The sequence below is a fragment of the Streptococcus sp. HSISS2 genome, from assembly GCF_000448665.1.
Classification (GTDB): domain Bacteria; phylum Bacillota; class Bacilli; order Lactobacillales; family Streptococcaceae; genus Streptococcus; species Streptococcus raffinosi.
On the sequence record NZ_CM002133.1, the window covers coordinates 2014983 to 2060817 of the forward strand.

Consider the following 45835-nt stretch of genomic DNA (forward strand, 5'->3'; position numbering starts at 1 on the left):
GGTTCATCCAAACCTTGAGATGATTTCTTGATGACCTCTTTGACTTCGTCAGTATGATAAGCCTTGATAACTTTCTTGATAGCATCAGCCTTATCTGATTTTTCCCAACCTTTTTGGGCTACAAGTAGATTGTACCATTGCTTAGTATTTTTACTAGCAGGTTCTACGTAGATAGCTGTCTTAGGATCAATACCAGCCTCTGTAACGAAGTCATTATTAATAATGGCTGCATCAACAGAATCAAGGTTGGCAGCTGTCTGAGCAGCATCAACTTCTCTGATATTTAAATTCTTGCTATTTTCACTAACATCAGTCAACTTAGCCTTGTCATTTGCACCTACACTAAGCTTAATCAAGCCAGCAGACTGCAAGAGATTAAGGGCACGACTTTCATTAACGGCATCATTTGGAATGGCAATCGTAGCACCTTCTGGCAATTCTTTAATATCCTTATACTTGTTCTTACCACCCTCTGTTCCAGAATAGACACGGAAGGCTGTGAAATAAGTCTCAGCAATTGGTACCAAGTCAGTCTTATGATCCGCATTCCAGTTATCCAGGAAATTGTAGTGTTGGAAAGCATTAATATCAATGTCACCATTATTAAGGGCTACGTTTGGTTGAGAATAGTCCGTAAACTCGCTGAATTTAAGCGTAACTCCCTCTTTTTTCAAGATTTCTTCAACCTTATCCCAGCGTGCTTGTTCAGACTCACTCTTAGCCATGGTCCCTACTCGAACCACTGTCTTATCCTTAGCAGCATCCTTACCACAAGCTGCCAAAATACCTACAGAAGCAACAGCAATAGCTACAAAACCTAATAATCGTTTTATTTTCATCATTTTTCTCCTCTCAGATGAACCAATACCTTTAGTCTAACACGAATACAATCGCTTGACTAATTCATATTCTTAATTAGTTGATAGAGAGGGCTTATCAAAAAAAGAGTAAGAACTCAATCTTACTCTACAATTGTTGCTCCAAGAACATTTTTAAAATGCCCAATCGCAAAATCATGTGCTTCAGGCGTCAAGGATGCTGTTGCACTTGCTACAACCTCGATATCATAGCCCAAATTATAGGCATCAATGGCTGTATGCAGCACACAAATATCTGTTAAAACTCCTGTCAAAACGACTGTTGTCACACGACGTTCACGTAGACGAATATCCAAATCCGTTCCCGAAAAGGCTGAATAGTGTCGCTTATCCATCCAAAAGACACGACTATCATCCTTGATGGCGTCATACACTTCAGCTAACTTACCATAAAGTTCTCGTCCAGATGTCCCTGCAATATTGTGCGGTGGAAAGAGCTTGGTTTCAGGATGGAAGGTATCCCCTTCATCATGTCGGTCCATAGCGACAAAGATATAATCTCCATTATCATAGGCTTCCTGTGTCACCTGAGCAATGCGGTCTTCAATGGCCTGAGCTGGCTTTCCAGCCGTCAACTTCCCGTCATCCGCTACAAAGTCATAAGAGTAATCAATTGAAATCAATGCTTTTGTCATGTTACTTTCTCCTTTTTAAAAAAAGTGGGCAGTTACCACCTACCTCACTTTTATGTCAAAATTTTTCTTATTCGTATTCTTTCAATTTGTCGTAAATACCTTCGTTAAGAACTTTAAGGTAAGTCCCTTTCATACCAAGTGAACGGCTTTCAATAATACCAGCTGATTCCAACTTACGAAGGGCATTAACGATAACTGAACGGGTGATACCAATACGGTCAGCGATAACAGAAGCTGTCAAACGACCTTCCAAACCGTCCAACTCATTCAAGATAGCTGAAACCGCCTTGATTTCTGAGTAAGACAAGGTATTAATAGCCATGTTAATAGCTGTTTGTTTACGAATGGTTTCTTCCAAGTTTTCTGTTTGAAGGTTCAACAATTGCAAACCAACTACTGTAGAGGCAATCTCAACCAAGATAAGATCTTCATCCACAAAGTCATGATCATTACGCCAGATGATGAAAGATCCAAGACGCATACCACCACCATAAATAGGCGCAATAGTCGTCAAACCATCTGGAAAGTCATCCTTTGATTCCACTGGGAAAATAGTCAAGTCACTATCAATACCAATATTTTCTTGAGTGTCATAGACACGACTGATACCACGTGTGTATTCTTCTGGGAGTTGTTTGGCTTCAAAAAACTCTTCTACACGATCGTTATTGGTTTTGTATTTCATGGCATAACCAAGGAGGGCCCCACCACCATTAACGATAGCAGCGTTACAATCGATGATGTCTGCCAACTGAGCAGCCATGTTATTGTATGGAAGATCTCCTTCCAAGCTATCTACTGAGCGTTGCAAGATAGATGTAATTTTACGAGTTTTAGCCAGCAAATTTGCCATATTTATTGTCTTCACTTTCTATTTGTAATCTTAATAATCTCAGGTCCTGTACCAAACATATCCGTCAAGACCCACTAGCCCTATCATTATAGCACACTTAACCTATAAATTGCAAACAATTGTCTGAAAATTATTTATTATTCTACTATTCATTATATTAAGTCAATTATGTCTTTTTCAGCTAAAACGTTCGGATTTTAGGCGAAAACCTCTGCTTTTTAGGTATCAAGAAAACTGGACAAATCCTTTTGCCCAGTTGTTGACATATTAGCGCTTGTAATATGACAAGACACGTTCAATTTTATTTCCCAGATCAGCCAACTCTTCCACACGAGGAAGGTAAACGATACGGAAGTGGTCTGGTTCATTCCAGTTAAAGCCTTTACCCGGAACCAAGAGAACCTTCTCCTTCTTCAAGAGACGAAGGCAGAACTCTTCATCATCGTCAATATCATACATATTACGATCAATTTTAGGGAAGATATAAAGCCCTGCATCTGGCTTCACAGCTGTAAGCCCTGGAATAGCATTAACGGTATTAGTGATGAATTCACGTTGTTCATAGATGCGACCACCAGGAATCAAGAGCTCATCTACAGACTGGTAGCCCCCAAGTGAGGTTTGGATAACGTGTTGAGAAAGCACGTTGGCACAAAGACGCATGTTAGCCAGCATGTTAAGACCTTCAATATAGCCTTTGACATTTCTCTTTGGTCCAGAAAGAACCATCCATCCCACACGGAAACCACAGATACGGTGTGACTTAGAAAGACCGTTCATAGAGACACAGAAAACGTCTGGTGCAAGACTAGCAATAGCAGTGTGCTTCTTACCATCCATCACCAAGCGGTCATAAATTTCATCCGCAAAGATAATCAAATCATTTTGGCGTGCAATATCGACAATCTGTTCAAGAATATCTTTAGGGTAAAGAGCACCTGTCGGATTATTCGGATTAATGACGACAATTGCCTTTGTGTTTGAAGTAATCTTAGACTTGATGTCATCAATATCTGGATACCAGTTTGATTTTTCATCACAGACATAGTGCACAGCGTTACCGCCAGCTAGACTGACACAGGCTGTCCAAAGAGGATAGTCTGGCATTGGCACCAATACTTCGTCTCCATCATCAAGCAAGGCCTGCATAGACATAGAAATCATCTCTGAAACACCATTACCAATATAGATATCGTCAATATCCACATTTGGGAAGCCCTTAAGCTGGCAATACTGCATAATAGCCTTACGAGCTGAGAAAATCCCCTTACTATCTGAATACCCTTCACTGTTACGAACATTCATAATCAAGTCACGAATGACTTCATCTGGTGCTGTAAAGCCAAATTCCGCAGGATTTCCCGTATTAAGACGAAGAATCTTTTCACCGTTAGCAATCAAGCGGTTGGCCTCATCCAAAACCGGTCCACGAATATCATAGGCAACGTGTTCCAACTTTGATGATTTATCAAATGTTTTCATAAGTTAATCCTTTCAAAAAATACTAAAAGTAGATACATCTAGTAGAAAATAAAAAATTCAACACCTGATGGGGAACCCTACTTTTATTGACACCATCTAAGGCTTAACCCATGGCATCAGTTAAGAAGATTCATTCTCTTCTCAATTATCACGTTTCTTACGAAGCTAATAACAGATTGTATTATACCTCTTTTTCAAGTAATCTTCAATTTTGGACAATATCAAAATCCCTTCACTGCGTAAAAGGCTCTTTTTAGGTAAAGATTTAAAAAAAGATTTCAGAAAACATATAATAACGCTTTCACTTTTTAAATTAAAAGAGTATAATAGGGCTAAAGATAGGAGGTAGAGCTTATGTCTCAACAATATGAACGTATTATGGTAGCTATCGATGGTTCTTACGAATCCGAACTAGCCTTTATCAAAGGTGTGCATGTTGCAAAACGTAACGATGCACAGTTACTTTTAGTACACGTTATCGATACACGCGCCCTTCAAAGCGTTGCGACTTTCGACTCTTACATCTATGAAAAACTAGAAGACGAAGCTAAAGCTGTTTTGGCCGATTTTGAACGTCAAGCCAAGGAAGCTGGATTAACCAAGATTCGTAAAGTCATTGAGTTCGGTAATCCTAAGAGTCTTTTGGCTGTTGACATTCCTGAAAAGGAAAACGTTGACCTCATCATGGTTGGTGCAACTGGTCTTAATACTTTTGAACGCTTGCTTATCGGTTCATCTTCTGAATACATTCTCCGTCACGCAAAAGTTGACTTGCTCATTGTTCGTGACTCAGAAAAAACACTTTAGTCGCCTCTCACAAGCACCTACGGTGCTTTTTTTCATACGAAAAAGAACTGGGACCCTTTTGTCTCAGTTCTTTTGTTTATTCTATTTTTCAGACTTAGCCGATTTAGATACCTCTTCAGACTCTGAACTTGCTTGACTTTTTTCTTTTGACTCTTCACTAGCAGATTGGCTTGAAACACCTGCTTGCTCTAAAGCAAGGCTAGTTGAAAGGCTCGCATGCTCAGCTTCCTGACTAAGGCTAGCTTCAACAATCATCAATTCTTTTTGGCGCTCAGTCTCACGTTGGTATTCACGTTCTTCCAGTTCATCCTGACGTCGTCTTTCTTGCTCACGTCTTTGAGCTCTTTGACGCTCACGTTTAGCATGGCGTTTTTGCGTCTCATCAATCAAGACCTTTGTGTTGTCCTTAATACGCATCAACTTAACAAGACGAACCAAAAGTCTCCAAAGGAAGACAACAATGGACTCTGCAAAAAGTAGAATCTCTACTATAATGACTCCCAACAAACTCCAAGCCATGAAGAGTGTAATCAACAACTGCGTGAAAATCTTCTTCAAATCACCTAAGTGATTATTGTGGATATTAAGGGTCTCAAGGAAAAGATCCAAAATACCTTGCAAAAGATTAGACTTAACAGACTTATCTCCATCAAGACTCAAGTCTGTTTGGACTTCTGCCGGAGTAACCACGGTCAATTCGCCATCTTGGTAGACTTCTACACGGTCTCCCAAATTGATAGCAAAATCAAATAGGGCTTTATCTATTTTCTTTAAGCGCCCATCAGGATGACTAAGATAGACAAAATCATCATCAATTTTTAATATACGAAACATAATTTACCTGCTTTTTAGTACTTCATAAATAATAGCAAAGTTAAAAAGCTCTTGTCAAGAGCTTGTCGAATGGATACAAACAATTTTAAATACGTCATAGACTAAGAACTTCTGCAAAAAACGTGAAATAAGAACTTATTTCACAAGCAAAGTGAACATCGGTCTAGAATTTTTCTTATGATAAAAATGCTTAAAACAGTCTGTTTCAAGCACTCCATAATATTTAAAACCGTTAGGAAAACTGTTTTAGGCTGATCCTAAATCTCAAACAGTTATCATTTTAGTCCAAAGTTTTGACACCAACACGGTTCTTGTATTCTTGATAGGTTTCAGTATGCATGAGGGCCTTAGCATTTTTAACACGGTCCATAGTTGGTGGTTTGACCCCTTCCAAAGGATATGGAATACCCAGCTCACGCCACTTGAATTCGCCCATAGTATGATAAGGAAGAATCTCAAACTTATCAACATTTTTCAAGGTTTTAACAAATTCACCCAGCTTAATTAAGTGATCATCAAAGTCGGTCAATCCAGGTACCAAGACATGGCGAATCCAGACTGGCACTTGTTTATCAGACAGATATTTTGCAAAGGCCAAGATATTCGTATTAGGTTGGCGAGTTACAAATTTGTGTTGCTCTGGATTAATCTCTTTGATGTCAAGCAGAACCAAATCAGTCACAGCCAAGAGTTTGTCAACGACTTCATGATACTCAGGAGTATTACGGTAGGCAAAACCACAGGTATCAAGTGTACAGTGAATGCCTAACTTTTTAGCCTCTGTAAAGAGAGCCGTAACAAACTCAATCTGAAGCATGGCCTCACCACCGGATACAGTGATACCACCTTGCTCTCCCCAGAAATGACGGAAACGAAGAGCTTCTTCTAAGACATCCTCGACAGTACGCTCAACAGCCTTATTTGACTCCATAGCCCATGTATCTGGGTTATGGCAATATTGGCAACGCATCTTACAGCCTTGCATAAAAACAATAAAACGGATACCCGGACCATCTACGGATCCAAAACTTTCAGTCGAATGAACCAGTCCAGTCACCTGACTGTAATCAATTTCTGCCATGGCAGCCTCCTTGAAAACGCTTTTTACATAAACTCATTATACCTTTTTTACGAAAAACATGCTTCTTATCTGCCCGAATTAAAGCAAAGGTTATACTATAATACATCTCTAGTAAGGTGTAAACTATACTATACCAGAAAGAAAAATCGGAAATAAACCAGTCTTAGAACACAGACAAACGCATCTGAACATCCCATAAATAAGCATTTCTGTAAAGTCTTTAGTGTAAGCACAAAAAATATAAATTGAGACTCTCCGCTACGACAAAAACGCCTGAAACTAAAAAGTTTCAGGCGTTCATAATGTTGAGACTTAAAGCTTAAAAATGAGGCATGGAACTTCGAGAAAGTTCGCCTACGTCCATTATCACCTTAGGAAAATCTCAAAATAAGAGCTTATGTTAAATCTAAAACTAGAAGATATCCAGTCTTCTCTGATAGGTTAAGCACGTTTTTTGAAGCCCAAAAAGGCTGCTGCTGCAAGGAAGAAAGTCCCTGCGATTGTCAAGAAGGTTGCTGCTTCTTCACCGGTCTTAGGAAGGGTTACTTCTTTCCCTTTAGCATCTTTACCTGTCAATGTTCCATCAGTGTTAACCTTAAATCCTACCGCTTCAGGAGCAACGACACTTGTTGTACCATCAGTATTTGCAATAACAACTTGGCTATTTTGTGTAGAAACAATTGTTTGGCCAGCTGCTGTCACAACTGGAGCTGCAGGTGTAACAGTCACAACAGGTTGTCCATTGACATTCACTGAAGGAACCTCAGGTGTTTGAGGGTTCTCTTTTGTTTCAGTATTAGCCGCTGGTGCTGCTGTATCAGGCTTATCAGCTGGTTTTTCAGCAGGTTTATCTGACGACTCAGTTGTTGGAGCTGGTGTTGCTGGCGTTTCTGGAGTCGCTGGCGCTGTTGGCGTCGTAGGAGTTTCAGGCGTCGCTGGTACTTCAGGGACAGCAGGAGCAGTTGGCGTTGTCGCTCCTGTATTTGAATCATTACTGCGAGCCAAATCGCCATCACTTGGCGCTGTAGAAGAGCCTGTTGTTCCACGCTCTGCTGTTGGTTGCGTGATCAAAGCATCATTTGTAGCAATGCCATCATCCGCAAAAGAAGTTACTGGTACTAAAGCTCCTAGGGTAAGGAAAAGCAATCCACTATAAATAGATTTTTTAGAAGCCATTAAAATTCTCCTTTTTTCATTTGTCAGTTAATTTATATTTTACCATAAAAAAGGTATAAAAGACTATTTTAATCAAAATCTTATCATTTTATATTCTAAGCCTATCAAAAGAGCTAAATGTGTTTAAAATTCTTTAAACAAAAATGACAAGTCTGATAAAGACGTTTCTCCTCAAGTAAGTAAAAATGGCTTAATATCATGCTCTAAGGCAGTTTTTCATTTTATCATTTAGCTAAAGAAAATTTAAAATGAAGATAAGAAAAAAGCGTCCTCTCATAAAGAGATGGAACGCTCAATTATCATTTTCTGTTCTAATAGCTCTAGGGTTTTCTAATCAAAATACTCTTAATGCTATTCTTCTACTTCCTCTGGAGCTTCTGTGATGATGACTTTCAGCTTGGTTACTCGACCATCCTTAACCTTGTCATTGATGAATTCAAGGTGTTTATCTTTATTAATCACTTCATAGTGTTCTTTGACTTCTTGAGTAGGGATAGCTCCTACACCAGTCAAATAGTAACCTGCGATAGTGTCAACATCATCACTCTCAAGTTCAGTGTCAAAGTATTCGTTGAAGTCGTTAAGGGTCATAACTCCCTCAACAATATAGGTATTTTCTCCAATTTCACGAACTTCTACACTAGCTTTATCTGTTTCGTCATCAATCTCGCCGACGATTTCTTCCAACAAATCCTCGAAGGTCACTAGACCAGCCACACCGCCATATTCATCAAGCAAGATAGCCATTTGATTGTTGGTATTACGAAATGCCGTCAAAAGATCGTTAACAAAGATTGTTTCTGGAACAAAGAGGGGCTCGTTCATGATGCGACGAAGCTTAACATTCTCAAAACCGAGCTCATAACCTGCTTGAAGGAGGTTTTTGGTATGGATAACACCGATAATCTTATCCTTATCATCTTCGTAGACGGGGATACGAGAGAAGCTTTGCTTAAGAATGGCTTGGATATTTTCCTGAGTGTTGTCTTCAATATCAATCATGAAGGCATCTGTACGAGGAACCATAACTTCACGCGCCATCAATTCATCAAGAGAGAATACACCTTGAAGCATTTCGATTTCCTCAGCTTCAAGTGTTTCATCACTCTTGGTCAACATGTACTCAATCTCGTCACGTGTCATCTGCTCATCCGCATCATCAAAAGTCATAGGTGTCAAACGAGACAAAAGGTTGGTTGATGCCGAAAGAATCCATACAAAAGGACTGACAATCTTACCAGTTACGATAATGACAGGTGCTGAGTAGATGGCCAGATTCTCCTTAAGGTTCATGGCAATACGCTTAGGATAAAGCTCACCAAAAACGATAGAAATGTAGGTCAAGACTACCAAAGATACCACGCTACCAGCTGTTTTAGCCCATGCTACGTGACCAAACCAAGTTGCTATAACTGCCCCTAGTGAAGCAGAGAGACTGGCCCCTTGCAAAAGACTGATAAACGTAATACCAACCTGAATAGTTGATAAGAAGTTATTAGGATTTTCAAGAACCTTAAGTAGGCGAATAAATTTCTTATCACCCTCTTCTGCCTTTTGCTCGACACGAGAGCGATTGAGTGACACTAGGGCCATCTCAGACGCTGAGAAAAAGGCTGTAAGCAGGGTTAAAATGACTAGTAAAATAAATTGAAATAATAAGGACTGACCACTAGAGTCTTCCATTTTTTTCTTCTCCTCTAAAAAAATTCTGACTTTCATTATACCACAGTTTTCCAATAAAAGCCCTTATTTTATGCTATAATTAGAGTAATTTACCATCAAAGGAGAGACTTATGTCACTTATACGATTAGAAAATGTCAGTTTGACTCGCCAAGGAAAAACACTCTTGTCCAACTTAAACTGGACAGTGGAGAAAGGGCAAACCTGGGCCATTCTAGGTCTTAATGGTGCTGGAAAATCCACCCTCCTACGTCTTTTGACCGCTGATTTTTTCCCAAGTGAAGGTCAAGCTGAGATCCTTGGCTATAGCTTTGGTAATGGCGATATCACAGGCCTCCGCAAACAGATTGGTATTGTTAGTTCCTTTATCACCGAGCGTCTGCCCAAGCATATGACCGCTGAAAAGATCGTACTTACCGGTAAGTACAAGAGTTCAATCCTCTATAAGGCATACGGCGACAAAGAATTACAAGAAGCTAAGGACATGCTGATATCACTTGGAGCTGAGGAACTGATTGGCCGCCAATATCACGGCCTCTCTCAAGGGGAAAACAAATTTGTTTGATTGCTCGTAGCCTTATGGAAGACCCTGACATCATTATCCTAGACGAAGCGACTGTTGGCTTAGACCTCTTTGCTCGTGAAAAACTCTTGCGTCAGATTGATCGCATCACTTCACTTCCTCATGCTCCACTAGTCCTTTATGTCACCCACCATGCTGAGGAAATCACTGAAAATATGGACCACATCCTTCTGCTCCGCCAAGGAAAAATTGTGGCTCAAGGGGCTAAAAATGACATCATCACACCGGAAGTCTTGGCTGATTTCTACCAAAATCCTGTTCAAATTATTCCCATTGATGACCATCGTTTTTACATTAACCCACTTCTCTAAGAATTAATCACTATTTATGAACAACATCATAGAAACAAGTCCCTCAGACCATAGACTGGGGGACTTGTTCTTTTATCACCACTACTCTTTTATTTGAGATACGCCATACAAAATTAAGGCTGGAACGATGAGCTGTACTATAGACGACTTTTGTCAAAAGATTTCACCATGTGATAAAATCTTTTGACTTTTACCGATTCAGTCAAAACTGTCCTTTTTGACCGAATAGCTTCTAGAATGAACCACATAGACAAATAATATTGTCCGTAAGTTAACCTTTTGATAATTTAGTAGGTGTTAAAGCAAAATATCTTTCAGATATAGAAAACGAGGTAGAAACATGACTAAAGTAATAGGTATTGGATTAATCGGTACAGCAGTAACAGTTATCACTTACAGTATTCTCGGCTTCCCAAAATTGAGATGTCGCTTTGGCCACTCTTTCCAGTCGCTCTTTTTGCTTTCTTTGCAATAGAAAATCTTATCAAAAAAGATTATAAATCTAGCCTCATGAGTACTTTGATTGGTTTAATGATTGCTAATGCAATCTATGGCGTGCTCCCTATATCAAATAGCATCCTGATTGTTGCAGGAATTTTAACATGCCTTGGTCTAGGCTTTCTTTTTCCAAATCACGGTAATGAAAAAGAGAAACATTAAAAAGAAGTCAAGAAAAATCTTGGCTTCTTCACTTAAACTCGCCCTCGGGCTAGATTAATCATATCATAGGTCAAGGTATTGCTGGTCTCTTTGAGAGAATAATCCTCCAAAGTATTGACCTCCTTACGAAGCTGTTTGGCGTAGCGGCTAGAGATTAACTCATCTTGTTCATATTCGTTGATTACTTTACGTTCCAAATAGTAGCCTCGCAACATCTCGTCGATATTGTCAGGACTAAGGTGGGTAATAACCCGTTCAACAAAGGCTCCTGACTGGATAATCTCAGCCTCTTGTAAACGGCCACGCTTTAGATAAGACAAGAGGTCGGAGTGATAGACACCTTCCAGATTACTCAGGGCTTCCAATACTTGCTCAGTATTTGTCAAATAAAGCTCCGCCATGTGATCACGATTTTCCTCTGTTAAACGAGGAGCTCGTAACGTCTCCTCCTTGCCAAGATGAAATTTAAAGGTAAAGGCAAGGTGTAGGAGCCTACGTAGGCCTCGTACAAAGACAACGAAGGCATAGGAAAGGCTGGAGACGAAGCCACGGTTAATACGACGCTCCAATCCCTTGATATAACGCTGATAGAGATTGTATTCAAGTTCTGAAAGTTGCCCCTTCTTGTAGGCATACTCTAACCCTTCACTCTCGATTTCCATAATCATGACACGGATATTGGCCAGCTCTTCTTTGACATCATTGGACTCTTGCTCCAAGATGAGGTTTTCCAGACGTTGATTATAATTGTCAATGGTAGCGTAAACAGCACCCTGATGCTTAGACTGCTTCAGGTCCTTTCCAAGTTCCCCAACGACATCATTCAAAATAGCAATCTGCATATAGTGGTTGGTTGTATGGGCTGCCCCCGTTGCCAATTTTGGTAGGACTAAAATGCCTGTTAAAAAGCTTAAGAGGGTGACACCCGCCACTGTAAAGAGGAGAAGGCTATGTTCTAAAGTCGTCATATTGGCAAGAGGAAGCAAGAGAATCGTCGCAATGGACACTGTTCCCTTAACCCCAGAGAAGGTCAGAAGAGTGGCACTCTTCCAAATTCTTTTTAGGGGTCTTTTGTTTTTCCAGGCTCTTTGGGCAAATACCGCACTAATCATGACAAATCGAATGGCAAACATGGTCGCTGTCAAAAGCACGATTGCTAGCAGCAACCAGAGATTATCGTAGGTGCTACTTTGCAGAACGGGCATGGCCAAGGTTGGTAATTCCGTCCCCAAAAGGAAGAAGACCATACCATTTAGCATAAAGGTAATGGTTCCCCAAATGGTATGCGAAATACTATCCAATTTGGCATCAAAAACCGTAATTTTTTTGAAACGGCTGGCTAGAGAAATACCAGCCACTACTACGGCAATAATGCCCGAGACATGAATCTCCTCCGCAACAAAGTAAGAGGCAATAGGGAGCACAAGTTCTAGTAGGAGTGCCCCAGTGACATCTGCTGCATCCATATTGTCCAGGATAGTCAAGAAGAGCCGATTAAGGAGGGCCGTGATTAGGCCGACCAGAAAGCCCCCCATAACGGAAAGGAACAAATTCCAACTAGCATCAAGGAGCGAAAAGGCTCCCGTTGTCAAGGCAGTCACCGCTACTTGAAAAGCGACCAGACCTGAAGCATCGTTCAAAAGCCCTTCACCCTGCAAAATATAACCTATCCACTTTGGAAAACTGAAGCGTTTGGCAATAGCTGAATAGGCCACAAAATCAGTCGGTCCAAGGGCCGCCCCGATAGCTAGACAGGCAGATAGAGGCACTGATACAGGCAGGATGGACTTAGCCAGATAACCGATTCCCAATGTCGATACGAAGATGACTGGAAAAATCAGAAATAGAATCAATTTCCAGTTACGTAGTATGCTGGTAATATCACTCTCTTCCCCCTCTCGGAAAAGCAAGGGAGCGATGATAAAAGCTAGAAAGAGTTCTGTTTCAAGCTCAAAAACACGACCTTTGAAAAGTAAACCAATGCCCACTCCAAAAATAATTTGAATCAAGGGCAGAGAAAGTCGTGGAAAGATACGGTTGATAACGTTCGATAAGATCAAGCTAAAAAGAAGAACCAGTAAAGCCGATGATAGATGCATAGCTCCTCCTAATCTTCTTTATGGCAACAGTTTGAAAATAATTCTTTTTGCTTACTGATTTTTTTATCAATAGCCGTCACATCTTCCTTGGCCAAAAGTTTATGGCAACGTTCGACCTCAAGACTAGCCAGCTTTTTCTTAATTTTTGCCGTTTTACGGTTTTCGACTTTTTTCAAGGTGTCCTCGGCACTTTGCTTATCGATATATTTGGCCTGCATCTCCGCCAATTTTTCTTTAATGTCTGTAATCATTGTAATTTCTCCAGCATCACCAAAAATGGTGGTGTGTTAATTTGATTGAGGGGTTGGTAAAGCATGGCTGTGAAAACACGTTGGTCCAAACCAATGACATACTCAAGAACAGCGTCCTTTTCCATATCACCACCATCATGACCGTAGTAAATCATAATCGCCAAGCGACCACCAACTTCTAAGCGGTCAAGAATTTTCTCAATAGCTTCAAGAGTCGTGTGGGGCTTGGTGATGACAGTCTTGTCTGCAGATGGCAGATAGCCCAGATTGAAAATAGCTGCTCGAATAGTTTCCGTGACATATCGGTCCAGATTTTCATGCCCATCTAAAATGAGTTCTGCATTGTCAATTTTCAAATCTGACAAGCGTTGACTGGTCTTTTCAAGCGCCTGCTCCTGCACGTCAAAGGCATAGACCTTCTTGGCAAGACCAGCTAAAAAGGCGGTATCATTGCCATTTCCCATAGTCGCATCAACAGCGATACTCCCATCATCTAGCACTTGAGCTAGAAAATCATGAGACATCTGAATCGGACGTTTCATCATGCTTCTTTCTCCTTTTCCTTAGCTACTTTACAGCCTTGCCATGAGCCACGACGTTCCATCTCCTTGTCAATGGCATTAAGAACTTCCCACTTGTTGAGACTCCACATAGGACCAATCAGCATGTCTCGGGGCGCATCACCAGTGATTCGGTGAATGACGATATCCTTAGGAATGATTTCCAACTGGTCACAGATGATGGACACATATTCTTCCTGACTCAGCAATTTCAGACGCCCCTCGTGGTAGTCTCTTTGCATACGGGTATTGGTCATCAGGTGGAGGAGGTGGAGTTTAATCCCCTGAATGTCATTATCCGTCACACAACGGCGAACATTTTCCACCATCATCTCGTGGGTTTCTCCTGGCAAACCATTAATCAAATGCGATACAATCTCAGCCTTGGGCGCACGCTCACGCACACGCTTAACCGTCTCTACATAGAGATCATAGCTGTGTGCTCGGTTAATGAGCTCTGACGTTTCTTCATAAGTGGTCTGCAGTCCAAGTTCAACGGTCACGTACATACGTTCTGTGAGTTCGGCCAGATAATCAATCACATCGTCAGGCAAACAGTCTGGGCGGGTACCGATATTGATGCCAACAACACCAGGCTCATTGATAGCCTGTTCGTAGCGATCCTTGATAACCTCAAGCGGCGCGTGGGTATTGGTAAAGTTTTGAAAATAAACCAGATATTTCTGAACTTCTGGCCACTTGCGATGCATGAAGTCAATTTCATGGTAAAACTGCTCACGAATCGGTGCCTCAGGAGCTACAATGGCATCCCCAGATCCCGAAACCGTACAAAAGGTACAGCCACCGTGAGCCACCGTACCATCACGGTTGGGGCAATCAAAGCCCGCATCTATTGGTAGTTTGAAAATCTTTTCGCCAAAAAGCTCACGATAGTAATCATTAACTGTTCTATAACGTTTTTTCATAAGGACTATTATAACACTTTGACCTAAAAAAGAGGGTAAGACAGAGACAAGAATCAAGGATTTCTGCCTGTCCTACTCTCTCTTCTTATTTCGTCTTTTTCAAATAATCAATGGCTTCTTGAGCTGTTTTTACAGGAACGATTTTCATCTTGGTTCCCAGTTTCTCGGCAGCTTCCTTAGCCTCTTGATAGTTGGTTTTGGCATCCGGATCAGCCTTTTTCATTTCCTTGGTTACTGGGTTGTTTGGCACGAAGAAAATGTCTGCACCGCTATCGGCCGCTGATTTCACCTTAAGGTAGGCACCACCAATGTCACCGACAGAACCATCCTTTTCAATGGTTCCCGTTCCAGCAATCTTACGACCATCCTTGAGATTTTGACCAGAAACCTGGTCGTAAATAGCCAAGGTAAACATAAGACCCGCACTTGGTCCACCGACACCATCAAGTTTAAACTTCACATTCTCAGAACTCTTGACCTCAGTATGGTCCGTCAAGCCGATACCAATACCATTCTTACCATTGGCGATCTTGATAATCTTACCTGTGGCCGACTTTGATTTGTCATCTGTCGTATAAGTGACCTTAACCTTTGAACCCAACTTAAGTCCCTGAACGTATTTAATCAAATCAGCCGAATTATTAAAGGTCTTGTCATTGACAGCCGTCACCGTATCCGCAATATTAAGAACGCCCTTGAAGCTGGAATCATCATTGACCTGAAGCACATAGACACCCATATAGTCCAAGCTCGCCTTTTTACCAGCCAGCGTCAAGCCTTGATAAATGGCTTGGTTTTGGGAAGTCTCCATGTAAAATTGGTTGATACGCATGTAATCTTCATCAGAGTAATTACCCGTTGCCTCTTCAGCCGTTTGAAGCTTAGCGAAATTATTGAGCTGAGCATAGAGCATGAGGGCCAAGGTCGCCTTGGTTTGGGCCACCGCCACAAAATTGTAGGAACCTTTTGAATCATCGGCTTTCTTATCCACAGTCAAGACTTCCTTGGTATCAAAAGCACCACCCGGAAGCTCTACATAGTAATTATTGAGCGGGAAAAAGAGGGCAAAAAGGAGGAAAAGTACTGTAAAAATACCTAAGAGCCACCACTTAATCCGCCACATTTTCCCTAATAGCGATTTAGATTTTGTCTTGTTTGCCACGCTTGGCCTCCACTTCCTTAACAACTGCTTGAGGAACATAAGAACTAATGTCCCCCTCAAAATAAATCAACTCACGCACACGACTTGAGGAGACTGGTGTCACCTCATGACTAGCAATCAAATAAACCGTTTCAAGCTCAGGCGCCAGCCCCTTATTGAAATAGTCCATATTGGCCTCATAGTCAAAATCTGTCGCATTACGAAGGCCTCGAACCAAATAGGTCACGCCAAGGTCTCTGGCAACATCTACAGCCAGACTATCGTGAGCCGTTATGACCTTGACATTGGGAAAATCTGCCACAACCTCATCCAAGATACGCTTGCGAGTCGCAACATCCCAGAAGCCCTGCTTGTTTTTATTATAAAAAAGGCCAATATAAAGCTCGTCAAAGAGCTTGCTGGCTCTGGCAATGATATCCATATGCCCATTGGTAATCGGATCAAAAGACCCCGTAAACATAGCAATTTGGGTCATCGCATTTCCTTTCTACACCCGCTACAGGTACCTAGCGCACGTAAACCGTCACCTTACTGATACCATAGGTTTTCTGCTTCCAAATCCCAAAGTTTGAAATTTCTTCAGGCAGGTCTACAGCCTTATCTGTCTCGCAAACCAACATCACTTCTTTAGCCAAGAGCCCTTGATCCTCTAACTGAGTAATATTAGCCACAATCTGCTCTTTGGCATAAGGCGGATCTAAAAGCACCAAGTCAAACTGACCTGTCAATTGGGTCAGTGCACGCGCCGCATCCATCTTCAAAAGCTGAAACTGTTTCTCACTCTTGGTCATCTTAATATTTTGCTGAATAATAGCTTGTGCCCGACGGTCTTTTTCCACGAGAACAGCAGACGACATGCCACGACTAATAGCCTCAATGGCCAGACTACCACTCCCAGAAAAAAGATCCAAAACACGCCCTCCATCAAAGAAAGGACCAATCATATTGAAAATGGCACCCTTGACCTTGTCCGTTGTTGGACGAGTCGTTTTGCCTTCTAACGTTTTAAGCGGACGCCCGCCAAAATCACCTGCTACAACACGCAAGTTGGTCACCTCATTTTTACTGATTTTAGTAAGACTTTTCTATTATACCAAAAAACCACACATAGATGTTGCTTCAAAGGATGCTAGACAAGCTGAAAACCATCAAGCAAACACAAAAAACTCGAGAGCCTCCCGAGTTTTCATTTATTTTACTTATCAGCAAGTGCAGTCACGTAGTTGTAAGCTTCGATACCAGCTGTGGCACCATCCCCTACGGCTGTTGTGATTTGGCGAAGGTCTTTCTGGCGGACATCCCCAATGGCAAAGATACCAGGAATACTTGTCGCCATCTTATCATCTGTAATAACCCAACCAGCTTGGTCAGTGATACCCAGACCTGTCACGTAATCTGAAACCGGATCAAGTCCGACATAAACAAAGACACCACCAAATTCGTGATTAGTCACTTCACCAGTTTTGACATTCTTGATATCAACACTGCGAACCTTGATGTCATCACCCTTGATTTCTTCAACGACAGAATCCCAGATAAACTTGACCTTTTCATTGGCGAAGGCACGGTCTTGAAGGACCTTTTGGGCACGCAACTCGTCACGACGGTGAACAATGGTTACGCTATTGGCAAAGCGTGTCAAATAAATTCCTTCTTCAACGGCAGAGTCACCACCACCAACGACCAAGAGGTCTTGATTACGGAAGAAAGCCCCATCACATACCGCACAGTAAGAAACCCCACGGCTGTTGTACTCTTCTTCACCAGCAACACCGATGTGGCGGTGCTTGGCCCCCGTCGCAATGATAACTGTCTTGGTTTGGTACTCCTCGTCACCAGTTTTGACGACTTTATAGTCACCCTTGTCCTCGATACCAGACACAATACCGTAAAGATTTTCAACGCCCAATTTTTCCAAAGGTTCGAACATCTTCATAGACAATTCTGGACCAGAGATATTTTCAAAGCCAGGGTAATTTTCAATCTCAGACGTGTTATTCATCTGTCCGCCAGGAGCACCTTGCTCCAAAGTTGCCACTTTAAGGTTGGCACGGGCTGCATATAGCGCTGCTGTCATCCCTGCAGGACCAGCTCCAATAATAATCGTATCGTACATGAGTCACTCCTTTTACGCATTTCTTGTAGAGATATCTTACACCTAATAGGCCATCAAAGCTAGTATTATGCATTCAGCACGATGAGGATTGCCATAAAAGCAAAAGCCAAGACAGGAATCGAAACCATCGACATCATGATAGCATCATAGAGGGCACCTTGACGCTCCTTAACCGTCTTGTCAGCACGACGTAGGGCACGCCATCCAAGCCAAAAGGCACCAATCACCAAGCACATAAAGAAAGCAATCACAAGGCCCAAAAGGTAAAATTTAAAAATATTTAATAACATAAATCATCCTAAAGTGAGAAATAGAAAAGGCTGAGACAACATTCTCCAACCTCTGAATCCGATTAGTAATAACTGCCGAAGGCAGTATCTGATTGGACTTTCGGGGCATCTTCAAAAATTCCAAAAGCTCCTAATCATCCTTACAGGATCCGACTACGGACTATAAATGGAGTCCTGTCGTATCACCTTTTTCTATTGTAACAAAAATCCCATCTTAAAGATATTGTTTTGAATAAGAAGCGAAAAATTCTTTCGTTCTTTCTTCTTTTGGGTGGTTGAAAAGTTCTTCAGGTGTTCCTTGTTCAAGGATATGCCCTTTCTCAAGGAAGAGCACCTTGTCAGCCACTTGATAAACAAAGTTCATGTCGTGACTAACCAAAATCATGGTCTGACCTGACTTAACTGCATCAGCGATTGATTTTTCAACCTCACCAACCAACTCAGGGTCAAGGGCAGATGTCGGTTCGTCAAGCAAGAGCACATCAGGCTTCATGGCAAGGGCACGGGCCAAGGCCACACGTTGCTTTTGACCACCTGACAAATGACGTGGGTAGTGATTTTCACGATTAGACAGCCCAACCTTAGCGAGCTCTTCTTTCGCAATCTTGGTAGCTTCTTCGTCAGAAAGTTTCTTAACAATCTTAAGACCTTCCTTAACATTATCCAAGGCTGTGCGACGTTCAAAGAGGTTAAACTGTTGGAATACCATGGCCAACTTACGACGAAGGGTAAGGATTTGCTCCTTGGTAATTGCTTCGAAATCCACCTTAAAGTCATCAATGGCAATGGTGCCAGAATCAGGTTGTTCCAAATAGTTTAAGCTACGAAGGATGGTTGACTTACCTGCACCAGAGGCACCGACAAGCGCTACCACTTCGCCTTTTTCGATATCAAAGTTAATCCCATCAAGAACCTTTTGACCTGAAAATTCCTTGGTCAAATTTTTGATGCTAATCATTAGCGGTCACCTCCAATTCCAGAAATGTCAGTTACTTCAGGTGCCTTAATGGCCATATGATTTTCAACCGAACGACCAATATTTTCAATCAAGATTGAGATGCCCCAGTAAACGAGGGCTACTGAGATATAACGTTCAAAGTAACGGTAGTCAGCACCACCCAAGATTTGAGCCTGCGCATACATTTCGACGATACCTGCACTAAAGGCAAGTGATGTTCCCTTAGTCAAACCAATCAAACTGTTAATCAGACTTGGTGTCGCAATAACCGCCGCATTTGGAATAATGACACGACGGTAGACCTGTGCTGATGTCATCCCAAGAGAGCGGGCAGCTTCGATTTCTCCAGCATCCACAGCTTGAATCGCTGCACGAATGGTTTCACTCATGTAAGCCGCTTCATTAAAGGCAAAGGCTGTAATAGCGAAGATAGCTGGTGGAATCTCATTAATGTTCCAATCTAAGCCGAACTCACCATTCAAGTAACGAAGGAAGAGTGGAATACCATAGTAAGTCAACATGAGTTGTACAAGGATTGGTGTCCCACGCAAGAAGCTCACAAAAACGGCTTGAATTGGATAAAGGATACGTACTCGATTAATTTTAACAACCGCAAAGACAAGGGCCAAAATCAACCCAAAGAAGGCACCTGCAATAGTCAATCCCAAAGTTAAAGGCAAGCGTTCCACAATCTTAGGAACAGCATCGAAGACAGCCTTCCATGAGAAGAGCTTACCAGCTGGCATCCAAGATGAAATCCATTTGAAGACAACCGTAACCAGTTGCAAAATATAACCCCAAAGAATTTCTACTAGCCAAGACAAGGGAATGGCTAAAGCAACAGCTACTGCCAAACCAACCAAGCCAATGATAACTTGGAGATACCAAGGTGACCGATTAAATGCTTCTATACTCTTTTTCACAATGTCGCCCTTTCTTTCTAAAAAAGTAGGTTAGCCTAGTGCTAACCATTCAAATATCTTATCATAATTTTATAGTATTCATTTTAGCACGACTCAGAAAGTCTGTGAAATAGTCTTTTCTTATCATAGTGATAAGAAAATCGTATCACTGATAGCAATACCTTATTAAGACTAAAAAGATTTGAACTCATTCCTTATTTCACGAACAAAGTGAGCATAAACCGAGGCTTTCCGACGTGAGAAAAACACCTGAAACTTTAAAGTTTCAGGTGTTCGGAAGTTTTGAGACCTTAGGCTCAAAACTTAGTCATGGAACTTCGAAGAAGGTCGCTGACGTCCGTCATCACCTCAGGAAAGCCTCAAAAGAAAGCTTTGTCTTCAATCCAAAGCTGAGACGGCAGTCTCAACTTTTAACAGTCTTATTTCAAATCACTGACGTAATCGCCACCGAAATATTCCTTGCTGAGTTTGGCAAGGGTTCCATCCTTCTTGAGCTCTTTGATACGTTTGTTGGTAAAGGTTCTGAGTTCCTTACCTTGCTTATCATTTGAGAATAGAAGATATTCAAGACCATCGGTCTTCATACCGATATCGTCTTTAATCTTGTTTACAGCCAACTTATAGCCCTGATCTTTGACAATGTATTCAGAGGAAATAGCATCGTAAAGGATAAAATCAATTTTGCCTTCTTGAATGTGTTGGATACGTGTTGAAAGACCAGTTGAGCTAGATGCATAGTTGATTGTAATTGGTTTCTTATCTTCATTGGCGTGGTTCCAATTTTCAAGCAACTGAGCATAGTTAGAACCAGGAAGCACCTCTGTCGTCTTACCAGACAGATCGTCTAGGCTAGTATACTTGGTCCCCTCAGCACTAGTGATGGCATAGTTAGAACGTGAAATCGGATCTGAGAAACCATATTTCTGCTCACGCTCTTCATTGTAGTTGAAATCATTAGCCGCAATCTGATAACGTCCAGAATCCACCCCTGTCAAGATAGAATCAAAAGGTGTCGTCACAAACTTGACCTCATACTTGTCTGAATCCTTGAAAATAGCCTTGACCAAATCAATATCATAACCCTTGAAGTCATCACCTTTTTGAAAGTGAAAGGCGCCGTATCAGAATCCGTCGCAACAGTAATCGTCTGCTTTTCACCAGATGCCTTACCATCACTCTTGTTTCCACAAGCAGCCAAAGTCAAAACTGACAAGCCAAGAATCCCTAAACCTGCAAGCCATTTTTTCATATCTATAATCCTCGATACTTTCTTCAATAGTTTTTGATAGTAGTGTACCACCTTCACCCCTAGTCGTCTAATACTAAAAAACTAAGAGGTGATAGATAAAGATTATAGGAGGAAGGGGATAAATAACAAGATAGAAAAAAGCTGCCACTCATGTGACAACTCTAGCGATAACTACACCGTCTCTTCCAAATACTTCTTAGCCTCTTTCACGTAAAAGAGCTCTGGATTTTCGTTTACGATTTCTTGGAAGCAGGCTTTGGCTTCTTCGGGTTGGTTTTGGTTGAGATAACTGAGACCAGCGTAATACTTTGCTTCAATTTGGTAAAGCTTATATTTTGGTGCTAGCCTCTCAAAATAATCAGTCGGTTGACCTGAAACAACCCTATAGATAGCTAACAATTTTGCAGAACGTTCTGGAACATTCTTACCTTTCATTTTGCGATACAAGGCAAGGCTATCCTCAAAATCAGCAAAATCTTTTTGATTAATTTTGTTAAGTATACGATAGTAGGAAAGGCTTGTTAACAATACTTTGCGTCGCTTCCACCTCGCCTTTTTTATATTAATTTCATTCAGTGACTGCAAGGACTGATCAAATTCTCCTCGAAAATAGTGATACTGAGCATCTGCTAGGTAGGATTCTTGTAGTACTGCTTTTTTATCCTGTTTAAATGTATGACGATAAGCATATTCAAAATATTTTTGATACTTATCAAGTTCAGTCAGAGTAAATAGAATCTCCCTCATTTGAGAAGTAATCAAATAATTTGCATAAATCTTTAATGCCAAAAGAAAATACATCAACACAGCACAACAGCAGAGAAGCACTAAGTTATCAGCTAAGTAACTATATGTTGCAAGACAAAAAATAGCTATTCCTAAAATAAGTATAGTTAGCTTGAAAGCATAAACTCTCTTGAAAATATCTTCATGCTTAGTATTAGTTAAATTCATTATCAATATTGTCCTTATACATCTTTGTCATCGAGAGATGAGAGTTTGCTGTCACAACCTATTCTTTCCAAAATACTCGACAAATCATTTATCAAAATATTCTGAATAAAGACTACAATATCCATTATAGCATGGAAAATAAGCTTTCATGACATTATGAGAGGGACAAAATTATTAGGATTTAGGTATTAGAAAACCCCAGCGAGAGGCTGGGGTGGTGATGGATAAAATCAATTTGTGCTAAAACACTACTTATCCTTATCTGATGACTTACTGCTTGAGTCGCTACTGTCTTCAGGTTGATAATCTGATAAATTCTTATGGATGCGTTCAGCGTAAACAGCTCTGCTTCCTGATTCATCATGGTCAACCAAGGCTTCGGCAAGCTCTTTATAATCTTCTACAGAAATAGTCCAGTTACCCCCATCATCTTTGGTTAGCTTGAAGGTCTTTTCTAGATCATCAGCACCTGTCAAAGGTGTATAGGCCATTTCTTTATCAATATCCTTAAATTGTGTCAAATCGCCGTTAAAGTTTTCACCATAAAGGAATTTCGTTGTGAGATCTTTGGCTTTACCTTTTTCTACATCGTTGTTATCAGCTTGATTCCACTGTTTCAACTTGTCAATGTCGTTATCATAGAGACTCATAAGGAGAGTACGAACAGCAGCTGCAGCACCATAGGCACTAACAGAGCGTGAAGTAAAGGTAACTGTCGCTTCATTTCCTTTAACTTTGACATCTTTCAGCTTATAGTCCTGAATCTTACCAATCATATTACGACGGACCTTGAGGAACTTAGAAAGCACTTGGGTTGGTGTCTTAGCATCATAACCTTCAATGTATTTAAACGTATACTTGTCTTCCGGTGTATACCCCTTTTCTTCGATAGTATCTGCAACTTGTTTTTCAAAGACTTTCGTTTCAGTCCAGGCTTCGTAATTTTCACCGTAGAGTTTTGAAAAACCGTTACTAGATTTTCCAAGCATAGTATCAATTAAAACTGTCGCATCAGCCTTGGCACGTTCTGTCGGAGTTGGTGTCGCTTTTTTCTTCTCAGCTGGCTTATTGGAAGCACAAGCTACGAGAAGCAAGCAAGCTGCCAGAATCAGTCCTAAATAGGTAAGAACTTTTTTCATTAAGATTATTCCCTCATTTCTTTTAGTTACTATTTAAGATAGCATAGGTCTGATGATTCTTCAAGGTCACTTTCCAAAAGAAAAAATCAAAACTCTACTATTATAATGACTCCAAATCATCTAGGTCCAATTGCCTGCCTTCTTGATCTTCCAGACCCGTCAGCGTCACACCGAGCAGGCGAACACCACTACTATTTTCCTCCAGTTGGTCAAAAATGGTATGGGCAGTCCTTTCGATGGCCTCAAAACCCTGGGTTGATTTGTCCAAGGTCATACGCTTGGTTAAGGTCGAAAAATCCGAATAACGGACCTTAATGACAACGATTCGACCAACTTTTTTATTTTTCTTGGCACTTTCAGCCACCCGTCTAGCATTCTTTGTCAACTCAGCCTTGATATCATCTTCATTATAAAGAAGCTTGCCATAGGTTCGCTCACTTCCGATAGATTTACGGACACGATTGGGCCTGACAGGACTATTGGAAATCCCTCTAGCCTTACGAAAGAGATCAAATCCGAAGCGTCCAAAACGATCAATCAGCGTCATCTCAGGAATCTTCAGAAGATCGGCACCGGTGTATATTTCCATGTCGTGAAGACGTTCAACTGACTTTTTACCTACTCCATGAAACTTTTCAATAGGGAGCTTTTCCAAAAATTCCTGAGCCTCCTCTGGAAGCACCACCGTCAAACCAGCAGGCTTTTGAAAATCAGAAGCTAGTTTGGCGATAAATTTATTGTAGGAAACGCCTGCTGAACAAGTCAGGTGAAGTTCCTGCCAGATGTCATACTGGATAAGTTTGGCTACCTTAACCGCGGATTTGATACCAAGCTTATTTATCGTCACATCAAGATAGGCTTCGTCGATAGACATAGGCTCTACCAAGTCGGTATAGCGTTTAAAAATCTCACGAATTTGCATCCCTACCTCTCGGTAATGGCTATAATTTCCTGAGATAAAGATAGCATTGGGACAACGTTCATAGGCCTCCTTAGAAGACATGGCTGAATGGACACCATATTTTCTAGCCTCGTAATTACAGGTTGATACCACACCACGTCCCCCTGTTTTTCTAGGATCGTGACCGATAATAACCGGTTTGTCCTTAAGACTGGGGTCATCCCTCATCTCGACTTGAGCAAAAAAGGCGTCCATGTCAATATGGATGATTTTCCGACTGGTATCATTTATTAAAGGAAACTCTAACATGGCTCCCTGCCTCCTTTCTCAGATTTATCTCATTGTAAAGCTTTTCACATAAAACTTTGGGACTACAAAGCATTCTCCCCTTATGATACCAAAATCTACCAAAAAACAGAAATTTATAATACAGATTTGTTGTTTTCAAAACTGTATTATAAAAGAATGTCACTAAAAACGCAGTTTTAAAGTTGTGTAAGCGGTTACTGTGTGATAGAATACTTCTAGAGAATGTAACAGATGATTTTGTTACTAGAATTATAGGAGATCCAAACTATGGCAACGGTTAAAACTAACACAGATGTTTTTGAAAAAGCGTGGGAAGGCTTTAAAGGAACTGACTGGAAAGAAAAAGCTAGCGTTTCACGTTTCGTTCAAGCAAACTACACACCTTATGATGGTGACGAAAGCTTCCTTGCAGGACCAACTGAACGCTCTCTAAAAATTAAAAAAATTGTAGATGAAACTAAAGCTGGCTATGAAGCTGAAGGACGCTTCCCAATGGATACTCGTCCAACTTCAATCGCTGACATTGACGCAGGATACATTTCAAAAGAAGATGAACTTATCTATGGTATCCAAAATGATGAGCTCTTCAAATTGAACTTCATGCCTAAAGGTGGTATCCGTATGGCGGAAACTGCTTTGAAAGAACACGGTTATGAACCAGATCCAGCTGTACACGAAATTTTCACAAAATACGTAACTACAGTTAACGATGGTATCTTCCGTGCTTACACTTCAAACATCCGTCGTGCACGTCACGCTCACACAGTTACTGGTCTTCCAGATGCATACTCACGTGGACGTATCATCGGGGTTTATGCTCGTCTTGCCCTTTACGGTGCTGACTACTTGATGCAAGAAAAGTTAACGACTGGAATGCTATCAAAGAAATCGACGAAGAAACAATCCGTCTTCGTGAAGAAGTTAACCTTCAATATCAAGCACTTCAAGACGTTGTTCGCCTTGGTGACCTTTACGGTGTAGATGTTCGTCGCCCAGCCTTCGATACTAAAGAAGCTATCCAATGGACAAACATCGCCTTCATGGCAGTATGTCGTGTGATCAACGGTGCCGCTACATCTCTTGGACGTGTGCCAATCGTTCTTGATATCTATGCAGAACGTGACCTTGCTCGTGGTACTTACACTGAATCAGAAATCCAAGAATTCGTTGATGATTTCGTTATGAAACTTCGTACAGTTAAGTTTGCTCGTACAAAAGCTTACGACCAATTGTACTCAGGTGACCCAACATTCATCACAACTTCTATGGCTGGTATGGGTGCTGACGGACGTCACCGTGTTACTAAGATGGACTACCGTTTCTTGAATACTCTTGACAACATCGGTAACTCTCCAGAACCAAACTTGACAGTTCTTTGGACTGACAAATTGCCTTACTCATTCCGTCGTTACTGTATGCACATGAGCCACAAACACTCTTCTATCCAATACGAAGGTGTAACTACTATGGCTAAAGACGGATACGGTGAAATGAGCTGTATCTCATGTTGTGTATCACCACTTGACCCAGAAAACGAAGAACAACGTCACAACATCCAATACTTCGGTGCTCGTGTTAACGTACTTAAAGCCCTTCTTACTGGTTTGAACGGTGGTTACGACGATGTTCATAAAGACTACAAAGTATTTGATATCGATCCAATCCGTGATGAAGTTCTTGACTTTGACACTGTTAAAGCTAACTTCGAAAAATCTCTTGACTGGTTGACTGATACTTACGTAGATGCCCTTAACATCATCCACTACATGACTGATAAGTACAACTACGAAGCTGTTCAAATGGCCTTCTTGCCAACTAAACAACGTGCTAACATGGGATTCGGTATCTGTGGTTTCGCAAATACTGTTGATACATTGTCAGCAATCAAATACGCTACAGTTAAACCAATCCGTGACGAAGATGGCTACATCTACGACTACGAAACAATCGGTGAATACCCACGTTGGGGTGAAGATGACCCACGTTCAAACGAATTGGCAGAATGGTTGATTGAAGCTTACACTACTCGTCTTCGTAGCCACAAACTCTACAAAGATGCAGAAGCTACAGTTTCACTTCTTACAATCACTTCTAACGTTGCTTACTCTAAACAAACTGGTAACTCTCCAGTTCACAAAGGGGTATACCTCAACGAAGATGGTTCAGTGAACTTGTCTAAACTTGAATTCTTCTCACCAGGTGCTAACCCATCTAACAAAGCTAAAGGTGGATGGTTGCAAAACTTGAACTCACTTGCTAGCCTTGACTTCGGTTATGCTGCTGACGGTATCTCATTGACAACTCAAGTATCACCTCGTGCTCTTGGTAAAACTCGTGACGAACAAGTCGACAACTTGGTAACAATCCTTGATGGTTACTTCGAAAACGGTGGACAACACGTTAACTTGAACGTTATGGACTTGTCAGACGTTTACGAAAAGATTATGAATGGTGAGGACGTTATCGTTCGTATCTCTGGTTACTGTGTAAACACTAAATACCTCACTCCAGAACAAAAAACTGAATTGACTCAACGTGTCTTCCACGAAGTTCTTTCAATGGACGATGCTTTGGGATAAGCTAAATAATAAGGAACTCGCTAGTGCGAGTTCTTTTATTTTTATAAAAATCATGTTATTTTATCATATTATTATAACTAATTTATAATATATATTGACATTTTATTAGATAAGCTATAGAATATAAGCATTTCCGTTTGGAATTTCCAAACACTTCTTTCTCAGAAGAGCTATCATTACATCAGCCTGAATTACTGTCACAATAAAGAGACCTTACTAATGACAAGTATAGCTCTTTGTGATGGGACTAGGGACAACAAGGAGGAAAGATGACTAAGAAATGTTCAACCTTAACTGGAGTACTATCACTCATGGCTAGTGCCGTTCTACTCGTAGCCTGCCAATCCAAGACTGACACTGAAACCTCTAAATCCAAAGATGTTCCATGGGGGTATACTGGTGCAACTGGTCCTGAACATTGGGGTGACCTCTCCAAAGATTATGAACTCAGCAAAAATGGTAAAGAACAATCTCCAATCAATATCACAGGAGCTGAAGATGTCGATCTTCCAGAACTAAACCTTCATAATCAAGAATCAAAAGGCCAAGTTGAAAACAATGGTCATACGATTGAAGTCAGCTTTAAAAATCCCAAGAATAGTCTAACGATTGGTGATGATGTCTATAAATTGCAACAGTTTCATTTTCACGCACCCAGTGAAAATGAAATTGACGGCAAAACCTATCCTCTTGAAGGACACTTCGTCTACAAAACCGATACTGGCAAAATCACTGTTGTCTCTGTTCTCTATAATTATGGGGATGAAAACCAAGCCTTGAAACAAATCTGGGATAAGATGCCTCAGGCTGCTAATACTGAAACTGAGTTGTCTCAGCCTATCTCACTAGATGATTTCTATCCTGAAGACAAAGGCTACTACAACTTTGAAGGCTCCTTAACAACCCCACCATGTACTGAAGGTGTTAATTGGATTGTCTTCAAAAACCAAGAAACTGTCAGCAAGGAACAGGTAGAAAAATTCACACAAACCCTTGGATTTGAAAATAATCGTCCTATCCAAGAAACAAACGGTCGAAAAATCAAAGAATAAAGTCTTACAGAAAGCTTGATGTCCCTGTCCCCTCTTCTCATCAAGCTTTTTTCCATTGACGATTAGCTATAAGCTTTGTTACAATGACCCTATGATCATTAAACATACAAGAGATACACTTTCAGAAACTTACCTAGATGCCGTAGCCATTCGAAACACTGTTTTTGTTAAGGGACAAGGAGTCCCACGCTCCATCGAAATTGATGCCAATGAAGCCTACTGCATTCACTTTGTCCTCTATGATGATAAGGGTCAGGCTGCTGCAACCGTGCGCTTACTGCCCAACAAGGATTTGACTCAGGTCACCCTCCAACGCATGGCTGTGCTTGATGCCTACCAAAGTCAAGGGCTAGGGAGCATCCTCCTAAAAGAGGCTGAAGATTTTACCCAAGAACAGGGCTTTAAATCTATTTCTCTCCATGCTCAACTCGGGGCACTTAAGTTCTACCTTAATAATGGCTATCAAGAAGTCGGTCAAATCTTTGAAGAAGCTGGAATCCAACATATTACTGTTGAAAAATCCTTAATAAGTAAAAAAGCTTAAGCAGTATAGCAACTGCTTAAGCTTCTTCTTTTGTCGCAAATATCGGATAACCATGCTCGACAGCAAGCACTGTCACATTTTCTCTTTTCTTTAAAGCCTCTACGATTTTTCTCCAGTATTTCTGCCCTGTAAAAAGAAGGACAAACACTCCCATGTAGACCAAAAAACCAAGAAATTGTTTATATTCAGAAGATGACAGTTTTGATTCTAGTTCTAGGAGCTCGAACACTCCTCTCAATAGGACTGTACAGATGATCATTATAAGACTAAGTCCACTAAAGTATCCTAAACATATCAGCAAATACCCTATTTGAAGTTTCTTGAAACGCTTCTTATACAGTAACCTATAGTCTTGACCGTACTTTTCAAATACAGGAAAGGAAATATCAAGCCCTCTTCTCATACGAATGACTTTCAAATCAGGTTGGGCACGATAACCAAGGTAATGAATCAGTTTGTATAGTAGCTCTCTTATCAAAATATAGGAAGAAGCGGTTACAGCGGACACTATACTTAAAAATAGAAAAGAAGATAAAGAAAAGGAATCTTTATCAAACGCTAACAAGCCTTCTATCACTACAAAAAACATACCACAGACGAAGAGATTACTCCCATTAAGTATGCAAAAGAGCAGACTCAGAAAGCAAGAGACAAGCTTTCTTTCCTTGGAGTGCCTACTTGACCGCTTCACTGATCAACTCTTCCTTTATTATCTCAATCAAGGCATCTCTATCCTTAATCCATTGAGCTCTCTCATCCTTGTAGTAGGTACGATTACTTAGGAAAATCGCCGCACGTTGAGCTGGGATGTTAATCAGAACAAAGGTCCCTGTATAACCAGTATGAAGAATCCAATCTCCTTGGAGGTCCCAAGCGACACTACGTTCCTTCTTGGATTGGCTGATATTTTTCGTCAGATTCTTAGCAAAATCATCCTTCAAATAATGATTAACAAAAATTTCTAAGTCTTTAAGGGTTGAAAAGAGACCTGCTGACCCTGTGTGCTCTTTAAGAACACGAGCTTTGGGATCGTGAACAGTTCCGCCCGGAATGCCCTTAACCGTCGGAACAGCAATCCCAACTGGCCCAAACTGTGTCTCAGACATACCAAAGGGTTGAAAAACTTCGGAGTCAAAGAGCTTATCCAGACTTAGTCCAGACAATTCCTCTAGCATCAGCCCCAAGAGAATAAAGTTAATATCGGTATACAAGAAAGGTTTATCATCCCTAACCTTGATGGCGTTTATAGCAGCAATCAAACCCTCCTGATCTAATTCATCACGATTAGGAATGAAAGGATCAATCCCACTACTATGAGACAAGAGTTGACGTAATGTTAACGTCTTATTTTCTACTACAGGGTAGTAGGTTGACAGCTTCTCATCCAAGTCCAATTTATCGGCCTGCAGATAGAAAAGACAGAGGGTCCCAACCCCAACCACCTTGGATACACTGGCTAGGTCATAGGTGAGACCTGGAACTACTGGAACATAGCCATCTTGAGTCCCTTGGTAGTACTCCTGCCAAGTCTTTCCATCATAAAGGGCAAGGCTGGCACCCGGAAAGATGTCAGCCTTGATGTAGTCTGTAATTGTTGCTAATGTTTGTTGAAAATCAGTCATTATTTTGTTAGCCAAACCTCAATATTACTCATATCAGTCAACGCAAGTAGGTGTCCTTTGCTATCCAAGTAACTTGAGAACTGTTCCTCTTCAAGTTTATCATGCAAGGCAACTAAGTCATAGTCTTCTGCTACCTTAAACTCGAGAATTTCCAAATCCCAAGTTTGATCAGGAGTTACTTGAAGGTCAGGACCTTCTGCCTTTTCAAAGTGGATAGATAAAGGTAGTTCTTCACCAAAAAGATTGTCATAGAAGAAGGCTGCTTTAACCGTATCCACAACATTCAGAGTCAAGGACTGAACGGTAAAGTCTGAAACACCTTTAAAGTCTTCATTTTCTTCAACATCTGCATACTCGATTGTCTTGAGCGTTGACAAGTCATCCTCAGCGTGCATCAAAATAAGACCATTTTCCGGTGAAACTGTTTCAAAGGCATAACCATTTTCCCCTTGGAAAATAGCCTTGGCTTGGTGATCGTCACGCGCCAAAAGGTACTCAATCTCAAGTGGATCTGAAACCTTAATAACCACTTTATTAATTTTCTTAGGGCCTTCAACTGCACGGCAACGGTAAGCTGGAGACTCTTCAATCACAAAGAGTGATTGGTGGTCTGCCCAATCTGTGAAGACGGCAAGAGCATTTTCTTCTGTTAATAGTTTAAATCCTAGTGTATTTTGGTAAAACTCAATATTTTCTTGTCTGTTATTCACACGAAAGATTGGTGTGTGAAACTTAAAATTCCCTGATTGCGTCATGACAACCTCCATTCTTTTCTATTTTATCCAAAAAGAGGCTGTGTGACAAGGATTTTCCAAAGAAAAAATAGGATTGTAATTTTTTCACTTTCTTTCGCATAAATTGTGAAAAACATTATAGTTTATTCACTTTTTGAGTAGCTATTTCCTCATTTTAGGGTATAATTGAGAGTATGAAAATTCTCGTTAATCACATAGTATTTAGGCGGACCTATCAAGGTTTGTTTTTAATGCTAATGATTGTTATCCCAAACTTTGCTTTGAGTCTGATGACCTCCTACAATAGTCAGACTGGATTGACTTTTACGAACCCTGAAAGCTGGGGAATCATTGCTATCAATCTTATCATTTTTACCTTACCTATCTCTGGGCTAAGAGTGAGGGTATGATTCACAACTTTAGCTTAAATCGAAAGGATATTAAAGCCATTATCTGGGGCTTTGCCATTATCTTCTTGATGGAACTCATCGGAAGTAACCTCATGTTACTGACCCATACCAACTACCATGCAGAACTTCAAAAGACGCTCACAACAATTCCTATCCTACCTGTAGCGATTGGTATGATGACGACAGCCTTCCTCCAAGAAATCCTCTTTCGCAAGTGGATTTTCACCTGGTTGGCCCCCTATTCGAAAACAGCTGTGCTAGTCAGCACTGGGCTCTTTTGTCTCTTTCATATGCCAACTAATCTTGCCTACCTCACTCTTTATATCGGAATGGGCTTGGCTCTCTCTATGGTCTACCAAAAAAGAGAGAACTTATCTGCAAGTATCACACTTCATGTTTTATGGAATCTTTACACCTTAGGTGCTACCATTCTAGTAATGACTAATCCGATGTGACGATGTGACTGAGAATATTTTCTCAGTTTTTTATTACTTTCAATATTTTAAGCATAAAAAAATCTGAAGCTTAAACTTCAGATTTTTAAGTATTATTAAAGGTAGAGTGATTTGAACAACCAGATAGCCAAAATCGCCGCAACAATTGGAGCTACAACTGGAACCCAAGCATACCACCATTTAGAATCACCTTTGTGTTCACCAAGAACTGATGTTGGCAAGAGGTGGTGAAGAAGACGTGGCATCAAGTCACGGGCTGGGTTAAGAGCTGGACCTGTTGCACCACCAAATGAAATAACCAAAGCTGCAACCAAGAAACCAACACCGATGTGGGCAACCGCAAGTGCCCCATTAGCCATTTGACCTGCGATAGCTTCTTTATCATAGCCAAGTTGTGTGGCTTGTGCAATCAACTTATGACCAAAATAGTTGTTTGTCATAGCAAGCGCACCGAAGAACAAGATAAATGAACCTGCAAACTCGTTGGCAAAACCATTAAGCCAAGCACGTTTGTGATTTTCTGGAGTTTCATCATCATTATCAACAGCAGAGATTGTAGAGAAAGTACCAAGGATGTTGTTAGGATTCTCAGTTTGAAGGTAATAAGGTTGGTGAACCCAAACCACGATAGCTTGACCAACGAAAGCTCCTAGAAGTTGAGCAATCAAGTAACCTGGAACGGCTACCCAAGAGAAGATACCTGCAACCGCAAGACCAATTGTGAAGGCTGGGTTGATGTGGTTACCAGAAACATCACCAAACATAAGTGCTGGCATCATTACCGCAAAACCATAACCAAAACCAATAACAAGCCATCCAGACTTATTACCCTTAGTCCCTTTAAGCTCAACATTGGCAACCGAACCATTACCAAGTGCAACCATCAAAGCTGTCCCAATAAACTCAGTGATGTACTTTATAATCCAATCATGACTGAGCGCTTCTTTTAGAAAATCATTCATTTGTCTCTTTATTTCCTTTCACATTTTACAATAATTTAGACATCTATCATTTTATCAAGTATAATGTCTGATGTAAAGATATTTCTGAAATGTTTACGTATTCTTTTTTGAGGTTTTAAAGTATGAAATTTAATCAGTTTAGTTACATCCCAGTAAGTCCTGAAATGGCTTGTCAGGAACTCCGTTCTTTGGGCTTTGAAGTCTCTTTAAACGCTAGTGCCAAGGATAATTTTGAAGCCTTTGTTCGTAAGTCCTTCCTCTTCTTTGAAGACACCGACTTAGCTTTGAAAAATTGGATTGCTGATGGGGAGACTGACCTCCTAACCTTCTTCCAATCAGACCGTCCTTTGACTGCTGACGTCTTTGGTTTGGTAGCTCTTCAACTGCTAGGATTTGTCCCTAATGTAGACTTTACAGACAGTGCGGCTTTCCTAGAGAAAATGGCCTTCCCAATCACTTTTGATGGTAGTCTTAATAACCTGCATCAATTGTTGGCGACACGCACACAGTCTGGCAATACCTTAATTGATCAGTTGGTAGCCCAAGATTTAATCCCTGTAAGTAATGATTACGTCTTCTTTAATGGTAAGAGCTTGGCTACATTTGACACTAACCAACTTCACCGTGAGGTGGTTTATGTGGAAGCACCAGTAGATACCGACAAAGATGGGCAGCTAGACTTGGTCAAAGTAACTATCTTACGCCCTAATGTGAACTTCCCAGTTCCAGCCATGATGACCGCAAGTCCTTATCAACAAGGGACTAATGAACCTGCTTCAGATAAGCTCACCCACAAGATGGAGGGAGACTTGCTCGTCAAAACAGCTGGTGATATCTCTCTTAGCCACCCTGAAATCAAGGCACCTGAAGCAGACCTTACGCCTATCAATCCTGTCACAAAGGCTCAGGAGCGTTTTGCTCACACAGATACCTACACGCTCAATGATTACATGTTGGCTCGTGGCGTGGCTTCTATCTATGTATCGGGTGTCGGTACCTTCAATTCTGAAGGTTTCATGACCTCCGGAGACTATCAACAGGTTCTGGCCTATAAAGCTGTCATTGACTGGCTCAATGGTCGTGCACGCGCCTTTACTAGCTGCAACAGACAGCATACAATCACTGCAGATTGGGCTTCTGGTAAAGTGACTACTACTGGACTATCATACTTGGGTACCATGTCCAACGCCCTTGCTACAACTGGCGTTGACGGTTTGGAGATGGTAATCGCTGAAGCAGGTATTTCTTCCTGGTACGACTACTATCGTGAAAATGGGCTCCTCGTCAGCCCTGGAGGCTACCCTGGTGAGGATCTCGATACCTTGACTGAATTCACCTATTCTCGTGCCCTATTAGCTGGAGAATACCTACGCCACCAAAAAGATTATGAGACCTACCTTAAGGAGCTAAGCACGGCTATTGACCGTAAGCATGGGGACTATAACCAATTTTGGCATGACCGCAACTATGTCCAATTCGCAGACCGTGTCAAAGCTACTGTAGTCTTTACACACGGTAGCCAGGATTGGAACGTCAAACCGATTAACGTCTATCAAATGTTCAATGCTCTTCCAGACTCTCTTGAAAAACACCTCTTCTTCCACAATGGTGCCCACGTTTACATGAATGCTTGGCAGTCTATTGACTTCCGAGAAAGTATGAATGCCTTGATTTGTCAGAAACTCCTTGGCTTAGATAATGGCTACACACTGCCTACTGTTATCTGGCAAAACAACCAGTCTGAACAGACCTGGGAAGTTCTCGATACCTTTGGGCACTACAATGGTAAACACATTCAGCTTGATGAGACTGAAGCTAGTATCGCTAACCATTATGAAGAGGAAACCTTTGCCAAATACGGTAAAGCATACCAAAGCTTCAAGGATGACCTTTTTGCAGACAAAGCCAACGCCATTACCTTGGACTTTGAACTGGACCAAGACATACAGATTAATGGTCGTGTCCACCTAGAGCTCAAGGTCAAATCTAGCACAAACCGTGGTCTTATTTCGGCTCAGGTTCTGGAAATGGGTGACAAGAAATATTTAGCACCTATTCCCGCACTCAAACGCATGAATTTAGACAACGGCCGTCTCTTCAAGGAGGAAGCCTTACGTGAATTGCCATTCAAGCAGGCCAAATACCGTGTCATTACCAAAGGACACCTTAACCTGCAAAATCGTAAAGACCTTCTTACCATTGAGAATGTTACACCAAATGAATGGATGTCTATCGGTTTGGACTTACAACCAACCATCTACAAACTCAACAAGGGCGACAAACTCCGACTCGTTCTCTATACTACAGACTTCGAGCACACTATTCGTGATAATAGTGACTATGAAGTGACTGTGGACCTAAGCCAAAGTCAAATGACATTGCCTTATTAATCTTTATCGCAAAAAACTCCCATAGGATGATGAGTCCCATGGGAATTTTTCATTGTGTGGAAACAAGCAAGATTTAGGCTTCAATTGTTACGATTCATACAGAATAATCAAGCAAAATCATTTATTATTTAAAATATTTTTTGGCTTGAAGGTAAGCTAGAAAGTCACAGAGGATTAATAAAAGCATTAATAGGGCTAACACTATGCGGTCTGTCATATCACTGAATGTGAGTAATGTGTAAAACTCTACACAAAGCACTAGAAATGAGATGACAAGAAAGACTGTGAAGGACTGCTTTAGTGTTAATAGATGCTCTGAATCTGGACGTTTCTTAAGCATACGGTAGAGCAGTCCATTTACTAAAATAACTACAAAAGCTAACACTCCGACTGTTAGCCAAGTCACTGGCGGGGTCTTGCTTTTGTAGAGAGAAATGCTAGTACTTATAAGGAAAACTGCCAAGGCAGCAGTGACGACCCTAGAAAATCGCAATACCTTCGAACTAATACTTTTTAACTTCATGATAAAACACTTAAGCTATGAATGAATAACCTCAGTCAGTCTTGTAAACTGAATAAGCTATTACATTTAAATCTATTCCTTTCTCTATTTCATACTTGGTTTAACCATTGCTATCACTAGTAAACTCGAGAGCGATTAAATTCTACTGGAGATGTAATACAGTAGCGTCATTAGTACTGATACTTTAAATAAGCGAATATACATATCCTTGTTTTTTCTGTTACAAAGAAAAGCAATCAAATATAATACAATCTCCACTATCATTAGCAAGAATAATTTTACTTCGGGAACATCAAAAATAAGCATTTGCAAGCACCTCACACGTTCAAAGTATTCAAAGGTTACTTTTGAAACTGTGCCCATTTTTTAAAAAAGAGGCTATAAAGAAGCAAAGTTAGCCCCATCAAGTTAATGGTATGGTGGACTGCATCTAAACTTCTAAATAGATTAGCGAGGGCCATTCCGATGAGAATGGTAGCCAGTAAATACGGTTTTGAGTTTTTGAACATACTTTTCTCCTTAAAGTGTTTTTAGCGTTCTGTGCACAAGCTATGAGTTTATTATAGGCTGGAATCCGAAAAAAAGTAGTGACATAAATGTCACTACTCGCATGACCTTATGTACTTGATAATCGTATTTTAGTCATGATTACAAATACCTCTTCTCTTATATCGAAATTTTCAACCATTTTTCACATGCTATTCACAGACCAGCAATTGACAAGGTATCTTAATTTAGATTTCTTTTTAACGGGATTGTTAGTTTTGTGTTTTTCAAGAAATGACATAATAGGCTTATCTAAAAAAACTCATCACAGCCATGAAAATCATCCCTAAAATATAACTTTTCAAATCAAACATAATCCATCACCACCTTCAACGGTTACAAATGACTCAAGGTTGAGTGTCTCAAAAGTGTCAATTGTTTGTGTAGTCATTCTAATAACCTCCAAAATATTATTTTTTAGCTTTTTTATCTCAAGCTATGAATTTTATTATAGCTTGAGATAAAAAAGTAGTGACATGAATGTCACTGCTTGTCTGACCTTATGTCCTCGATAATTGTACACATAAGAAAGAGAAAAAGACATAACCCAATAAGATTTAGGCATTGAAGTCCAAAACTCAGTTTTTCTCCCAAATTATGTACAGCGACAAGGATGAAGCCCATAGACATTATTAGAGACACTAGACGTTTTTTGGTCATGAGTATGGATACCTTTTACCTTTTGAAATATTTTTAACTTGAAAATAAGTAAGAATATCAAATAAAATCAATAAAAGCATTAAAATAAATAATACAATGCTATCCGTAAAGTCCGTTAGTGTTAGTAGTTTGAAAAACTCGACACACAAGACAAACAATGAAACACTAAGGAAAATACCAAATGATTGTTTTAGCGTCAAATAGCTTTTTGTTACTGATTGTTTTTTTGATAACCGGTAAAAATAATGTTGATCACTCCTACAAATATAGTAAGCAAGCCTAATCCAAACAGAACCCATACCGGAGTCTCTTTCTCATAAAGGTAAAAACCTAAATTAATGAGAAGAACAACTATTGCAGCACTACCTAGTCTTAATAACTGTAATGCTACTGCATTATTTTGTAGTTTCATGATTAGTAAATTTTTAATTAATGTGGGAAAGCATAACCAAGACCAGCTCCGACAACTCCACACCCTACAATAGCATAAGATGCAAGCGTAAAGAGTGGAGCACCTGATGCGGCACAGAAATAAATTCCCTCAGCAGCACCACTAGCCCCACTTAGTAAACGTCCCCAATCCACTTTTCCCCCTTCAACACTAGCAAGTGTTGAAGGGGTCAAGAGTGTTACAGCTTTCAATTGTTTGAGTTGCCATGACAAGACCTCCTTAAGTGATTTCTCAATCACATCCTTAGTATAGCACTCGGGGAGTTGTTTGGAAGCTAGCGTCCCAAAAAGTGGCTATATGTCCCGAACGGTAAAAAATATAAAAGACCACTTTAAGATGATAAAGTGATCTTAATAGTCATTATCGAATAAGAACCTTGATTTCAACTTCCTACATAAGAACACAGATAGGAAGATATACCATGGGATAGGCTTCACCACTTCGATATCTAGGTGGCGATACCCTACCGTCTATAAAGGGGTCGTAGCTACCACCAGCTTTATTATTTGTTCTAGGCATAATACAAGATACTCCACCTTGGATGGTTTCAAGATCGTTATATGTTAGTTCTGTAATCATTAGTTAACTCCCCATCTACATAAAAATAAACTATTTGTTCAAAGAAAATAACACTATCTTATAAACAAATTATTAAAAATTGTTATGAAAATACCCGTATATGTTCAAGATGATTTTTTATATTTATTTTTATTGACCTTGTTGAAAAAGATATTACCTAACAAAGCAACAACAAAACCTATAATAAAATATACCATAGATTAGCTCCACCAGCAGGTTGCTCCATAGGCAACAGTACCACCTGCACCACCTAGAACACCACCAGCTAGATAACCAGGAACTGAGCCTACAACTGGTAAAACTACATTACCTCCAAACGCTCCTCCGATAGCTCCTCCGATAGCTCCTTGAACAGTCGCTCCACCTGCGCCTCTCCAACTACATCCACCTCCTTCAACACTAGCAAGTGTTTCAAGGTCGAGGGTGTTAAAGTTTTCAATTGTTTGAGTTGCCATGGCAACTACCTCCTAAAATTTTTATCGTGTGATCTCTCAATCACATCTTTAGTATAGCATTCAAGTGTCTCTATCAGAGCTAGCGTCCCAAAAAGTGGCTATACGTCCCGAGTAGTAAAAAAAAGACTGAATATCATTTTTGATTCAGTCCATATCTTATTGAAAAAGCTTTAACTAATTCTTTCTATACTGCCTATAGACTCCAAATAAAAAGAAAAAGAATCCTATTGATGCTAACAAAAGTTGATAGATATTTCCTGATGACAATAGTACTTTGCTATATAAATATATCATCGCAATAGTCGAAAAAATGATTAGGTATTTCTTCATTTGTATCACCTATCTCAAGGGGGTCACCCTCCTTGTTATTCACATTTGGCATAAGACAAACAGCACCACCTTGAATTACTTCAAGGTCGTTATGAGTTAATTTTATAAACATTGCTTATACTCCTTATTTTGTCAATTACTTACTTCTCTATATTATGGTTGATATACTTGATGCCCCATAAAAATAGTACGAAACCCAATAATGAAAAAAACCTACAAATATAGCGATAACTTTTTGATAATAGAAATCTGTTGTCAAAAAACGAAGGCAACTAAGTGTCAGTAACAAGAAACAAGCTAGGGAAGCTTTTAATTGATTTAACACAGTTGGTTCTTCTCTTCTTGTCATTATTTTTCGAATGAGCAATATATCAACCACAACCACTAAGAGGGCTGCTACGATGTAGACCAATTGGAATACGGATGATAAGTTATGAAGTAATTGACTAAAAAAAGTACCAGTAAGGATATGCTAACTACTTGGGCAATGACAAATAGCACTATATCCCTTTTTGAAACTCTATGTGTCATTGTTGTTCTCCTTCAACACTAGCAAGTGTTTCAAGGTCGAGGGTGTTAAAGTTTTCAATTGTTTGAGTTGCCATGGCAACTACCTCCTAAAATTTTTATCGTGTGATCTCTCAATTACATCTTTAGTATAGCATTCAAGTGTCTCTATCAGAGCTAGCGTCCCAAAAAGTGGCTATATGTCCCGAATGGTAAATTCATACTATAAATATCACATGATATTTTAATCTTATTTTCATCTCATTGTATAACTAAGTCATATTATGATATACTATTACATAATTTATGAATATTTTCAGAAAAGCTACAGCTAGTAAAGATGGAGGAAGCTCCCCTTGGAAATTTATATTTTAGAGGACAATCTCATTCAACAAGGACGACTGGAGATGGTATTGTCTCAAGAGTTAAAAAATACAATAAAGACTTATCTATTGTACACACCTTTGATAAGCCTCAGCAATTTATAGAAGCGATTGATTCAACAACTTCTAACCAGCTCTTTTTTCTTGATATCGAAATTAAGGGAGAAAAATTAAAAGGGCTCGATATTGCTAAAATCATTAGGGAAAAAATCCCTACGCTACTATTATCTTTGTCACTACCCACTCAGAGTTTATGCCACTAGTTTTTGATTACCAAGTATCTGCCCTAGACTATATCGATAAAAGTCTCTCTGAAATAGAATTTAGGAAAAAGATAACCAGAGCTTTAGCTATAACTATGAAACCACTTGGAATAGAGAATGACGAGATTTTTGATTTTCAAACACAACATACAGCTATTCACATCCCTTTAAACCAAGTTATCTATATTGAAACTTCTCCGCAAAAGCATTATGTGATACTCCATGGTACAAACAATCAAATGACCTTTCGTGCAAATCTAAAGGACCTTGAAAAAGCTAGTCCTTCACTCGTATCTTGCCATCGTTCGTATCTCATTAACCCTAACAACATTATAAGAATCAACAAATTAAAACGTGAAGTCGAAATGACTGATGGTAGTATCTGTCCTTTTTCACGTACCAAAGCTAAAATGCTGATGGATACTTTTAAAAGAAGGAACCTTCAATGATTATTTTTTATTTTTGCTTACTGTTGTCTCTGAATGTTTCAATATTTGCCTGTTTCTTTACTTAATAAACAAAAGAGTTTCAATTGGGCATTTTCTTATTATCTTATTTTGTCGCATAGCATATACCAAAATATGTAACAGTCTATCCTGGAAATTCTTATTCTACTTTAACGAAGAAATATTCTATCTTTTATTATCTTTTTTTATATCACGAAAGACCTACTTACAATCAAAGCTTAAAATATTCAATGCTCTTCTCCCCACAACTCTTAATAATATCAGTTTTAGAGTAATCATTTTCTTTATATTTCCTTTGTTTGGAATCAGTGTTGAAACAATAAAAGTTAATTATCTTATAGCTGTCTCATCTTCTTTCCTAACTATTTTACTATCCTTTCTTTTAATAAAATTATTCAAGGAAAGCTTTGGAGTTATACAAAAAGGACGATTAGCCCCTCTCATATCAAAGAGTATTATTATTGCTGATATCATTATGATTGCTTATACATTTACCCAGCAATATCTCGTCTACCTCGAAAACACTACTCATACATCCACTCTGATAATCAGGAAGTTAATTGTGGTTATTTATCTAGTCTTGTTCTTTATCATGCTTATCTTCTTAGATAGAAATATCCGAGCAACAATACAAAGTCAGTTGGACTTTCAAAAAGATATTCAACTATCGCATCTTACGAATTATAACAAACAGATTGAAAACCTCTATCAGTCGGTTCGAAGTTTTCGTCATGATTATGCCAATATTTTAACAACACTCAAACTTGGTATCGATCAAAATGATATGGCTATTGTAAAAGAAGTCTACGACTCAGTTCTAAAAGATTCCGATAAGCATTTAAAATCGAAAACATTTGATTTAACTCGCTTAATAAACATAGAAGATAACACTATCAAAAGCCTACTTGCAGCTAAGTTCCTAGAGGCAGAAGAAAATAACATTGATATCTCCTTAGATATTCCTGAAACTATCAAACTCGAGGGTATGGAGATGGTCGATTTTATTACTGTAATATCTATCTTTCTAGACAATGCGATGGAAGCATCGATTCAGTCTGACATACCAAAAATGCATATTGGCTACTTCAATCATGGTAATAAGCAAATCTTTATTGTCCAAAACTCAACCCAGGAAGAATTTATTCCTATCTCATCACTTTTTGAGAGAGGTGTCTCCAGTAAAGGGGATCATCGCGGTATAGGTTTGGCCAACGTTAGGAATATATTAGACAACTATCAAAATATTTCTTTAAAAACTGAAAGTATGACTTTTGCATTTACACAGGAACTTAATATATCGAAAAAGGCTTGACTAGTTTCAAGCTTTTTCTGTTGCTCCATCTTACTACTTATGAAAGTATCTTCTAGATTACCTACAGAATAATCAAGTGAAATCATTTATTGTTTAAAATAGTTTTTGACTTGCAAGTAAGCTAGAAAATCACAGAGGATTAACAAAAGCATTAATACGGCTAGTACTATGCGGTCTGTGGTATCACTGAATGTTAGTAATGTGTAAAACTCTACACAAAGCACAAGAAATGAGATGACAAGAAAGACAATGAAGGACTGCCGTATTGTTAACGGATTTACTGAATCTGGACGTTTCTTAAGCAAACGGTAGAGCAGTCCATTAACAAAAATGACTACTAAAGCTAGTGCTCCGACTGCTAACCAAATCTCTGGAGAGGTCTTGCTTTTGTAGAGAGAAATACTGGTACTTATAAGGAAAACTGCCAGTACAGCAGTGACGACCCTAGAAAATCGCAATACTCTTGAACTAATATTCTTTAACTTCATGATAAAACAATTAAGCTATGAATAACCTCAGTCAGTCTTGTAAACTGAATAAGCTATTACATTTAACTATATTCCTTTCTGTATTTTTTTATACTGCTGTAAGATCTCAAGAAAGCCCTTAGCAACTAAATTCTACTGGAGACGTAATACAATAGCGTCATTAGCACTGATATTTTAAATAAGCGAATATACATATCTTTGTTCTTTCTATTACAAAGATAAGCAATCAAATATAATACAATTTCCGCTATCATTAGCAAGAATAATTTTACTTCGGGAACATCAAAAATAAGCATTTGCAAGCACCTCACGTTCAAAGGGGCCACAAGTTACTTTTTAAACTGTGCCCATTTTTTAAAAAGCAGACTATAAAGAAGCAAGATTAGCCCCAACAAGTTAATGGTATGGTGGACTGCATCCAAACTTCTAAATAGATTAGCAAGGCCCATTCCGATGAGAATGGTAGCCAGTAAATACGGTTTTGAGCTTTTGAACATACTTTTCTCCTTAAAGTGTTTTTAGCTATCTGTGCACAAGCTATGAATTTTATTATAGATTGGAAGCCGATAAAAAAGTAGTGACATAAATGTCACTACTTGTCTGATTTTATATCCTTGATAATCGTACACATAAGAAAGAGAAAAAGACATAACCCAATAAGATTTAGGCATTGAAGTCCAAAACTCAGTTTTTCTCCCAAGTTATGTAAGGCAACAAGGATGAAGCCCATAGACATCATTAGAGACACTAGACGTTTTTTAGTCATAAGTACAAATACCTCTTCTTTTATATCGAAGTTTTCAACCACTATTCACAAGCTATTCACAGACTAGCAATTGACAAGGTATCTCAATTAAGATTTCTTTTTAATGGAATTGGTAGATTTGTGTTTTTCAAGCAATGACATAATAGGCTTATCCAAAAAGTCATCAAGGCCATGCAAACCATCCCTAAAATATAACTTTTCAAATCAAACATAATCCATCACCACCAGCATGTTGCTCCATAACCAACACCCCCTACGATAGCACCTCCAGCTGCTCCTGCGACAGCACCTTGCCAAGTACGTGTTTTGATACCTAATCGTAAACCATTACCAACTCCTGTAGCTACTCCTTGTTTAGCAAAACCTCCCCAGCTACATCCACCACCTTCAACGTTTGCAAGTGACTCGAGATCGAGTGTTTCAAAATTGTTCATTGTTTGTGTTGTCATTCTAACAACCTCCTAAAATATTATTTTTAGCTTTTTCTCTCAAGCTATGGTTTTATTATAAGTTGTAGGCCAAGAAAAAAGTAGTGACATAAATGTCACTACTCGATTTTGATTTTTAAGAAACCTTTTCGAATATAGAAGCTATGGTCTAGATTAGCTTACGCCCCTTCCATTGCGCCTGCTTGTAGGCTGTACATCTTGTGGTAGGTGCCGCCGAGGGCTAAGAGCTCCTCGTGGCTACCGTGTTCGATGATGCGGCCCTTGTCTAAGACATAGATGCAGTTGGCATCTTGGATAGTCGATAGGCGGTGGGCAATGGCAATGGTTGTACGTCCTTGACGCATTTTTGCTAGAGAGTTTTGAACAATAGCCTCTGTCTCCGAATCAATATTGGCTGTCGCTTCATCCAAAATCAAGATTTTAGGCTGGCTAGCAACGGTCCTAGCAAAGGCTAGAAGCTGACGTTGACCGGTTGAGAAACTTGAACCTCGTTCGGAAACTGGAGCATCATAGCCTTCTGGAAGTTTGTCAATAAAGTGGTTGGCATCCACAAACTCAGCAGCGGCTTTGATCTCTTCATCAGTTAAATCTTGATACATGGCAATATTGGACTTGATTGTACCATGATAGAGAAAGGGTTCCTGAAGGACAAGACCAATGTTCTTACGCAGCTCTGCTTGACTATAATCACGAATATCCACACCGTCAAGAAGAACTCGTCCTGATTGGAACTCATAAAAACGCATGAAGACGTTGATAATAGAGGATTTTCCGGAACCTGTAGAACCGACAAAGGCGATGGTCTCACCTTTATTGACAGAGAAGGATATGTCATCTAAAATCTGGTGTTTACCATCATAGGAAAAGGAGACATTTTCAAAGCGAATATTCCCCTCGGTAACCTTGGCATCTGTGTCTCTCTGTTCAGGCTCATAGGTACGCTCGTCAATCAAGGCAAAGACCCGACCTGCTGAGACCATAGAGGTTTGTAAGGTTGAAAAATTCTGCGTCACTTCAATCAAGGGATCAAAGAGGCGGTTAATGTACTGGATAAAGGCATACATGGTCCCCGCTGTGATGCCCAGATAGATACCTCGGTAGCCAAAATAGGCCATGAGAACAGCATAGCCCAGAAGCTTCAATAAACTCATGGCTGGGCGTAGAAAGAGAGAATCCAGTGACATGGACCGGCTGGCGTAAATCAAGTGTTCCTCATTAATGGCATCAAACTCTTTTTTGAGGCGTTTCTCTTGGTTAAAGGCCTGAATGATGCGAATCCCTTCGATACTCTCTGACAATTTGGCATTTATATCTGAAAGCAAGGCTCTGGTCTTTTCAATAATAACCACTGATTTTTTGCGGTAGAGGTTAACCAAAAGAACAATCAAAGGAAGAAAGAGAACAATCAGACCTGTCAGACGAATGTCCAAAATCATCATGGTATAAAGGGTGGTCACAAAGATAAAGATAGCCGAAATAAAGCTAGACAGAATCCCTGAGAACATCTCGCTAATAGTCTCTGTATCATTGGTCAAGCGGGAAACAATAGAGCCTGCTGGAGTTTTGTCAAAGTAGGACATCCCCAGTTTTTCCATATTGGCAAAGGCATCTCGGCGAATATCCCTGACAATACTGTAGGACACGCGCGCAAAAAAGAGATTTCCCAAATACTGGACTAGCGTCTGCAAGAGATAAAGACCATAGTAACCAATCAGAATCAAGCTTGCCGCCTGATTCATATCATGAAGATAGTGATCAATAAAATAAGAAGCCACTAGAGGAATGATACTCTTGATAATCGTTGTGGACAAGAGGAAGGTCAAAGCTAGAAAGGTCAAGAATTTGTAAGGCTTGAGATAAGTCAAGAGACGCTTAAACACAGACCATTGGTTTTGATTAGGCATCGACTTCTCCTCCTTCCATTTCTAACTGTTGAGACTCATAGGTCTTGGCATACCAACCACCCTGGGATAGCAAGTCCTCATGACGGCCACGTTCAATGATGCGACCTTCCTGCATGACTAAGATAAGATCAGCGTGCACCACCGCACTGAGACGATGGGCGGTAATGATAGTCGTCTTGTCCTTGC

Annotated in this window: 44 protein-coding genes and 6 pseudogenes; 11 read left to right on the forward strand and 39 right to left on the reverse strand. The window is 40.0% G+C overall.

Annotated elements, in window-relative coordinates:
- The 4 genes from HSISS2_RS08720 to HSISS2_RS08735 all read right to left on the reverse strand — a co-directional run.
- Window positions 1–839: MetQ/NlpA family ABC transporter substrate-binding protein (locus tag HSISS2_RS08720; RefSeq protein WP_042767269.1), on the reverse strand; the 839-nt coding region annotated here is incomplete at its 3' end.
- Between the two features lie 122 nt (window positions 840–961).
- Window positions 962–1513: a cysteine hydrolase family protein gene (locus HSISS2_RS08725; protein ID WP_002887401.1), complete on the reverse strand. Its 552-nt coding sequence runs from the start codon at window positions 1511–1513 to the stop codon at window positions 962–964.
- Between the two features lie 67 nt (window positions 1514–1580).
- Window positions 1581–2366, reverse strand: coding sequence for a GTP-sensing pleiotropic transcriptional regulator CodY (gene codY / locus HSISS2_RS08730; RefSeq protein WP_002887402.1), 786 nt, complete (start codon window positions 2364–2366; stop codon window positions 1581–1583).
- A gap of 267 nt (window positions 2367–2633) precedes the next feature.
- A complete protein-coding gene (locus HSISS2_RS08735; RefSeq protein ID WP_008535427.1) occupies window positions 2634–3848 on the reverse strand; it encodes a pyridoxal phosphate-dependent aminotransferase in 1215 nt (404 codons plus the stop codon).
- A gap of 354 nt (window positions 3849–4202) precedes the next feature.
- Between HSISS2_RS08735 and HSISS2_RS08740 the strand changes: the two genes are divergently transcribed.
- Window positions 4203–4655 carry a universal stress protein gene (locus HSISS2_RS08740; RefSeq protein WP_002887404.1) on the forward strand — a complete coding sequence of 151 codons (453 nt, stop codon included), beginning with the start codon at window positions 4203–4205 and terminating at the stop codon, window positions 4653–4655.
- A gap of 81 nt (window positions 4656–4736) precedes the next feature.
- Here HSISS2_RS08740 and HSISS2_RS08745 read toward each other — a convergent pair whose 3' ends face one another.
- The 4 genes from HSISS2_RS08745 to HSISS2_RS08760 form a co-directional block, all read right to left on the reverse strand.
- Entirely contained in the window at window positions 4737–5489 is a 753-nt protein-coding gene (locus tag HSISS2_RS08745) for a hypothetical protein (RefSeq protein WP_021146381.1), read from the reverse strand.
- A gap of 280 nt (window positions 5490–5769) precedes the next feature.
- The gene (gene pflA, locus HSISS2_RS08750; protein ID WP_021146382.1) at window positions 5770–6570 is read right to left on the reverse strand and encodes a pyruvate formate-lyase-activating protein; all 801 of its coding nucleotides are present in this window, start codon (window positions 6568–6570) and stop codon (window positions 5770–5772) included.
- Window positions 6571–7011: 441 nt separating this feature from the next.
- Window positions 7012–7746 (reverse strand): LPXTG cell wall anchor domain-containing protein, encoded by a 735-nt coding sequence (locus HSISS2_RS08755; RefSeq protein WP_021146383.1) that lies wholly within the window; start codon window positions 7744–7746, stop codon window positions 7012–7014.
- Window positions 7747–8097: 351 nt separating this feature from the next.
- Window positions 8098–9429: a hemolysin family protein gene (locus tag HSISS2_RS08760; protein WP_021146384.1), complete on the reverse strand. Its 1332-nt coding sequence runs from the start codon at window positions 9427–9429 to the stop codon at window positions 8098–8100.
- Between the two features lie 110 nt (window positions 9430–9539).
- On the opposite strand from HSISS2_RS08760, the pseudogene HSISS2_RS08765 reads away from it, so the two are divergent.
- Both HSISS2_RS08765 and HSISS2_RS08770 read left to right on the forward strand, forming a co-directional pair.
- Window positions 9540–10321 (forward strand): annotated as a pseudogene (locus HSISS2_RS08765) (ABC transporter ATP-binding protein).
- A gap of 340 nt (window positions 10322–10661) precedes the next feature.
- A pseudogene (locus HSISS2_RS08770) lies at window positions 10662–10981 on the forward strand (hypothetical protein).
- A 32-nt stretch (window positions 10982–11013) separates the two neighbouring features.
- Here HSISS2_RS08770 and HSISS2_RS08775 read toward each other — a convergent pair.
- The 15 genes and pseudogenes from HSISS2_RS08775 to dinB all read right to left on the reverse strand — a co-directional run bounded on the left by HSISS2_RS08775 (window position 11014) and on the right by dinB (window position 24818).
- Window positions 11014–13080, reverse strand: coding sequence for a sodium:proton antiporter (locus tag HSISS2_RS08775; protein WP_021146389.1), 2067 nt, complete (start codon window positions 13078–13080; stop codon window positions 11014–11016).
- An 8-nt stretch (window positions 13081–13088) separates the two neighbouring features.
- Window positions 13089–13331, reverse strand: a complete 243-nt coding sequence (locus HSISS2_RS08780) for a hypothetical protein (protein WP_021146390.1) — start codon at window positions 13329–13331, stop codon at window positions 13089–13091.
- Window positions 13328–13876 (reverse strand): class I SAM-dependent methyltransferase, encoded by a 549-nt coding sequence (locus HSISS2_RS08785; RefSeq protein WP_021146391.1) that lies wholly within the window; start codon window positions 13874–13876, stop codon window positions 13328–13330. The genes HSISS2_RS08780 and HSISS2_RS08785 overlap by 4 nt, the downstream gene beginning before the upstream one ends.
- Complete coding sequence (locus tag HSISS2_RS08790) at window positions 13873–14817, reverse strand: TIGR01212 family radical SAM protein (protein ID WP_021152496.1); 945 nt, start codon at window positions 14815–14817, stop codon at window positions 13873–13875. Before HSISS2_RS08790 ends, HSISS2_RS08785 begins: the two co-directional genes overlap by 4 nt.
- Window positions 14818–14902: 85 nt before the next feature.
- Window positions 14903–15940: a SepM family pheromone-processing serine protease gene (locus HSISS2_RS08795; RefSeq protein WP_051176080.1), complete on the reverse strand. Its 1038-nt coding sequence runs from the start codon at window positions 15938–15940 to the stop codon at window positions 14903–14905.
- Between the two features lie 16 nt (window positions 15941–15956).
- Entirely contained in the window at window positions 15957–16454 is a 498-nt protein-coding gene (gene coaD / locus HSISS2_RS08800; RefSeq protein WP_021146394.1) for a pantetheine-phosphate adenylyltransferase, read from the reverse strand.
- A gap of 31 nt (window positions 16455–16485) precedes the next feature.
- Entirely contained in the window at window positions 16486–17025 is a 540-nt protein-coding gene (gene rsmD / locus HSISS2_RS08805; RefSeq protein WP_021146395.1) for a 16S rRNA (guanine(966)-N(2))-methyltransferase RsmD, read from the reverse strand.
- 149 nt (window positions 17026–17174) lie between these two features.
- A complete protein-coding gene (trxB, locus tag HSISS2_RS08810; RefSeq protein WP_021146396.1) occupies window positions 17175–18095 on the reverse strand; it encodes a thioredoxin-disulfide reductase in 921 nt (306 codons plus the stop codon).
- 65 nt (window positions 18096–18160) lie between these two features.
- Complete coding sequence (locus tag HSISS2_RS08815) at window positions 18161–18385, reverse strand: DUF4059 family protein (RefSeq protein ID WP_002888207.1); 225 nt, start codon at window positions 18383–18385, stop codon at window positions 18161–18163.
- A gap of 214 nt (window positions 18386–18599) precedes the next feature.
- Complete coding sequence (locus HSISS2_RS08820; protein ID WP_021146397.1) at window positions 18600–19343, reverse strand: amino acid ABC transporter ATP-binding protein; 744 nt, start codon at window positions 19341–19343, stop codon at window positions 18600–18602.
- On the reverse strand, window positions 19343–20089 hold the full coding sequence (locus tag HSISS2_RS08825) for an amino acid ABC transporter permease (RefSeq protein ID WP_134954306.1): 747 nt from the start codon (window positions 20087–20089) through the stop codon (window positions 19343–19345). Before HSISS2_RS08825 ends, HSISS2_RS08820 begins: the two co-directional genes overlap by 1 nt.
- Before the next feature lie 596 nt (window positions 20090–20685).
- Window positions 20686–21515, reverse strand: a pseudogene (locus HSISS2_RS08830) (transporter substrate-binding domain-containing protein).
- A gap of 171 nt (window positions 21516–21686) precedes the next feature.
- Window positions 21687–22469: a tol-pal system YbgF family protein gene (locus tag HSISS2_RS08835; protein WP_021146401.1), complete on the reverse strand. Its 783-nt coding sequence runs from the start codon at window positions 22467–22469 to the stop codon at window positions 21687–21689.
- A 248-nt stretch (window positions 22470–22717) separates the two neighbouring features.
- Entirely contained in the window at window positions 22718–23608 is an 891-nt protein-coding gene (locus tag HSISS2_RS08840) for a hypothetical protein (RefSeq protein WP_021146402.1), read from the reverse strand.
- A 100-nt stretch (window positions 23609–23708) separates the two neighbouring features.
- A complete protein-coding gene (gene dinB, locus HSISS2_RS08845; protein ID WP_021146403.1) occupies window positions 23709–24818 on the reverse strand; it encodes a DNA polymerase IV in 1110 nt (369 codons plus the stop codon).
- A gap of 267 nt (window positions 24819–25085) precedes the next feature.
- Between dinB and pflB the strand changes: the two are divergent.
- From pflB to HSISS2_RS08860, 3 genes and pseudogenes are all read left to right on the forward strand, one after another.
- Window positions 25086–27397 (forward strand): annotated as a pseudogene (gene pflB, locus HSISS2_RS08850) (formate C-acetyltransferase).
- 269 nt (window positions 27398–27666) lie between these two features.
- Complete coding sequence (locus HSISS2_RS08855) at window positions 27667–28449, forward strand: carbonic anhydrase (RefSeq protein WP_021146406.1); 783 nt, start codon at window positions 27667–27669, stop codon at window positions 28447–28449.
- A gap of 91 nt (window positions 28450–28540) precedes the next feature.
- Window positions 28541–28993 (forward strand): GNAT family N-acetyltransferase, encoded by a 453-nt coding sequence (locus HSISS2_RS08860; RefSeq protein WP_021146407.1) that lies wholly within the window; start codon window positions 28541–28543, stop codon window positions 28991–28993.
- A 16-nt stretch (window positions 28994–29009) separates the two neighbouring features.
- Here HSISS2_RS08860 and HSISS2_RS08865 read toward each other — a convergent pair whose 3' ends face one another.
- The 3 genes from HSISS2_RS08865 to HSISS2_RS08875 all read right to left on the reverse strand — a co-directional run bounded on the left by HSISS2_RS08865 (window position 29010) and on the right by HSISS2_RS08875 (window position 31370).
- A complete protein-coding gene (locus HSISS2_RS08865; protein ID WP_240472020.1) occupies window positions 29010–29558 on the reverse strand; it encodes a hypothetical protein in 549 nt (182 codons plus the stop codon).
- Between the two features lie 109 nt (window positions 29559–29667).
- Window positions 29668–30615: a serine hydrolase domain-containing protein gene (locus HSISS2_RS08870; protein WP_021146409.1), complete on the reverse strand. Its 948-nt coding sequence runs from the start codon at window positions 30613–30615 to the stop codon at window positions 29668–29670.
- Window positions 30615–31370 (reverse strand): CppA family protein, encoded by a 756-nt coding sequence (locus tag HSISS2_RS08875; protein WP_021146410.1) that lies wholly within the window; start codon window positions 31368–31370, stop codon window positions 30615–30617. The genes HSISS2_RS08870 and HSISS2_RS08875 overlap by 1 nt, the downstream gene beginning before the upstream one ends.
- 385 nt (window positions 31371–31755) lie before the next feature.
- Between HSISS2_RS08875 and HSISS2_RS08880 the strand changes: the two genes are divergently transcribed.
- On the forward strand, window positions 31756–32214 hold the full coding sequence (locus tag HSISS2_RS08880; RefSeq protein WP_021146411.1) for a CPBP family intramembrane glutamic endopeptidase: 459 nt from the start codon (window positions 31756–31758) through the stop codon (window positions 32212–32214).
- 95 nt (window positions 32215–32309) lie between these two features.
- Here HSISS2_RS08880 and gla read toward each other — a convergent pair whose 3' ends face one another.
- The gene (gene gla, locus HSISS2_RS08885; RefSeq protein WP_021146412.1) at window positions 32310–33176 is read right to left on the reverse strand and encodes an aquaglyceroporin Gla; all 867 of its coding nucleotides are present in this window, start codon (window positions 33174–33176) and stop codon (window positions 32310–32312) included.
- A gap of 122 nt (window positions 33177–33298) precedes the next feature.
- Between gla and HSISS2_RS08890 the strand changes: the two genes are divergently transcribed.
- Window positions 33299–35566 carry a Xaa-Pro dipeptidyl-peptidase gene (locus tag HSISS2_RS08890; protein WP_021146413.1) on the forward strand — a complete coding sequence of 756 codons (2268 nt, stop codon included), beginning with the start codon at window positions 33299–33301 and terminating at the stop codon, window positions 35564–35566.
- An 864-nt stretch (window positions 35567–36430) separates the two neighbouring features.
- Here the strand turns inward: HSISS2_RS08890 and HSISS2_RS11390 are convergent.
- The 7 genes and pseudogenes from HSISS2_RS11390 to HSISS2_RS11105 all read right to left on the reverse strand — a co-directional run.
- Window positions 36431–36598, reverse strand: a complete 168-nt coding sequence (locus HSISS2_RS11390; RefSeq protein ID WP_021146414.1) for a hypothetical protein — start codon at window positions 36596–36598, stop codon at window positions 36431–36433.
- A 908-nt stretch (window positions 36599–37506) separates the two neighbouring features.
- On the reverse strand, window positions 37507–37707 hold the full coding sequence (locus HSISS2_RS08905) for a hypothetical protein (protein ID WP_042767120.1): 201 nt from the start codon (window positions 37705–37707) through the stop codon (window positions 37507–37509).
- A gap of 17 nt (window positions 37708–37724) precedes the next feature.
- Window positions 37725–37958, reverse strand: coding sequence for a peptide-methionine (R)-S-oxide reductase (locus tag HSISS2_RS08910; protein ID WP_240472022.1), 234 nt, complete (start codon window positions 37956–37958; stop codon window positions 37725–37727).
- A 178-nt stretch (window positions 37959–38136) separates the two neighbouring features.
- Complete coding sequence (locus HSISS2_RS12130; protein ID WP_258380624.1) at window positions 38137–38265, reverse strand: hypothetical protein; 129 nt, start codon at window positions 38263–38265, stop codon at window positions 38137–38139.
- Between the two features lie 260 nt (window positions 38266–38525).
- Window positions 38526–38780: a Blp family class II bacteriocin gene (locus HSISS2_RS08920; protein WP_002951792.1), complete on the reverse strand. Its 255-nt coding sequence runs from the start codon at window positions 38778–38780 to the stop codon at window positions 38526–38528.
- A gap of 277 nt (window positions 38781–39057) precedes the next feature.
- On the reverse strand, window positions 39058–39222 hold the full coding sequence (locus HSISS2_RS11095; RefSeq protein ID WP_134981449.1) for a bacteriocin transporter: 165 nt from the start codon (window positions 39220–39222) through the stop codon (window positions 39058–39060).
- A gap of 427 nt (window positions 39223–39649) precedes the next feature.
- A pseudogene (locus tag HSISS2_RS11105) lies at window positions 39650–39715 on the reverse strand (ComC/BlpC family leader-containing pheromone/bacteriocin); the annotation flags it as partial.
- A gap of 242 nt (window positions 39716–39957) precedes the next feature.
- Here HSISS2_RS11105 and HSISS2_RS12010 point away from each other — a divergent pair.
- From HSISS2_RS12010 to HSISS2_RS12020, 3 genes are all read left to right on the forward strand, one after another.
- Window positions 39958–40263 carry a hypothetical protein gene (locus HSISS2_RS12010; protein ID WP_240472024.1) on the forward strand — a complete coding sequence of 102 codons (306 nt, stop codon included), beginning with the start codon at window positions 39958–39960 and terminating at the stop codon, window positions 40261–40263.
- Window positions 40254–40712 carry a LytTR family transcriptional regulator DNA-binding domain-containing protein gene (locus tag HSISS2_RS12015; protein ID WP_240472026.1) on the forward strand — a complete coding sequence of 153 codons (459 nt, stop codon included), beginning with the start codon at window positions 40254–40256 and terminating at the stop codon, window positions 40710–40712. Before HSISS2_RS12010 ends, HSISS2_RS12015 begins: the two co-directional genes overlap by 10 nt.
- Window positions 40713–41292: 580 nt before the next feature.
- A complete protein-coding gene (locus HSISS2_RS12020) occupies window positions 41293–42042 on the forward strand; it encodes a sensor histidine kinase (protein WP_013991120.1) in 750 nt (249 codons plus the stop codon).
- An 86-nt stretch (window positions 42043–42128) separates the two neighbouring features.
- Here the strand turns inward: HSISS2_RS12020 and HSISS2_RS12240 are convergent, their stop codons facing one another.
- The 5 genes and pseudogenes from HSISS2_RS12240 to HSISS2_RS08960 all read right to left on the reverse strand — a co-directional run.
- Complete coding sequence (locus tag HSISS2_RS12240) at window positions 42129–42530, reverse strand: hypothetical protein (protein WP_134981453.1); 402 nt, start codon at window positions 42528–42530, stop codon at window positions 42129–42131.
- Between the two features lie 329 nt (window positions 42531–42859).
- On the reverse strand, window positions 42860–43027 hold the full coding sequence (locus HSISS2_RS11395; RefSeq protein ID WP_021146418.1) for a hypothetical protein: 168 nt from the start codon (window positions 43025–43027) through the stop codon (window positions 42860–42862).
- 487 nt (window positions 43028–43514) lie between these two features.
- The gene (locus HSISS2_RS08950) at window positions 43515–43745 is read right to left on the reverse strand and encodes a bacteriocin class II family protein (protein ID WP_021146419.1); all 231 of its coding nucleotides are present in this window, start codon (window positions 43743–43745) and stop codon (window positions 43515–43517) included.
- A 158-nt stretch (window positions 43746–43903) separates the two neighbouring features.
- The gene (locus HSISS2_RS08955; protein ID WP_021146420.1) at window positions 43904–45649 is read right to left on the reverse strand and encodes an ABC transporter ATP-binding protein; all 1746 of its coding nucleotides are present in this window, start codon (window positions 45647–45649) and stop codon (window positions 43904–43906) included.
- Window positions 45642–45835: pseudogene (locus tag HSISS2_RS08960) on the reverse strand (multidrug ABC transporter permease/ATP-binding protein); the annotation flags it as partial. The gene HSISS2_RS08955 and the pseudogene HSISS2_RS08960, both read right to left, overlap by 8 nt.

Excerpts from the sequence above, each read along its gene's own strand:
- HSISS2_RS08795 (WP_051176080.1), bottom strand. The coding sequence starts at position 15,940 with ATGTGGCGGATTAAGTGGTGGCTCTTAGGTATTTTTACAGTACTTTTC.
- HSISS2_RS08860 (WP_021146407.1), top strand. The coding sequence starts at position 28,541 with ATGATCATTAAACATACAAGAGATACACTTTCAGAAACTTACCTAGAT.
- codY (WP_002887402.1), bottom strand. The coding sequence starts at position 2,366 with ATGGCAAATTTGCTGGCTAAAACTCGTAAAATTACATCTATCTTGCAA.
- HSISS2_RS11395 (WP_021146418.1), bottom strand. The coding sequence starts at position 43,027 with ATGTTCAAAAGCTCAAAACCGTATTTACTGGCTACCATTCTCATCGGA.
- HSISS2_RS08825 (WP_134954306.1), bottom strand. The coding sequence starts at position 20,089 with ATGCCAGCTGGTAAGCTCTTCTCATGGAAGGCTGTCTTCGATGCTGTT.
- HSISS2_RS08725 (WP_002887401.1), bottom strand. The coding sequence starts at position 1,513 with ATGACAAAAGCATTGATTTCAATTGATTACTCTTATGACTTTGTAGCG.
- HSISS2_RS08875 (WP_021146410.1), bottom strand. The coding sequence starts at position 31,370 with ATGACGCAATCAGGGAATTTTAAGTTTCACACACCAATCTTTCGTGTG.
- HSISS2_RS08840 (WP_021146402.1), bottom strand. The coding sequence starts at position 23,608 with ATGAAAAAAGTTCTTACCTATTTAGGACTGATTCTGGCAGCTTGCTTG.
- HSISS2_RS08755 (WP_021146383.1), bottom strand. The coding sequence starts at position 7,746 with ATGGCTTCTAAAAAATCTATTTATAGTGGATTGCTTTTCCTTACCCTA.
- HSISS2_RS08855 (WP_021146406.1), top strand. The coding sequence starts at position 27,667 with ATGACTAAGAAATGTTCAACCTTAACTGGAGTACTATCACTCATGGCT.
- HSISS2_RS08745 (WP_021146381.1), bottom strand. The coding sequence starts at position 5,489 with ATGTTTCGTATATTAAAAATTGATGATGATTTTGTCTATCTTAGTCAT.
- coaD (WP_021146394.1), bottom strand. The coding sequence starts at position 16,454 with ATGACCCAAATTGCTATGTTTACGGGGTCTTTTGATCCGATTACCAAT.
- gla (WP_021146412.1), bottom strand. The coding sequence starts at position 33,176 with ATGAATGATTTTCTAAAAGAAGCGCTCAGTCATGATTGGATTATAAAG.
- trxB (WP_021146396.1), bottom strand. The coding sequence starts at position 18,095 with ATGTACGATACGATTATTATTGGAGCTGGTCCTGCAGGGATGACAGCA.
- HSISS2_RS08880 (WP_021146411.1), top strand. The coding sequence starts at position 31,756 with ATGATTCACAACTTTAGCTTAAATCGAAAGGATATTAAAGCCATTATC.
- HSISS2_RS08780 (WP_021146390.1), bottom strand. The coding sequence starts at position 13,331 with ATGATTACAGACATTAAAGAAAAATTGGCGGAGATGCAGGCCAAATAT.
- HSISS2_RS12240 (WP_134981453.1), bottom strand. The coding sequence starts at position 42,530 with ATGAAGTTAAAGAATATTAGTTCAAGAGTATTGCGATTTTCTAGGGTC.
- HSISS2_RS08815 (WP_002888207.1), bottom strand. The coding sequence starts at position 18,385 with ATGTTATTAAATATTTTTAAATTTTACCTTTTGGGCCTTGTGATTGCT.
- HSISS2_RS08835 (WP_021146401.1), bottom strand. The coding sequence starts at position 22,469 with ATGAATTTAACTAATACTAAGCATGAAGATATTTTCAAGAGAGTTTAT.
- dinB (WP_021146403.1), bottom strand. The coding sequence starts at position 24,818 with ATGTTAGAGTTTCCTTTAATAAATGATACCAGTCGGAAAATCATCCAT.
- HSISS2_RS11390 (WP_021146414.1), bottom strand. The coding sequence starts at position 36,598 with ATGTTCAAAAACTCAAAACCGTATTTACTGGCTACCATTCTCATCGGA.
- HSISS2_RS08950 (WP_021146419.1), bottom strand. The coding sequence starts at position 43,745 with ATGACAACACAAACAATGAACAATTTTGAAACACTCGATCTCGAGTCA.
- HSISS2_RS08785 (WP_021146391.1), bottom strand. The coding sequence starts at position 13,876 with ATGATGAAACGTCCGATTCAGATGTCTCATGATTTTCTAGCTCAAGTG.
- HSISS2_RS08890 (WP_021146413.1), top strand. The coding sequence starts at position 33,299 with ATGAAATTTAATCAGTTTAGTTACATCCCAGTAAGTCCTGAAATGGCT.
- HSISS2_RS08920 (WP_002951792.1), bottom strand. The coding sequence starts at position 38,780 with ATGGCAACTCAAACAATTGAAAACTTTAACACCCTCGACCTTGAAACA.
- HSISS2_RS08740 (WP_002887404.1), top strand. The coding sequence starts at position 4,203 with ATGTCTCAACAATATGAACGTATTATGGTAGCTATCGATGGTTCTTAC.
- pflA (WP_021146382.1), bottom strand. The coding sequence starts at position 6,570 with ATGGCAGAAATTGATTACAGTCAGGTGACTGGACTGGTTCATTCGACT.
- HSISS2_RS12010 (WP_240472024.1), top strand. The coding sequence starts at position 39,958 with ATGGAGGAAGCTCCCCTTGGAAATTTATATTTTAGAGGACAATCTCAT.
- HSISS2_RS08790 (WP_021152496.1), bottom strand. The coding sequence starts at position 14,817 with ATGAAAAAACGTTATAGAACAGTTAATGATTACTATCGTGAGCTTTTT.
- HSISS2_RS08775 (WP_021146389.1), bottom strand. The coding sequence starts at position 13,080 with ATGCATCTATCATCGGCTTTACTGGTTCTTCTTTTTAGCTTGATCTTA.
- HSISS2_RS08760 (WP_021146384.1), bottom strand. The coding sequence starts at position 9,429 with ATGGAAGACTCTAGTGGTCAGTCCTTATTATTTCAATTTATTTTACTA.
- HSISS2_RS08955 (WP_021146420.1), bottom strand. The coding sequence starts at position 45,649 with ATGCCTAATCAAAACCAATGGTCTGTGTTTAAGCGTCTCTTGACTTAT.
- HSISS2_RS12130 (WP_258380624.1), bottom strand. The coding sequence starts at position 38,265 with ATGCCTAGAACAAATAATAAAGCTGGTGGTAGCTACGACCCCTTTATA.
- HSISS2_RS08870 (WP_021146409.1), bottom strand. The coding sequence starts at position 30,615 with ATGACTGATTTTCAACAAACATTAGCAACAATTACAGACTACATCAAG.
- HSISS2_RS08735 (WP_008535427.1), bottom strand. The coding sequence starts at position 3,848 with ATGAAAACATTTGATAAATCATCAAAGTTGGAACACGTTGCCTATGAT.
- HSISS2_RS11095 (WP_134981449.1), bottom strand. The coding sequence starts at position 39,222 with ATGTTTATAAAATTAACTCATAACGACCTTGAAGTAATTCAAGGTGGT.
- HSISS2_RS08905 (WP_042767120.1), bottom strand. The coding sequence starts at position 37,707 with ATGAAACTACAAAATAATGCAGTAGCATTACAGTTATTAAGACTAGGT.
- HSISS2_RS12015 (WP_240472026.1), top strand. The coding sequence starts at position 40,254 with ATGCCACTAGTTTTTGATTACCAAGTATCTGCCCTAGACTATATCGAT.
- HSISS2_RS08820 (WP_021146397.1), bottom strand. The coding sequence starts at position 19,343 with ATGATTAGCATCAAAAATTTGACCAAGGAATTTTCAGGTCAAAAGGTT.